A 57,671-nucleotide genomic window follows, 5' to 3' on the forward strand; every position below is an offset into this window, starting at 1 on the left:
CTCGTTGTTGAGGCGTATATAGTCGCCACCCCTTCAAACTGTCAACGACCTTTTTCCAACTTTTGCGAATTTTTTGCGACAAACGCCCAAACACCCACAAGACCCTGCGTAAGGTGCCCGAAGAATCTTCAAGGGTGTCCACAGAGACCGCGAGACGTCCGCAATCTGGACGCGAAATCAACCACTTGGGCCCTCCCTTGGCGCGAAACCGGCAAACGAATCCCGATTCCCCAGGCCCAAAAAGGCACGGCCGGATGCCGAAAAATCTGCACCCGGCCGCAAGAAAGATGATTCAGGGCCGATTCACCGGCGAATCCCCTGATTGAACCACCCGGTGATTCATTCAGGACCGAAACCACCCGGGGTCGGCGTGATCACCACCACCGCCTCGCCCGCATCGAGCACGGTCTGGTCGCAGGCCCTGAGCACGTCGATGGATCCGTCGTTGCGGCGAACCTTGGTCGCGCCCTTCTGTCCTTCGCCGCCACCGTCGAGGCCGAGCGGCGGACGCGAGCGGTGCGAGGAGAGGATCGAGCACTCCATTCTTTCCAGGAAGCGGATCGTCCGCCTGGTGCCGTCGCCGCCGGGCCAACGGCCCTTGCCGCCCGACCCCTCGCGGATGCGGAAGTCCTCGAGCAGGACGGGAAAGCGCAGCTCGAGAATCTCGGGGTCGGTCAGGCGCGAATTGGTCATGTGGGTGTGGACGCCGGAGGTTCCGGCAAACCCCTGCCCGTCATTCATGCGGCCCGCCGGCGAACCGGAGCAGATCGTCTCATAATATTGATAGGTGGCGTTGCCGAAGGTCAGGTTGTTCATCGTGCCCTGGGCATTGGCCAAAGCCCCCATGGCGCCGAAGATGGCGTTGGTGACATGCTGCGAGGTCTCGACATTGCCGGCGACGACGGCGGCCGGATAGGACGGACGCAGCATCGAACCCTCCGGGATGATAATATCGATCGGCCGGAGGCAGCCGGCATTCATCGGGATGTTGTCCTCGACCATGACGCGGAAGGCATAAAGCACGGCGGCGCGGGCGACGGGCTCGGGCGCATTGAAGTTGTTCTTCATGACAGGCGACGTGCCGGTGAAATCGACCGTCGCCTTGCGCGCGGCGCGGTCGACCGAGATCTGGACCTTGATCACCTGTCCGGTGTCGGTGGGATATTCGTATTCGGCGTGATCGGGCAGGCGGTCGAGCACGCGGCGCACGCTTTCGGCGGCGTTGTCCTGGACATGGCCCATATAGGCTTCGACGACATCGAGGCCGAAATGGCCGACCATCTTCTTCAGCTCCGCCACGCCCTTTTCGTTGGCGGCGATCTGGGCCTTGAGGTCGGCGATGTTCTGGGCCGGGTTGCGCGCCGGGTAGGGATGGTCGGTCAGAAGCCGATGCAACTCATCCTCGCGGAAGCTGCCGCGCTCGACGAGGCGGAAATTGTCGAACAGCACGCCCTCCTCGTCGACGGTCGTTGCCAGCGGCGTCATCGAGCCGGGCGCGGTGCCGCCGACATCGGCGTGATGGCCGCGCGCCGCGACCCAGAAATGGATGCGGGGGGGCCCTTCCTTCTCCCCGCATGCGGGGAGAAGGTGGCCCGAAGGGCCGGATGAGGGGCCGGCGCTGCCGGCTGCCCCGTCAGCGCTGCCCCTCACCTGGCTGCCGCCATCCTCTCCCCGTGAACGGGGAGAGGAATCCAGGTCTTCGAACACCGGCGTGACGACGGTGATGTCGGGCAGATGGGTGCCGCCATTGTAAGGAGCGTTGAGCGCAAAGACATCGCCGGGATGGATGTCGCCCTGGTTCAGCCGGATTATGGTCTCGACCGAGCGGTCCATCGAACCGAGATGCACCGGCATGTGCGGGGCATTGGCGACCAGCGCGCCAGTGCGGTCGAAGACGGCGCAGGAGAAGTCGAGCCGCTCCTTGATGTTGACGGAATAAGCGGTGTTCTGCAGCGTCACGCCCATCTGCTCGGCAATCGACATGAACAGGTTGTTGAACACCTCCAGCATGACAGGATCGGCGGCGGTGCCGATGGCCGCATTGCGCGCCTTCTTTTCCGTGCGCCGCATCAGCACGTGATTGCGGGCGGTGATCTCGGCCTGCCAGCCCGGCTCGACGACGATGGTCTGGTGGCTCTCTATGATAAGAGCGGGACCCGAGACCTTGTGGCCGGGCTTCATTGCGGCGCGGTGGAAGACGCCGGCATCGTGCCAAGCGCCCTCGGTGAAGATCTGTCTCAGCTCGGATGGGGCGGCCGGCTTTTGCTCAAGCTCGGCCTCGCGTTCGGAGAGCCCGCGGGCGCTGCCGTCGCGGCCTTCCAGCGCCACCGCTTCGACCACGATCGGCTTGTCTCTATATATAAAGCCGAATTGCGCCTTGTGGGCCGCCTCGAAGGCAGCCTTGGCCTGGGCGATCGAGCCGTGTTCGAAACCGACCGGCAGGGCCGTGTCGGTGCCGTCATAGCGGACATGCAGGATCGGCCTGATGACGATTTCTGCTTCGGCTATCGCCTGGCCGGCGAGCTCGGCCAGAACCTCGGCGCGCAGGTCCTTTATCAAAGCCGCGACGGCGGCCAGCGAATCGTCGGCCAATGGCTTGAGCAGCGCCTGCTGGCGCGCGGCGAAGACCGAAGACAGGCCGATGCCATAGGCCGAGAGCAGGCCGGAGAAGGGGTGGATCAGCACCGCCTCCATGCCGAGCGCATCGGCGACCAGGCAGGCATGCTGGCCGCCGGCGCCGCCGAAGCAGTTGAGCAGGTACTCGGTGACGTCGTAGCCGCGCTGGACGGAGATCTTCTTGATGGCGTTGGCCATGTTCTCGACGGCGATGGTGACGAAGCCCTCGGCCACCGCCTCGGGGGTGCGGCCGTCGCCGATTTCTCCAGCAAGTGCCGTGAATTTCGCGCGCACGACCTCGGCGTCGAGCGGCTGGTCCTGGCCGGGGCCGAAAATGGCCGGGAAGAACCCGGGCTGCAGCTTGCCGAGCATGACATTGGCGTCGGTGACAGTGAGCGGGCCGCCGCGGCGGTAGCAGGCGGGGCCGGGATTGGCGCCGGCGGAATCGGGTCCGGCGCGGAAGCGGCCGGCCTCGAAATGCAGCACCGAGCCGCCGCCGGCGGCAACGGTGTGGATGCGCATCATCGGCGCGCGGACGCGGACGCCGGCGACCTCGGTGTCGAAGCTGCGCTCATATTCGCCGTCATAATGGGCGACGTCGGTGGAGGTGCCGCCCATGTCGAAGCCGATGACCTTGCCGAAGCCGGCGAGTTTTGCCGTCTCGACCATGCCGACGACGCCGCCGGCGGGACCGGACAAAAGCGCGTCCTTGCCCTGGAACAGGTCGGCGGCGGTGAGGCCGCCGGAGGACATCATGAACATGAGGCGGGGTGAAGATTGCCCCTCACCCTTACCCTCTTCCCGTAATGACGGGGAGAGGGGGGCGTCGACCTCGAGGCCAGCCTCCTTCTCCCCGTCATTACGGGGAGAAGGTCCGGCAGGGGATGAGGGGCCAACTGCCCCCAACTCGCCCGCCACCTTCTGCACATAGCGCGAAAGGATCGGCGACAGATAGGCGTCGACTACGGTCGTGTCGCCGCGCCCCACCAGCTTGACCAGCGGCGAGACCTCGTGGCTGACGGAGACCTGGGCAAAGCCGCATTTGCGGCAGACGGCGGCGACCGCTCGCTCGTGCTCGGGATATTTCCAGGCATGCATGAAAACGATGGCGACGGCATCGATGCCGTCGGCCCTGGCCTGCATCAGGATCGGCTTGATCTCGGCGATATCGAGCAGCCGCTCGACGCAGCCGTCGACCCGGACCCGCTCGTCGACCTCAACGACACGCTCGTAGAGTTGCTCGGGCAGGATGATCTCCTTGGCGAAGATGTCGGGCCGGGCCTGGTAAGCGATGCGTAGCGCATCGCGAAATCCCTTGGTGATGAGAAGCAGGACGCGATCGCCCTTGCGCTCGAGCAGGGCGTTGGTGGCGACCGTGGTGCCCATGCGGATGTCGCCGATGGCCCCCGCCGGGATTTCGGCGCCCGGCGCCAGGCCGAGCAGGTCGCGGACGCCCTGGATCGCGGCATCGCGATAGGCTTCGGGGTTTTCCGACAACAGCTTGCGCGGATGGAGATTGCCCTGGGGGTCGCGGCCGATGACATCGGTGAAGGTGCCGCCACGGTCGACCCAGAAATCCCACTTGCCCGACATGACGCTCTCCCGATCTGCTGTCGCGCTATCGCTCGAACACGATACCGCTTGCGAGGAGGAAGCGTCAGGGCTGACGCCCCGTCAAGAGCAGAAAGCCGTCCCGCGCTGTGGCGGCAGGGTCAGGCATCCTGATCGTAGAGCACGACCATCAGCGCTCTGGCCGTGCCGGCGCCGTCGTTGGTGATTTCGTGGGCGATGTCGGCACGGTAGCGGGCGGTCTCGCCCGATTTGAGCGGCTGACGGCCAAGTTCGGTCTCGACCAGCAGGCCGTCGGTATAGGCTGTTAGGTGTTCGAAGGTGCCCGGCGCATGCGGCGCGCTCTGCAGCTTGCAGGCCGGCGCGATCTCGACCTCGTACCATTCGATGCGGCCGGCCAGCGCGGGCGAACTCAGGATGCGCAGGCGCCAGGCACCGTCGGGGCTCTTGATCTCCGGCGTCAGCGCCAGTGTCACCAGTTCGATGGCGTCGGCCTTGCGCTGGTGGGTGATGCCGCCGGCGATGAGCTGGGAAAAGTCGATGCCGAGCGCCTGGGTCAGCGACCACAGCACGGCAAAGGTCGGGTTGGCCTCGCCGCGCTCGATCTGCGACAGCATCGAGCGCGAGACGCCCGAAAGTGCGGCCAGCCGGTCGAGCGTCAGGTGGCGCTCCTTGCGTTCTTTCTGGAGCACCGGACCGATCTTCGGCGCATTGTTCACTTCCATGTGGCCTCCCCCAAAGGTTGCACACTGATAGCACCGCGCCTCACGTCCTGCGAGGCATTTGCGTCTGGCATGCTGGTCCAAGCGGATTCCGCTAGACTTAACATTGTATCCATTATATCGGAATTTCTATCTTAACGGATGGCGAGACCGATGAGCCAAGATTTCCTTTCCCATATCTCGAACGTTCTCCAGGGCATCGAGGCCGATGGCCTCTACAAGCGCGAGCGCCTGATCTCCGGCATGCAGGCCGGCCGCATCAAGGTGAAAGGTGCGGCGGGCGAGCGCCAGATGGTCAATCTCTGCGCCAACAACTATCTCGGCCTCGCCGACAATGCCGATATCCGCAAGGCAGCAGCGGCAGCGCTCGACGAGTTCGGCTTCGGCATGGCCTCGGTGCGCTTCATCTGCGGCACCCAGACGTTGCATCGCGAGCTGGAGCACGCCATCGCCGACTATCTCGGCAAGGACGATGCGATCCTGTTCGCCGCCTGCTTCGACGCAAATGGCGCGCTGTTCGAACCGCTGCTCGGCGCCGAGGATGCGATCATCTCCGACAGCCTCAACCACGCCTCGATCATCGACGGCGTCAGGCTCTCCAAGGCCAAGCGTTTCCGCTACGCCCAGGGCGACATGGACGACCTGGAGACCCAGCTCAAGCAGGCCGCCGCCGATGGTGCCCGCTTCAAGCTGGTCGTCACCGACGGGGTGTTCTCGATGGACGGCCACGTCGCCAAGCTGAAGCAGATCTGCGATCTCGCCGAGCGCTACGGTGCCATCGTCGCCGTCGACGACTGCCATGCGACCGGCCATATCGGCGAGCAGGGCCGCGGCACGCCGGCGCTGACGGGCACAGGCAACCGCGTCGACATTGTCACCGGCACGCTCGGCAAGACGCTGGGCGGCGCCATGGGCGGCTTCATCGCCGCGTCGCAGCCGATCATCGACCTGCTGCGCCAGCGCGCGCGGCCCTATCTCTTCTCCAACTCCCTGGCACCGGCAGTTGCCGCCGGCTCGCTGAAGGCGATCGAGATCGCACGCGGCGCAGACGACCTGCGCGCAAAACTCGGCCGCCACACGACTCGGTTCCGCGACGGGCTGACCCAGGCCGGCTTCACCCTGCTTCCGGGCGAAACGCCGATCATCCCGGTCATGCTGGGCGATGCGGTGCTGGCGCAGCGAATGGCCAAGGCGCTCGACGAGCGCGGCGTCTATGTCGCCGGCTTCTTCTTTCCCGTCGTCCCCCAGGGCAAGGCGCGCATCCGCACCCAGATGTCGGCAGCCCTCGACGACCAGGACATCACCTTCGCCATCGACGCATTTGCCGACGCTGGCAAGTCGCTCGGCATCATCTGATTTTCAGGAGCTTTCCCATGCGCGCACTGGTCAAGGCCAAGGCTGAACCCGGCATCTGGATGGAAGACCGGCCCGTGCCGGAGGTCGGCCCCGACGACGTGCTGATCAAGGTCAACAAGACCGGCATCTGCGGCACCGACATCCACATCTACAAGTGGGACGAATGGGCGGCGAAGACGGTGCCAGTGCCGATGGTCACCGGCCATGAATATGCCGGCGAGATCGTCGAGATCGGCTCGCATGTACGCGGCTTCAAGGTCGGCCAGCGCGTTTCGGGCGAAGGCCACGTCATCGGCATGCGCAGCCGCGCCAGCCGCGCCGGTCGTTTCCACCTCGATCCCGAGACGCAAGGCATCGGCGTCAACCTGCCGGGCGCCTTCGCCGAATATGTACGCATCCCCGCCTTCAACGTGGTGCCGCTGCCCGATTCGATCGACGACGAACTCGGCGCCATCCTCGACCCGCTCGGCAACGCCGTGCACACGGCACTTTCCTTCGACGTCGCCGGCGAGGACGTGCTGATCACCGGTGCAGGGCCGATCGGCATCATGGGTGCGGCGGTCGCCCGCCATTGCGGCGCGCGCCATGTCGTCATCACCGACGTCAACCCGAAGCGCCTGGAGCTCGCCACCCAGGTGGCGGATGTCACACCCGTCAACGTCGCCGAGGAAGAGCTGCGCGACGCCATGGGTCGCCTCGGCATGCGCGAGGGCTTCGACGTCGGCTTCGAGATGAGCGGCTCGCCCGCCGCCTTCGACCAGCTGATCGAGCACACGCTGATGGGCGGCCGCATCGCCCTGCTCGGCGTGCCGGCAAAGCCCTTCCCCATCGATCTCGCCAAGATCGTGTTCAAGATGATCACGCTCAAGGGCATCTACGGCCGCGAGATGTTCGAGACCTGGCACAAGATGCTGGCGATGCTGGAAAGCGGGCTCGACATCCGCAAGGTCATCACCAGCCGCATGAAGGCCGACGACTACCAGGCCGCGTTCCACAACGCCGCCAACGGCGAGGCGGGGAAGATCGTGCTGGAGTGGTAGGGTTTCGGGGACACAATTGAATGTAAAGGCCGCGCCAAAAGCGCGGCCTTTACATTTCGGGCCATCCCGGCGTGGTCGGACTGCTGTCGCGGAAAGGCCCCCCCTTCTCCGTCTCGGGCTTTGCCCGAGCCACCTCTCCCCCACTTTGTGGGGGCGAGGAATCGCCAATCGCAAAAGCAGCGCTCCCGTGGAAGCAACCTCGTAGATCCTGGGTTCCTCGCCCCACGAAGTGGGGAGAGGTGCCGAGCACAGCGAGGCGGAGACGGGTTCTCAACACCACAGAAACACAAAACCCACGGAAGCTGCCTTCCGCGGGTTTGTTGTTCGAACCGATAAGCCGTCCCTATGCAGCCTTGCTCAGCGGCAGGCCGAGTTCTTCACAGATACCGCGGACATGGGCGGCGCTGTCCTTTATGTAAGCGACCGTCTCGTCATAGTGATAGTTCTTCACCGCCCAGGCGGCGAAGCTCTCGCGGTCCATGACCTCGCCGCTGGCGATGCGGGCGACATAGTCCTGCACCATCTTCATGTAGGCGGCATATTCCTCGACGCTCAGGTCGGGGTGGCCTTCGAGCCATTTCGGATCGGCGATCTCGATGATCATCTTGGGCGGATTGCGCGGCCGGTCGGAGAAGGATTCGTAGTTCTCGATCGACAGGTTGAGGTGCGGGTTGGCCTCGGCCAGGATCGGCATGACGGCGCGGAAGTCGACCACGCCGCCGCCGCAGGGACGCATCTGGAAGTCGAGCACCTCGCCGTCATAGGCGATCAGCGCATCCTTGATGTGGGTCTGACGGACATAAGGCGCGACGCGCTTGGCCGCCCAGACGGGGTGCTCGCCACGCTGCAGGACGTTGGCCGTGTCGAAGACGATGCCGGTCGTATCCGGCCCGACCTCCTCGACCAGCCGCACCAGCTCGAACGAGGTGATCTCCTCGTGCGTTTCGAGGTTCATGTGGATGCCGAGGTCGCGGGCGATCGGCGCCAGCTTCTTCAGGAAACGCGCGGTGGCGTCGAGCTGCTCGCGCCAGGTCACGTCGGTGCGGAAGCGGTCGTAGGCGAAGCGGCCGGTGAAGGCCGGCTTGTAGTTGGCGGTCGCCACCCACAGCTCGCGGCAGTCGATGGCCGCACACGCCTCCATCATGCGGCGGAAGCCGAGCACGATGTCGCCATCGCCGATCAGGCGCAGTTCGGGCGCTTCGGGCGTGGCAAAGGGATTGACCTTGCCGAGACCGGTTTCGAGATACATGCCGAGCTCGTTGGCGCGCTGCTTGATCTCGCCGAGATAGCCGGCATCGAGCGTCGGGCTCATGTCGAGCACGGTGCGGAAGAACAGGCCCTCCATGCCCAATTCCCGGGCATGATCGAAGCTGGCCACGGGACCGCGCTTGGCGGCTTCGGGGATCTTGCGGCCATCGACACCGATGCGCATCGGCAGTCTCCTTAGTCTTGTCAGTTTGCGGTTTCGAGGCGGCGCGCCGCACGGCGGGCACGGCCGACGACGGGATCGGGCACCGGCACCGCCGCCAGCAGCGACTGGGTGTAGGGCATCTTGGGAGCGCCGAAGATTTCGTCGCGCGAACCCTGCTCGACGACCTTGCCCTTGTGCAGCACGACGATCTTTTCGCAGAGATGGCGGACGACGGCGAGGTCATGCGCCACGAAGACGATGGCGAGGTTGAGCTTCTTCTGCATGTCCTGCAGCAGGTTGATGACCTGCGCCTGCACCGACACGTCGAGAGCCGCCACCGGCTCGTCGCAGACGAGGATGCGCGGGCGGATCACCAGCGCGCGAGCAATGGCGATGCGCTGGCGCTGGCCGCCTGAGAAGGAGCGCGTGTAGCGGTCCATGTCGTTGGGGTTGAGGCCGACCATCTCCATCATCTCGGCAACGCGGGCACGGCGGGCTGCAGCCGTCGGTTCGAGCTTGTGGATCAACAGGCCCTCGCCGATCAGCTCCTCCACCGTCATGCGTGGATTGAGGCTGCCGTAAGGGTCCTGGAACACCATCTGCACTTCGCGGCGGAAGCGCCTGAGGTCGTCGCCTTTGGCGTGGATGACGTCGATGCCGTCATAGGTGATCCTGCCTTCTTCCGGCTTGATCAGCGCCAGCATGCATTTGGCGATGGTCGACTTGCCGGAACCGGATTCGCCGACAAGGCCGATGGCTTCGCCGGTGTCGACGTTGAGGGTCACGTCGTGCAGCACCTTGGCCGGCGGGTTTGGAAAGGCGTTGTACGACTTGCTGATGCTGTCGATGGACATGAGCATGGTCAGGCACCTTTTCCGTCGAGCAGGTGGCAGGCGACACGCGACATGCCGACCGGCTGCAGCGCCGGCAGATCGACGCCGCAGCGGTCGAAACGCTGGTCGCAGCGCGGGTGGAACGGGCAGCCGCTCGGCCGCGCCAGCGGCGGCGGCGGCGCGCCGGGGATAGCGTAAAGCGTGTTGAGATCCTGGTCGATGCGCGGCACCGCCTTGATCAGCCCCTGCGTGTAGGGATGGCTCGGCTTGGCGAAGACACTGGCGACCTCGCCATCCTCGACGATGCGACCCGAATACATGACCATGACGCGCTCGGCGAAGCCGGCGACGACGCCGAGATCGTGGGTGATGAACAGCACGGCAAGGCCACGGCGCGTCGAGACGTCGTCGAGCAAATCGAGCACCTGGTCCTGGACGCGCACGTCGAGCGCGGTTGTCGGCTCGTCGGCGATCAGCAGGCGCGGCTCGCCGACCAGCGCCATGGCAAGCACGACGCGCTGGCGCATGCCGCCGGAGAATTCATGCGGATAGGCATCGAGCCGTTCGGCAGCGCGGTCAACGCCGAGCTCGTCGAGCACGGCCAGCGCCCGCTTGCGCGCCTCGGCCTTGCCGATGCCACGAATGCGCAGCGTTTCGGCGACCTGGTCGCCGATGGTCATCAGCGGATCGAGGAAGCTCATCGGGTCCTGGAAGACCATGGCGATGGAGCTGCCGCGCAGCTTGCCCATGTCGCGGTCGGACAGCTTGAGCAGGTCAGTGCCGTCGAAATCGACCCGGCCGGACAGTTTGGCCAGGCGGTCGAGCCGCATCAGGGCGCGCGCCGTCAGCGATTTGCCCGAGCCGGACTCGCCGACAAGCGCGACACGCTCGCCGACGCCAATGGTGAAGTCGACGCCATCGACGATGCGGACGCTCGAGCCGCTGCGGCCGAGCGGCATGTCGACGGTGAGCTTTTCGACGGTGATGAGCGGCTGGCGAACCGGAACCACGGACGCTTCGTCAGGCAAGGGATGTACTGTCTTCATCTCAGTTGCCCCTCAAGGACGGATCGCGGCGGACCTGGATGATGTCGCCCAGAAGGCCGAAGGCGATCGAAGTTATGGCGACGGCGGCACCGGGGGCGACGACGGTCCACCAGGCGGTCGAGACATAGCCGCGTGCGCTGGCAATGGTGGCGCCCCATTCGGCGCTCGGCGGCTGGGCTCCGACGCCGATGAAGGACAGGCTGGCCAGCACCAGCACTGTGGTGCCGATGTCGCCGGCCCATTTGACGATCAGCACGTCGAGCGAATTGGGCAGCACGTGCTTGGTCATCAGCCGCCACTTCGACACGCCCAGCACCTGGGCGCCGGCGACGAAGGGCTGTTCCATGGTCTGGCGCATGATGCCGCGCAGCATGCGGGCGGTGATCGGCCAGCCGGTGATGGCCATGGCGATGACGGCCGAACGCAGGCTGGCGCCCATGGCGGCGGCGAAGCCGAGCGCCACGATCATGCCGGGCAGCGCCAGGCCGATGTCGGTGATGCGCATCAGCCCCTCGTCGAGCCAGCGCGGGCCGGCGGCGGCGACGGTGGCGATGGTGACGCCGATCAGCGAATAGAGCGTCACCACCAGGAAGGCCGACAGCAGCGTCGTCTGGGCGCCGACGATGAGGCGCCAGAACACGTCGCGACCCTGGTCGTCGGTACCGAACCAGTTGGCAGCGCTCGGCGGCATCAGCGAGTTAGCGATGTCGGAGCTGTAGATGCTGTCGGGTGCGAAAAACGGCCCGAAGACGGCGATGGCGAGCAACGCCACGACGAGGGCAAAGACGAACATCTCGAAGGCCGAGAAGCCTTCCTTGCGGCGGGCGGCAGGCTGGGCGATGGCAGGGGCGGTCATTGGCCTTGGCTCCCCAGTTGTGCGGCGCGGATGCGCGGGTCGACCAGAAGCTGGAGGATGTCGACGATCAGGTTGACGAGGCAGACGACGGTGCCGATGAACATGACCGAGCCGAGCACGGCGAAGGCGTCCTTCTGGGCGACGGCGTTGAACATGTAGGCGCCGATGCCCTGGCGGGCGAAGACGGTCTCGACCAGCACGGCCGAGCCGATCATGGCGCCGGCCTGGGTGCCCGACAGCGTCAGCACCGGGTTGAGGCTGTTTGGCAAGGCGTGGCGCACCAGCATGTGGCGGGCCGTCGCTCCCTTGGCGCGCACGGCCATGATGAAGTCGGAACGCAGGACGCCAAGCAGCGACGCACGCAAGGTGCGGAAGATCTGGGTGGCAAAGAGTGCCGCAAGCACGGCCGCCGGCAGGATGATGTGATGCAGGGCATCAAAGAAGGCACCGACATTCAGGGCCATCAGGGCATCGAGGGTGGGCGCGCCGGTGACGATCGGCGACGCCATGCCGTAGCTCTGCTGGCCCGAGATCGGCACCACGCGCCAGACGCTGCCCAGCACATATTGCAGCACCAGCGCCAGCCAGAAGGCGGGCATGCCGCCGAGCATGACGGCGGTGACGCGGCTGGTCGCGTCAAAGACGCCACCCTGGCGGTAGGCGGCAACGATGCCGGCCGGGATGGCCACCGCAAGGTTGAGCAGCATGGCGATAAAGACGAGTTCCAGCGTGCTGGGCAGGACCTTTTCGAGGTCGGCCAGGACCGGCTGGAGCGTGACGATGGACGTGCCCAGGTCGCCGCGCAGGAGGCGACCCAGGAAGCTGAAATACTGCATGATGACCGGGGCATCGAGCCCCAGCCGTTCACGCACCGCCTCGATCTGAGCGGCGGAAGCGTCCGCGCCGGCGGCCATCTGGGCCTCGTCGCCGGGCATGAGCTTGATCATCAGGAAGACCAGCGAAGCCAGTCCCCAAAGGGTCAGAAGTGCAAGGCCCAGACGGCGGGACAGAAACCAGGAATAGGCGCGGAACGCGAGCATCACAGACCTCGCTTACGGCTTGGCAAGCCGGAAGTCCGCCGGCTCGGCGGGCGTGGCAAGCATGCTGGCCTTGAGGTCGGCGAGCGTGCCGACGCGATAGGCGGCCGGCTTGTAGACACCATACATGTCGACCATCACGGAGTCATTGTCGAGGATGGTCTGGACCTGCTTGTAGAGGTCGCAGCGCTTGGCGTCGTCGGCGGTGGCGAGAGCGGTGTCGAGCAGCTTGTCGACTTCCGGATTGGCATAGCCGGTTCGGTTGGTGCCGATGGCGTCCGACTTGTAGCCCTTGACCAGCATGATGCCGGCATCCGGGAACTGGGCGAAGTCCTCGAGCAGCATCATCTGCGGGATCGAGTTCGGGTCCTTCAGGCTGGCGAGATAGTTCGGATAGGCAATCGGCTCGAGTTCGAGGTCGATGCCGATCTCGCGCAGGTTGGACTGGAACAGCGTCGCTTCCTGCTTCTGCAGCTCGAACACCGGCTGGAAGTTCATCTTGAGCTTCAGGCTGGACGCACCGGCCTCGGCGAGCATCGCCTTGGCAGCTTCGAGGTCGCGCTTGACCTCCGGCAGCTCGGGACGGCAGTCGAGACGCGCCGGCAGCGGGCCATTGGCCACCTTGCCGTTGCCGCCGCGGACGCCACGCAGGCCGCCGGCATAGTCGTAGACCATGCGCAGTGCCTTGCGCACCTTGGGATCGGCGGTCGGGCCGACCTTGGTGTTGAAGACGACTTCGGTCTGGTAGCTGGTGTTGATCGGCACCACCTTCAGCGCCGGATCGGTGGCCATGGCGGCGGCATCGCGGTCGGCGAAGCCGAAGGCGACGTCGATGTTGCCGGCACGGAGCTCGTCGCGGCGCGTCGAGCTTTCGTCGATGCGGCGGAAGACGATGGATTCGGGACGACCTGCCTCTGCGGCCCAGTATCCCGGGAAGAGGTCGATGACCACGGCCTGCGACTGGTCGCCCAGCACGTAGGGGCCCGAGCCGGCATCATGCGCCTGCAGCCAGCCCTGGCCGTCGTCGCCGCCCTTGTTGGTTTCGACCAGCGCGGAATTGAGGATGTAGATCTTGCTCAGCGACGGCAGGAACAGCGTGTTGGGCTTGCTCAGGTTGATGGTGAGATGCGTGTCGTCGGTGACAGTGGTCGAGTCGTAGCCGTCGATCAGCGAGGCGACGCCGGCGCCAAGGCGCTTCAGGCGGTCGAGCGTATAGGCGACATCCTTGGCGGTCAGTGCCGTGCCATCGTGGAACTTGACGTCGGGACGCAGCGTGAAGGTGATCGACTTGGCATCATCCGAATAGGCGTATTCGGTGGCCAGGCTGCCGACCAGCTTGGTGTCGTCATAGGTCACCAGCGTATCGTAGACGGCGCTGATGATGGTGTTGGTCTGGTTGTAGTCGGCGCGCAGCGGATCGAGCGTGTTGATCTGGCCGCCGAGGCCCACGATGATGGTGTGCTCGCGGTCGGCCGCCGAAGCCACCGAACCGCCGAAGCCGACGGCAACCGCAAGGGCAGCACCACCGACGGTCGCCAGAAACTGCCGCCGGCCATGCGACAGCGCCGAAAAGGCCGAGAAAAATGCATGCATGATTGTCGCTCCCATATGCTGAATTGACTCTGCCTTTTCGCAAAGGCGCTCCCTATCTTTTTGTATCCGATTTTTTTCTCAATGGATACATAAATGTTGCCTGACGGATGCAAATCGCTCACCCGCCGACCTGGCTGGATAATATTGTTGTAAATCAGTTAGATAATCGATCCCGATACCCAAGTTCATCGCCAAACGGCAAAAATTTTATGGCAGCGAACACGATCCAATGGCGCGACTGGTAGGCATTCTTGACGATTCCGGACGATCCAAAGAGTAGGCAATTGTCGCGCAGCGCCGGCGAAAATGTGCGCAATTTTTGGATACAAACTTTACACATGATCTGATACAATGATATCAGGATGGCACTGCAGCTCGACCATGCCCTGCAAATGGGCGTGGTCGCAGCCCAGCCAAGCGCCTCACTTCACCATGGGGCAAAGGCCGGGTCCGCAGCAAAGCCCGTTGTGCCCAGAGGAACCCGATGCATCGCCTGCCTCGCCTGCTCGTCATCAATCCAAACACGTCCGCCGACGTCAGCAAGGTCATCGACGCGCTGGTGCGCGAGGAGACGGCGGGTGCCGCCAAGGTACAGACGGTGACCGCAGGCTTCGGCTTCAGCTACATCTCGACCCGTGTTGCGGTTTCGATCGCCGCGCACGCCGTGCTCGACGCCGCCGCCAAGGCGATGGCCGAAGGCGCCGAACCCGACGCGATCCTGCTTGCCTGTTTCGGCGACCCTGGCCGCGAGGCGCTTGCCGAGATGACCGGGCTGCCGGTCATCGGCTTTGCCGAAGCGGGCCTGCTGGCCGCGGCGGCCCTGCCGGGAACATCGCTGGTGTCGACCAATGGCAGCGTCTGGTGCGAAATGCTGGGCGAACTGGTGCTGAAGCTTGGCCTTGGCGACAAGGTTGCCGGCATCCGCTCCATCGAAACGGTCGCTGACGACACGCAGGCCATTGCCGATTTCCTCACCCATGAAGCGACGGCCCTGGGCGCCGACCGTGTCGTGCTCGGGGGCGCCGGCCTGATCCCGGGCCTCCCCGGCATCGTCGCATCGTCACGCGTGCCGATCCTGGACCCGCATCGTGCTGCGATCGGCAAGGCACTGAACATGGCAGCGACGCCGCGGGCGAACCCGGCGCCCGGCCATCATCCCACCGAAACGCTCGGCCTGTCGCGCTTTCTTTCAGATGCCCTGAACAGGGGCGCCGCCATCGCCCCCTTGCGCCGCAGCGCCTGATCCATTTTCCGCGGCCGCGCCGACCGTTAGATCCATGCCCCGCCAAGCCGGGCGGGAGCGCATTTTCAAATCGTATTCAAAACACCTTACGATTGCGCGCAATGGATTTCGCTATTGTATTAGAAAACATGTGCTAGAGTGGCCGCAATGCAAACTGGCGCCACGCCGGCTTGCAGTGGAGGAGGCACGGCAGGCAGCGGCATGCCGGCTGCATCGCATGACACCGGCTAATACATAACGAACAACGAAGCAAGGCTCGCATTTTTCTTGTCTTCCGCCCGGTGGCGATGCATCTGAGACGTAGCATAGTTGCATGCTGCCCGTGCAAAACCGGCTGGTGAGGGAATGGCTAAAGCTGCGAATACTGATTTCGACGAGAAAGCCGGATCGAAGATCGATGCGATCTACCAGGCGCTGTTCAGGGCCATTCTGGCACGCGAGCTGACGCCCGGCACAAAGCTCAGCGAAGAATCGATCGGCTCGCTGTTTTCGGTCAGCCGCACCATCGTGCGCGCGGCGCTCAACCGCCTGCATACCGAATCGCTCGTCGAGTTCCGGCAGAACCGAGGTGCCTTCGTCGCCAGCACGACGCCCGACGAGGCCCGCCAGGTGTTCGAGGCCCGCAATGCGATCGAACGCGAGATATTCTCAAAGCTCGCCACCGTCGTCACCGACAAGCAGATAGCCGCCCTGGAGCAGCATCTGCACCATGAGCACGCCATCCGCCACGCCGGCGACCACACCGCAGCCATCGTGGCGTCGGGGGAGTTCCACCTGCTCGCCGCGCACATGGCCGGCAACGAGGTGCTTGCCGGCTTCCTCAAGTCGCTGATTTCACGGACCTCGCTGATCCTGGCGCAGCACAGCACCCACCAGGAAACCGACTGCAGCGTCGACGAGCACGCCGCGATCCTGCAGGCGCTGCGAGCGCGCGACCCCAAGGCAAGCGCCGACGCGATCATCGAGCACCTGCAGCAGGTGTTCGAGCAGGCCAATATCGGCCAGACCAAGCGCACCAAGCGCAATCTCAGCGAGATCCTGTCGCGCTACGCCTGAGGTCGAGGTCGGTGCGCCCTTCGAGGCCCGCTTCGCGAGCCCCTAAGGACGCAGTTGCAATCCGGCGCTATTCGGAAAAGCGCGCCTCGACCTGGATTTCGGCCAGGCGCTCGACCTCGCCATAGGTGACAGCCAGTTCGGTCTCGCCGTCCGTCTCCAGCCGCGCTTCCAGCGACGACAGAAGCGACGCGGTGGTGTAGTTGCGGACCACGAAGATGGCGCCGAAGCCAAACTTTTCTTCATAGACGCCGAGCAGTTCCAGCAGCCGTCGTTGCTGGCCGGCGGTCATGACATCGAGGCTGACCGATTGGCTCTCGTCGGCGACGATCCTGGCCGCCTGGATGCGCGGGTCAAGCGGGGTATAGCCCTTCAGCACCTCGAACTTCTCGGCAGCGCTTGCCGCGCGGAACTGTGTCCGCAAGGCAAAGAACAGGCCATAGGCGCTGTCGTTCACCGGGCCCAGTTCACCGTCGAAGGCCCGCTCGGCAAGCAGGGCACCGTTGCGGAAGCAGCCTCCGAATTTTTCGACGAAACCGGCCCTGTCCATCTTCGACGGCACCACCGCGGGTCTGGCGTAGGGATGTTCCCTGGCCCAGTGATGCGCGATATCGATGCGCTTGGCGATCCACACCTTGTCGTGGCCCTGCACGTATTCGATGAAGCGCTTGAGGGCCGCGATGCGGCCGGCGCGGCCGACGAGGCGGCAATGCAGGCCGATGGAGAACATCTTGGGACGGCCGGCGGCACCCTCGGCATAGAGATAGTCGAAGGTGTCCTTGAGATAGGCGAAGAACTGGTCGCCCGAATTGAAGCCGTTGGGCGTGCCGAAGCGCATGTCGTTGGCTTCGAGCGTATAGGGGATGATCAGCTGCTCGCGGCCCTCGTGCTCGCGCCAGTAGGGCAGGTCGTCGTCATAGGTGTCGGAGACATAGGCGAAACCGCCTTCCTCGGAGACGAGATCGACGGTGTTGACCGAGCAACGGCCGGTGTACCAGCCGGTCGGGCGTTCGCCTGTCGCCAGGGTATGCAGGCGGATCGCCTCCTGGATCTGGACGCGCTCCTCGTCGGCCGGCATGTCCTTGTGCTCGACCCATTTGTAGCCGTGGCTGGCGATCTCCCAGTCGGCCTGCTGCATGGCGCGAAGCTGTTCGGGGGCGCGCATCAGCGCGGTCGCGACGCCATAGACCGTCACCGGCACGTCGAGGTCGGTGAACAGCCGATGCAGGCGCCAGAAGCCGGCGCGGGCGCCGTACTCGTAGACCGACTCCATGTTCCAGTGGCGCTGCCCCGGCCATTGCGCAGCACCGGGGATTTCCGACAGGAAGGCTTCGCTTGCGGCATCGCCGTGGAGGATGTTGTTTTCGCCGCCCTCCTCGTAGTTGAGCACGAACTGGACAGCGACATTTGCGCCGCCGGGCCAATTGGCGTGGGGCGGATTGGCGCCGTAGCCGCGCATGTCCCTGGGATATCGCATGAGTGTCTCCTGAGCTTGGGGCTGCGCGGCTTCCCGTGCATGATTGAGTGTGGAGGCCTGGGCGCGGACAGCCCGACGCCTCAAGGGTGGGCCATAAAGAATTGTATCCAATATGGACGCACTGACGTCATCGCGGCAGCAGCCTTTGCAGGGCCTGAGGCAATCGGGCGACGGGCGCAGCCTGGTCCCAAGGCTCGTCCTGCGCGCCGAATTTCGCCGCCATGGCCAGCACCACCGCGAATTCAGCCAGCGCGACCTCGGGCTGCACGCGCAGCCACTCCGCGTCGAACACCGGCATGGCGAACTGGCCGGAATGCATCTCGATCCAGACCTTCGCGTCGGGGATCTGCGGCATGATCGCGTCCCAGTCGACGAAACCCTCGCCAAGCGGCGCGAGGAAGCGGCGGATGCCGTTTTCCTGGAACCGAAGCACGGCGTCGTCAACATAGATCTGGGTGGCATGAGGCGCGATGCGCCTTGCCGCCGCGACCGGATCCTCGAGGCGGCACAGCACGTTGACCGGATCGAAGGCGACGCCAACCACGTCAGGCCCGACCTTTTCGACCAGGGCCGCGACCTCGGCAGTGGTGATCTCCTCATGGGTCTTGAGCAGAAGCTTCGAGCCGTTCCGGCGCAGCAGCGGCGCGCAACGCGCGAGCAGGTCAGAGACGCCATCGACCTGCGCCTGCCAGGAGACCGGCGCCTCGAAGCGGTCCTCGATCATGCCGATGATGAAGAACATGTCGTGGATGCCGATGCCGGCCGCCAGTTCGACCAACCGCCCGATGCCGGTCTCCAGGTCGCCGCCGCCAGCATCGACAATCGGCTGGCTGCGGGCCGGCAGCGCTGGATTGACGATGCCGAGCATCGACGAGATCTCGAGGCCGAGGCGATCAGCCTCGGCACGTGCAGCCGCCAGCTCCGCCGGATCGAGCGTCGGGCTGATGTCGAACAGCGAGTTGAACAGCAGCCCCTGGAGGCCCAGTTGCCTTGCGGCCTCCAGCGCCTGGAGCGCGGACAGCTTGCGGCCGTCCGGCAATGAACTCTTGATGATGCCGATCATGGGGCAAACCTGCGACAGAGAACGGGCGCCGGCCACCACCCCGGCGCCGCACATTGACCGACGCGCCGGCAGGCCAGACACTTGGATACTATCCTGTATCAAAAAATTCTTGTCAATGGATACAATCACTGTCATCAGCATCGTACAGAATTGCCCGCGCCTCGCGCGTATCGAAGGAGCATCCCATGACCAAGACCTATGAAAGCGTGGCCGGCCTTTCGGTCCACCCGGCGCTGCGCGCCTTCGTCGAGCAGGAGGTGCTGCCGTCGGCGCGCCTTGAGCCAGCAGCGTTCTGGACCGGCCTCTCGGAGATCATCCGCGACCTCGCGCCCAGGCATCACGAGCTGCTCGCCATCCGCGGCGACCTCCAGGCCAAGATCGACGCCTGGCATCTGGAGCGCAAGGGCAAGCCGCATGACGCAGCCGGCTACGAGCAGTTCCTGCGCGACATCGGCTATCTGGTGCCGGCACCCGCGGCCGACGCCTACCAGGTCGCGACCAAGAACGTCGACGCCGAGATCGGCACCATCGCCGGCCCGCAGCTGGTGGTGCCGCTGTCCAATGCGCGCTACGCCCTGAACGCCGCCAATGCGCGCTGGGGTTCGCTCTACGACGCGTTCTATGGCACCGACGCCATCGCCGAGAGCGACGGCGCCGAACGCAGCAAGAGCTTCAATCCTGTTCGCGCAGGCCGCGTCATCGCCCGCGTGCGCGAATTCCTCGACCAGGCCGTGCCGCTGGCACAGGGCAGCCATGCCGACGCCACCGCCTACATCATCGAGCGTGGCAAGCTGCAGGTGAGCCTCGCCGACGGCAGCAAGACCGGGCTCAGGTCGGCTGGCCAGCTTGCCGGCTTCACCGGTCCGCGCCATGAGCCCAGGAGCGTGCTCCTGGTCAACAACGGCCTGCACATCGAGCTGGTGTTCGATCGCGAGCACCAGGTCGGCGCGCTCGATTCCGCCGGCATATCGGATGTCGTCATCGAGGCGGCGATCTCGATCATCATGGACCTCGAGGACGCGGTTTCGGCCGTCGATGCCGAGGACAAGGTCACCGTCTACCGCAACTGGCAGCGCCTGATGGACGGCAGCCTGAGCTCGGAATTCACCAGGGACGGCAAGACCATCACCCGCAAGCTGGTCGAGGACCGCGTCTTCACCGCGCCCGGCGGCGGCAAGCTGACGCTCAACGGCCGCTCGACGATGCTGGTGCGCAATGTCGGCCACCACATGTTCACCGACGCCGTGCTCGACGAGGCCGGCAATCCGGTGCCCGAGGCGATCCTCGACGCGGCGATCACCGTGGCCAGTGCTGCCCAGGACATCCGCGGCGAAAACGCGGTGCGCAACAGCCGCACCGGCTCGGTCTATGTCGTCAAGCCCAAGATGCACGGTCCAGACGAGGTCGGCCTGTCGGATGCGCTGTTCAAGCGCATCGAAGAACTCGTCGGCCTGCCGAAATACACCATGAAGATCGGCGTCATGGACGAGGAGCGCCGCACCTCGGCCAACCTTGCAGCCTGCCTGTCCAAGGTGCGCGACCGCACGGTGTTCATCAACACCGGCTTCCTCGACCGCACCGGCGACGAGATCCACACCTCGATGGAAGCCGGCCCGATGATGCGCAAGGCCGAGATGGCATCGGCGACCTGGCTCACGGCCTATGAGGCGAACAATGTCGATGTCGGCATCGCCCGCAACCTGCCGGGCCGGGCCCAGATCGGCAAGGGCATGTGGGCGGCACCCGACCAGATGGCGGCGCTGCTCGACAAGAAGGTCGCCCACCCCGGCGCCGGCGCCAGCACCGCCTGGGTGCCGACCCCGACGGCAGCAGCATTGCACGCCCTGCACTATCACCTCGTCGACGTGGCGGCCGTACAGGACCAGTTGCGCGGCAAGGAGCAGACCTCGCTGACCGACCTGCTGACCATTCCGCTGGCAACGCGCAGCTACACGACCGAGGAGATCCAGACCGAGCTCGAAAACAACCTGCAGGGCCTGCTCGGTTATGTCGTGCGCTGGGTCGGCCAGGGCGTCGGCGTCTCGACGGTGCCTGATCTCGACAATGTGCGCCTGATGGAAGACCGCGCGACGCTGCGGATCGCCTCGCAGCACGTCGCCAACTGGCTGTGCCACGGCATCGTCGGCGAGGCCGGGGTGCGCGAGACGATGCAGCGCATGGCAGCCGTGGTCGACAGGCAGAATGCGGACACGGAAGGCTACAAGCCGCTGGCGCCCCGCTTCGACAGCCCGGCCTTCAAGGCGGCCGAAGACCTGGTGTTCACCGGCCGGACCCAGCCCAGCGGCTACACCGAGCATGTGCTGCATGCCCGCCGCCGCGAAGCCAAGGCGCTGTCTGCCTGAACGATCTACCTGGCATTGCCAAAGGCCCCGCGACGAGCGGGGCCTTTTTGCGTGGTGCGACATGCCCACGGCTTGCGTGGCCTGCCCGGCTGATGGAATGTCGAGCGAGAAGCAAATCGGCCGGGAGTGCACCATGGGCACCGGAATCCACCACATCACGCTCATCACCCGCAAGGTGCAGGCCAATGTCGACTTCTATGTCGGCTTTCTCGGGCTGAGGCTGGTCAAGCAAACCGGCGGCTATGAGGACGCGACCCAGCTTCACTTGTTCTATGGCGACGGCGCGGCCAATCCGGGCACGCTGATCACCTTCCTGGTCTGGGAGGATGGCGCCCGGGGGCGCGTCGGCCATGGCCAGCCGAGCGAAATCTCGCTCGCCATCGAGCCGTCGAGCATCGGCTTCTGGTTGACCCGGGCACTGTCCCACCATGTCGAGATATCAGGCCCGGTCGACGAGATGGGCGAGCCGACGCTCAGGCTCAAGGATCCCGACGGGGTGATCGTCAAGCTCGTCGGCATCGGCGGCTTTGCCGCGACCGATGTCTGGGAGGGCAGCGGAGTGCCTGCCGATCACGCGATCCGGCGCATCCGCGGCGCCACCATCATGAGCGAAGTGCCGGAGATGACGGAGAGCTTCGTCGCCCGGCATTTCGGCTATCAGCCGACGGAAAGCACCGAGTTCATCCGGCGTCTCGTCTCCGACAGCGGCGACGTCATCGACATCAGGGATGCCAAGGGTTTCTGGACGAGCGCGCCGGGCACCGGCACCATCGACCACATCGCCTTCCGTGCCGGCGACATCGACGAGGTCGAACGGGTCCATGGCGAACTCGGATCCAGCAATTCGACCATCACCAATGTGCACGACCGCAAGTATTTCTACTCGCTCTATGTCCGCGAACCGGGCGGCACACTGTTCGAGCTGGCGACCGACGGTCCCGGCATGGCGATCGACGAGCCGGCCGAAACGATGGGCACGCAGCTCTTCGTGCCGCCGGAACGCGCCGACAAGATCGACGAACTGGTGACGATGCTGCCGCAATTCTCCTGGCCGGGCGAGGAGCGGGTGATCTATCGCGACCTGCCCTTCGTCCACCGCTTCTACACGCCGAAAGATGCCGACGGCCGCGTCATCGTCCTGCTGCACGGCTCGGGCGGCAACGAGACCAGCCTTTTGCCGTTTGCCGCCAAGGCCGCGCCGCGCGCGACATTGCTCGCCCTGCGCGGCCGCGCCACCGACGAGGGCACGCCACGCTGGTTCCGCCGGCATTCGGCCAACACGTTCGACCAGGCCGACATCAAGTCGGAGGCGGAAGCGCTCGCCGCTTTCATCGAGGACGCCATCGAGGCTTACCGCATCGATCCCGAAAAGCTCGTCTTCCTCGGCCACTCCAACGGCGCCAACATGATCGCCGCAACCATGCTGCTTCACCCGCATGTGATCCGCCGCGCGGCGCTGCTGAGGCCGGCGATGGTGCTGGAGCAGCCGCCGGCCGCCGATCTGTCGGACGTGGATGCGCTGCTCGTCGCCGGGAACGTCGACGTGTTCAGCAATTTCGGCCCCGATCTCGCCGCGCTGCTGCGCGACGCCGGTGCCAAGGTCGACGCCCGCACGATCGCCTCGGGCCATGCCTTCGAGGCGGCCGATGCCGAGATCGTCGGCAACTGGATCGCCGCGCGCGACTGAAGGCCCAGGTGGCGTGTGAGGCTCGGGGAAGCCCGGCCTCAGTACTGCTCGCGCGGCAGGTGAACGACCAGCCCGTCGAGCGCCTCCGACATCTTGAGCTGGCAGGTCAGCCTGCTGCGCTCGGTCGGGTTCATCAGGCACTCGATCATGCCCTGCTCGGATTCGTCGGGTGCCGGCAGGCGTTCGGTCCAGCTCTGGTCGACATAGCAATGGCAGGTGCCGCAGGCACAGGAACCGCCGCATTCGGCGAGGATCTGGTCGATGCCGTTGGCGACCGCCACGGACATGACGCTCTGGCCCTGCTGGGCGGTGAGTTCGGTCGCCTGTCCGTCGGCGTCGATGAAGGTTACGCGGTACATCAGGAATACTCCGGGATCAGGCAGGCGTGAGAGCCAGGCGCAGCGCCTTGGGGCCGCGCACGGACAGGCCGCGCTTATATTGCGGCTCGGCCTCGGCAAGCGCGATCGACGACAGGCGCGTGAGCAAGGTGGTGAAGATCACCTCCATGTCGAGGCGGGCGAGGTGGTTGCCGAGGCAGAAATGGGCGCCGCCGCCAAAGGCGAGGTGACGGTTTGGGTTGCGGCCGGCGTCGAAGACATCAGCATCGCCGCCGAAGGCGGCCGGATCGCGGTTGGCCGCGCCATAGAGCAGGCCGAACTTGGTGCCGCGCGGGAACGACTTGCCGCCGACCACGCAGTCGGCGGTGGCGTAGCGGTGGAAGAAGGGCAGCGGCGATTCGAAACGGAACATCTCCTGGATCGCGGTGTGGATCAGGGCGGGGTCGTGGCGCAGCCGCGCCATCTGGTCAGGAAAGCGCAACAGCGCGTGCATGCCCGAACCGAGCACGTCGATGGTCGAGCCGTGGCCGGCCATCAGGATCAGCATGCAGGTCGAGACCAGCTCATCCTCGTTGAGGTGGCCGGCGTCCTGCGCCGCGATCAGGCGAGTGATCAGATCCTCCTGCGGCGCAGCGCGGCGCTCGGCCATCAGCTTGAGCAGATAGTGGTAGAACTCGGTCGTCGCCTGCTCCGCCAACGCCTTGCGCGCGTCGGAACGGTCGATGTCGAAGAACTGCACCACGCGCTCCGACCAGACGCGCAACTGCGGGCAGTCCTCGTCGGGCACGCCGAGCACACGGCCGATGATGTGGCCCGGCACCTGGGCGGCGAGGTCCTCGACGAAGTCGATCTCGCCCTTGTCGATCAGGCTGTCGACGAGCCTGTCGACGAAACTCTGGATCATCGTGCGCTGGCGGGCGATGAAGGCCGGCGTGAACTCGCGGAACACCTGCTTACGCAGCCGGTCATGCACCGGACCATCACTGTCGAGCATGGAGAACTGGACGAAGCGCTGGTGGTGCGGCATGTCGAGCCAGTTCTGCAGGCGCTTCTGCTCGGTGATCTCTTCCTCGGACATGAAGAATTCGGGCGAGCGCACCATCGAGATGTCGCGGGCGATGCCAGCAACATCGTCGAAGCGCGTCACCAGCCACATGTCGAAATCGGCGAAGAACTGCGGCTCGCCCTTGTCGCGCAGCGCGGCATAGGCGGGATAGGGGTTCTGGGCGAAGGTGGCCGACAAGGGCTCGAAAGCCGTGCCGTGTTCGCTTGCCTTCGGGGTAGCGGTCATCCGACGCTCCAGTCATGGATTTTCGGCAGCAAGGAGGCCGCCACCATCCAGTCTAACGGCAATGGCGGCGAGATGAATGCATGCCACTCGCACGATGCTGGATAAAACTCGCATCTCGATTTGCGCGCAGGTACAGTAGGCGAAACCCTCCGACAGCCATCCCTGCGCAAAAATGACCAACCAGACGGACGAAAGCAATTCGATCTTCTTCCACACGCCGGGCCGGCATGCGGATGCCTTTCCCTACAAGATCCTTGTCGCCGGCCGCACGCATTTCGGCCATCGCGACGGCCTCGTCACCAGGCGCTTCCACCACCATACGCTGATCTGCACCCTGTCCGGCCAGGGCCTGATCGAGACCGGCGGCAGCCGGGCGGCGGCCGGGCCGCGCACCATCGCGTGGCTCGACACGTCGATGTCATATGCCCATGGCTGCCACCCCGACGCCGACCACTGGCGCTATCTCTGGATGAGCATCGAGGGCCATGGGCTCGACGCGGTGTTCTCGTTCCTCCGTGTTGCCGGCAACCCGCTGTTTGCAACACCAGGCGAAAGCGCCGCCTCAGGCTTCGAGCGTGCCATCCAGAACCTCGCCCGGCGCGGGCAGACGACCGACGCCATTTCGAGCGCCGTCGTCGCCCGGCTTGTCGAAACGCTCGTCGCCGAACGCGGCGAGCAGGACAGCTCGGAAGATCGCGGCGAACGCGTGCTGCGGGTGATGCGCGAGGTGCGCGCCGACATCGCGCGCAACTGGCCCATCGAGGAACTGGCCGCGATCTCCAACCTCAGCGCCTCGCAACTGCACCGGCAGTTCAAGCAAAAGACCGGCACGACGCCGATGGACTGGATCCGCCACGAGCGCATGAACCTGGCCAAGCGCCTGCTGATCGCACCCGACATCAAGATCGCTGCCGTGGCGCTGAGCTGCGGCTATGCCGATCCCTATCATTTCAGCCGCGACTTCCGCCGCATCGCCGGCCAGTCGCCAAGCGAGTTCAGGCGGGCGCAGGGGCAATAGCGGCTCGACGACGATCGCTGGCCCAGTGCCTGCCCCGTCGACATGCCACTTCGTTTCGGGCAGGCTGCGGACCTCGCCCCACCAGCACGAGCGCACCGACATGACGTCCAAGCCAGCGGTCTACGAATTCAACGCGGCCATCGTGCGCGAGCCGGCTCGGTCGGTTGTCAACGGCCTGCGCGCCGACGACCGCGGCAACCCGACCTTCGACGGCGTCAAGGCCGAGCATGCGGCCTATGTCGCGGCGATGCGCGCCGCAGGCGTGGAGGTGACGGCGCTGCCGGCGCTTGAGGCGTTTCCCGATTCGATCTTCGTCGAGGACCCGGCGCTGGTGTTTCCCGAAGGGGCGATCCTGCTTCGGCCCGGCGCCGAGACGCGCGTCAGGGAAACCGTCGAGATCGCACCCACGCTGAAGGCCATGTTCGGCACCGTGGTCGACCTGCCCACGCCCGGCTATGCCGATGGCGGCGACGTGCTGACGACGCCGAGAAGCGTGATGATCGGGCTGTCGGCCCGCACCGACCGGGCTGGTGCCGAAGGGCTGATCGCCAGCCTCGACCGGCTCGGGCGCAAGGGCGAGATCGTGCAGACGCCGGAAGGCGTGCTGCATTTCAAGAGCGACTGTTCGCTGCTCGACGGCGAGACCATGCTGTCAACGAAGCGGCTTGCGCGCTCGGGTGTGTTCAAGGATTTCCGCGAGGTGCTCATCCCCGAGGGCGAGGAGCCGGCGGCCAACGCGCTGCGCGTCAACGACGTGGTGATGGTCGGGGCGGATTACCCCCGGACCATCGAGATGCTCGACAAGCTCGGCTACCAGGTGGTCGCGCTCAAGACCACCGAGATCGGCAAGATCGACGCCGGCCTGTCCTGCATGTCGCTGCGCTGGCACCGCGGCCAACGCCTTTGATCGGCATGCCGTCCCTGAGCGTCGGCAAGTATTGGTCAAGCTTCGCTACAATGTAGGGATCGCGACAACGGACCGGGCGGTTTGCGACAATCGCAACCGACGAGACGTCCGACAGCAACAGATCAATTGACAAGGCTTCCGCCGGCTGTCTAGTCTCGACCCCGGAATCGGTTCCACCGAAAGGTGGATGAAAAGGGAACACGGTGAGGCCGAAGGCCAAATCCGCGACTGCCCCCGCAACTGTAACCGTTGAGCCTCTTCCATCATGCCACTGAACGCATTCGTGCGTTCGGGAAGGCGGAAGAAGGCTATGACACGGAAGTCAGGAGACCTGCCCGTTCCGGTCACCCATGCTTGTCCACGGGGTGTGGTCAGGCGCGGTCGCCCGTGGCGGTGACATTGAAAAGTGTTGCCGCATGCGGAAGGCCGCCGGGTCGATCTTGTCCCAATGTCTGCCTGCCGACCTGTCTTGCCTGCGGTTTGGAACCGGGTGCGATGCCTGTCGCGCCCACCGAACCATTTGGGGGCAGAATTGCAGAGACTCATCCTCGCCACCAGCGCCGTCGCGCTGGTCATTCCGACGCAAACCCACGCGCAGCAGTCGCCGTCGCGCGACGACGTGACCGTGCTTCGACCGCTGGTGGTGTCGACGCCGCTGCGGCGCGAGACGGCGCTCGTCCGCTCGACGTCGTCGGTCACCGTCATCGACGAGGAGGAGCTCCGGACATCGGCGGCCGCCGACCTGCCGTCGCTGCTCAAGCGCTACGCCGGCGTGTCGATCATCGGCTATGGCGGCCAGGGCTCGGCCTCGAACGTCTCCCTGCGCGGTATGTCGGCCGGGCAGACTCTGGTGCTGGTCAACGGCATCCGCACCGCCTCGGCAACCAGCGGCACCAGCTCGATCTTCAACATTCCCCTTGCCTCGATCGAACGAATCGAGATCGCCAAGGGGCCGCACTCGGCCCAGTATGGCGCCGACGCGATCGGCGGCGTCGTCAACATCATCACCAGGCAAGGTGGCCAGTGCGCCGACGGCCGCAGTGCCTGCGCCAGCATCACCACCGGCGTCACATACCCATGGGGCGGCTATGTCTCGGGCGATGTGCGCGGCCGCAGCGAAGGAGGCGTCGACTACTCCGTCGGCGGCAGCATTCTCGGCACGCGCGGCTACGACTTCACCACGCCGCTGGCCTGGGGCCACGAGCCCGACGATGACGGCTTCCTGCAGGGCTCGCTGAATTTTTCGCTGGCCAAGGAATTCGACTGGGGCAGGCTTTATGCCGACGGCCTGTTCGCACGCGGCCGTTCGCAATATGACGACACCTTCCCGTCCAGCAATGAAGTCGACACCGACACGTTTGCCGGCAAGGCGGGTGCGCGGCTGAAGCACTCCGACAGCTGGTCCTCGACTGTCGAGCTGTCCAGCAGCCTGGACAGTTCGACCAACTTCCGTGACGGGGTTCCTGGCGACAGCAGGTTCGACACCAAGCGCTACGGCATCTTCGCCTCGACCGAAAAGACCTTCGAGACCGGCGATGCCCGCCATGTCGTGACCGGCGGGGCCGAGGCCTATCGCGAACAGGTCGATACCACCGTCGATTTCGACGTCACCTCGCGCGGTCTCGAGGCGGTGTTCGGACAATATTCGGTCGAGTATGGCGCGCTGACCATCGACAGCGGGCTGCGCTACGATCACAATGAGCAGTTCGGCGGTGCCACCACCTACAATATCGGTGCCAGCTTCGAGATCGTGCCCGATCTCGTCGCCCGGGCCTCCTACGGCACCGGCTTCCGCGCCCCGACCTTCAACGACCTCTATTATCCCGGCTATTCGAACCCGAATTTGAAGCCGGAGACATCCCGGTCCTACGAACTTGGCGTCAACTGGCGGCCTACCGACAGCACGACGCTCGACGTCGCCTTCTACCAGACGTGGCTGAGCGACGCGATCGCCTCCAACCCGCCCACCTACATCCCCTTCAACGTCGCGCGCGCCAAGGTGACGGGCGTCGAGGCATCGCTGTCGCACGAGTTCGGCGACCGCTGGAGCGGCAAGGCATCGATCGACTACCGCTCGCCCAGGAACGAGGACAACGGCCGCTACATTCCCTATCGCGACCGCTTCAAGGCGACCGCAGAGCTGGGTTTTGCCGCGACCGACAGCCTGGACCTGACCGCCAGGCTGCTCTACGGGGCGGCGCGCCATGCCGACGCTGCGAACACCGTGAAGCTGCCCGACTACGTGACGGTGGATTTTGCCGCCAACTACACATTTGATGCGCAGTCGAGCCTGAAATTCTCGGTCGAGAACCTGTTCGACGAGCAGTATTCGACCGTCACCAACTATCGCGCGCCGGGCCGGACCTTCAACCTGAGCTTCACGCGCGTGTTCTAATGGGAGCCAGCATGCCGACCGATCGCTTCCGCATCCCCCGCCGTCGAGAGTGGCTGCTCGTGCTGGCGGGGGCCATATCCAGCACCGCTGCCCCGGCCATCGCCGCGCCGCCGAAACGCGTCGTCTCGATGAATGTCTGCACCGATCAGCTGGCCATGCTGGTGGCGGCGGAGGGCCAATTGCACTCCGTCTCATATCTGGCGCGAGACCCCGAGACGTCGGTGCTCGCCGGGCGCGCCAAGGGCCTCGTCGTCAACCATGGCCTCGCCGAGGAGGTCTTCCTGATGCAGCCCGACCTTGTGCTTGCGGGTGCCTACACGACGCGGTCGACCGTTGCCCTGTTGCGGCGCCTCGGCATGCGCGTCGAGGAATTCGCACCCGACAATTCCATCGCCGAGATCAGGGCGAACATCGTCCGCATGGGCGAGGTGCTGGAGCGGCGTGAGCGGGCGGCGGACCTGGTCGCGGAACTGGACAATGGGGTGGCTGAACTGGCCGTCCGGCCGGCCTCGGGAAAGACGGTCGCGACCTATTATGCCAACAGCTACACGTCGGGCGCGGGCACGCTGGTCGACGACATCGTCAGGCTCTCGGGCCTCGTCAATGTCGCCGACAGTCTGGGTCTCAGCGGCACGGCCCGTCTGCCGCTCGAGATGCTGGTGCTGGCCCAGCCCGATCTCGTCGCCGGCGGCGGCGAAAGCTACGATGCACCGGCGCTGGCACAGGAGAATTTCGTCCACCCGGCATACCGGGCGGTCGCCGCGCAAGGCAGCGCCGTGCCGGTTCCGGCGCGCTACACCATCTGCGGCGCGCCGTTCACGCTCGAGGCCGCGCGCCTGCTGCGCGACGCCGCCGACGGCAAGGGTGGCGTCCAATGAGCGACACTTCTCGCTACGGCCTGGTGCTGGGGGCGCTTGCCGCGCTCACCGCGATCCTGTTCCTGCTTTCGCTGACCGTCGGTCCGGCAGCGCTTGGTTTCAGCGACAGCATCGCCGCATTGTTTTCCGACAAGTCCGGCGCCATCGAACTGATCATGGGCGAGATCCGCCTGCCGCGCGCGCTGCTCGGCCTGATGGTCGGGGCGACGCTCGGCCTCTCCGGTGCCGCGCTGCAGGGCTATTTGCGCAATCCGCTGGCCGAGCCGGGGCTGATCGGCGTCAGCGCCTCGGCCTCGCTGGGCGCGGTCATCGCCATCTATTCCGGGCTGGCGGCGATCTTCCCGCTCGCCTTGCCGCTGTCGGCGCTGGCCGCCGCGGTGCTGGCCGTCGTCGTCGTTCAATCTCTCGCCGGCCTGCGCGGCAGCACGCTGACCATCATCCTGGCCGGCGTGGCGGTGTCGAGCTTTGCCGGCGCGATGACCTCGCTGGCGCTCAACCTGTCGCCCAATCCGTTCGCCGCGCTCGAAATCATGTTCTGGATGCTCGGATCGCTGACCGACCGGTCGATGACGCATGTCTGGCTGGCCCTGCCGTTCATGCTCGCGGGCTGGCTGATGCTGGCGATGCTGGGCCGGGCGCTGGATGCGCTGACCCTCGGCAACGAGACGGCGGCAAGCATGGGGATCGACATGCGGAGGGTACAGTTTCTGGCCGTCTTCGGCACGGCATCGGCGGTCGGCGCGGCGACGGCCGTGGCCGGCGCCATCGGCTTTGTCGGCCTCGTCGTGCCGCACATGCTTCGCCCCCTGGTCGGGGCAAGGCCGTCGCGGCTCTTGCCGGCAAGCGCTCTCGGCGGCGCCTGCATGCTGCTGGCCGCCGACATCCTGGTTCGGGTCATCGCGCCCGAGCGCGACCTCAAGCTCGGCGTGCTCACCGCCATCGTCGGTGCGCCGTTCTTCCTCTGGCTGGTCTACCGCACGAGAAGGAAGCTCGCGTGATGCTGCTCGACGTTCAAAACCTCAAGGCATCGCTGGGCAAGCGGCAGGTGCTCAACGGCATTTCCTTCTCCGTGATGCCGGGCGAGTTCATCGGCCTGATCGGGCCCAACGGCGCCGGCAAGTCGACCTTGCTGCGAGCACTGCTGGGGCTCATTCCCTCGCAAGGAGCCGTGGCCCTGGGGACGCTCGACGCCCCCCATGTCGGCGCCAGGGAGCGCGCACTCCATATGGCCTATGTCGCGCAGGAGCGCGAGATCGCCTGGGCGGTTCCGGTCGAGATGCTGGTGTCGCTCGGCCGCTCGCCACACCGGCCGGGGTTTGCGGCGCTCACCGCCACCGACCGCGCCGCCGTCGAACGGGCGATGCAGCGGATGGAGGTGGACGGGTTCCGCGAGCGGGCGGCGACCGAACTGTCGGGCGGAGAGAAGGCGCGCGTCCTGATCGCCCGGGCGCTGGCCCAGGAAACGCCGCTGCTGCTTGCAGACGAGCCGACGGCCGGCCTCGACCCGTCGCACCAGATCACGCTGATGCGCCTGTTCGCCGAGCTTGCGGCGAGCGAACGCAGCGTCGTCGCCTCGCTGCACGATCTCGGACTTGCAGCGCGCTGGTGCACCCGCCTGCTGCTCATCGACGGCGGCCGGATCGTCGCCGACGGACCACCTGCCGACGTGCTCACCGCCGAGACGCTACGCACCGTCTACGGTGTCGAGGCCTTTTTCGGCGAGAGCGCGGGCGGGCTGGTGGTGCAGCCGCTCGATCTCGTCGCCGAAACCGGAGTTTTGCCATGACCCACCTGGAGCAGCTGTTGCGCCATCACTTGCTGGACTGGCGAAGCGGATGGAGCATGGGCACGTTCGGCGCCATCGCCGAGTTCCATCAGGATGACGGCGAGATCGCGGTGATCGACGACCGCCAACTCCTGACCCGGGCAACGCGGCGCGGCGGCATCCGCCTGGAACGCAGCATGATGGCAGGGTTGGTGCCCGTCGCCTACGAGACGCTGAGCCCGAGGCGGCATCGCTGGAGCCAGGCGCTGGCGCTGTGCCTGCCCGATGCCAAGGCCCGGCGCAGCGGCCGATCGGTGCTGACCGAGATCGGACCGGACGACCACGCGATCCGCGGCATCGACCGGACCGGCATCCTGTTCGACATGGGCCTGTCCCTGCCGCAATGCGATTTCTGCATCCGCACCAGCGAGCCGAAGCTCCTGGTCGAGCTGCGCGCCAATCTTGGCCGGTCGGTGTTCGACCCTGCCAGCGGCGCCATGCCGGCGATCCTGCGAACGCACCCGCATCGCGTCGCGCTGACCAATATCGGGCGCGTCGAGGTCTACCAGAAGATCGGCGGACCGGACACCGGCGGCGTGTCGCCGGAGGGACCGCATACGCATGTGCTGCCGAAGCTGCTGAAGGGCGGGCGTACCCATTCGGCCAACACGCCGATTCCCGACGGCCTGCTGCCGCTCGGCGCGCTTCACCCCGGCAACCCCGTCATCGATCCGCTCGGACGCGACCGGCCGTTCGAGCCGATCCTGCATGGCGCATTCCAGGAGATGATGACCCGCTTCGGCACGGCCGAGGCCCTGGCCGGACGGATACATGTCGACGGCGCGCTCGCTGCCGGACTGTCGCCGATCGAAACCGAAGCGCCCTCCGGCCGCTTTGCCCGGTCGGCGATGCGGGTCGCGTTGCGCCAGAAGGCCCATCTCGCTGCGCATTCTGGTGACACCGCGCTCGTCCGGCTGGTTGCGGACTGGCAAGCGGCCTTCGAGCAATCCGCAACGGAAACCGAAGATGACGACGCTCCCGGCCACTGACGCCGCCATGCACGAGACGTCTGCGAACAAAACGGGCGTGGCCTTCCGATGATTTCTTGATAAAAGAAGTCAAGAATGTTAGTGGGCTCCCGACCCGGCCGGGCAAGAGGCGCTCAAGCCATCGGTCAAATGGTTCGAAGTCGGAGATTCGAGATGCTAGGCAGTGGGCTCATCGCAAGTGAAGGCAAGGCCGGCCGGTCCGGGCCGATCCGCCGATCCGCGCAGATCCTCGCAGTCATGTGTCTCGTCGCATCAACAACAGCAGCGTTCTCCCAAGACGCCGCTCCGGGCAATGCGCCCGTCCAGCCGGCACCCGCCGCCCAGGCGCCGGCTGTCCCCACGTCCCAGGCTCCTGCCGCGCAGGCCCCGGCCGCCGCCGGAGAAGCCTCAGGTGCACCGGCGGTGCCGCAACCAGCGCCTGCTGCAGCCGCGCCGAACGCAGCGCCCACGGCATCGCCCGCTCCGGCAGATGGCGGGGCCGCAACTGGCGACCGTTTGCCCGGTGCCGTGCCCATGGGCATCGAAGCGCCGCTCGACAACATGACCGGCGCAGCGCCCGCCGCCGAGGTCCCGGCCAGCACGCTGCCGCACGACCTGTCGCCATGGGGCATGTTCATGGCCGCCGACTGGGTGGTGAAGGCGGTGATGATCGGCCTCGCTTTCGCCTCGCTGATCACCTGGACCGTCTGGCTTGCCAAGTCGCTGGAGATTGCCGGCAGCAAGGCCCGCCTTGCCAAGGCGCTGCGCGGCATTCTCGGCGCGCGCCGGCTCGAGGACGCCTCGCAGGCGCTCGGCGACCATGCCGGCATCGGCGGCGTGCTGGTACGGGCAGCGGTCGAAGAGATGGAGATGTCGGGCCACGACCTCGGCCACGGCGATCCCGCAGGCATCAAGGAGCGTGTCGAATCCCGCCTGATCCGCATCCAGGCGCAGGCCGGCCGCCGGCTCAGCCGCGGCACCGGCGTGCTCGCCACCATCGGCTCGACGGCACCCTTCGTCGGCCTGTTCGGTACCGTCTGGGGCATCATGAACTCGTTCATCGGCATCTCGGAATCGCAGACCACCAACCTTGCGGTCGTCGCGCCGGGCATCGCCGAGGCGCTTTTGGCCACCGCCGTCGGCCTGATCGCCGCCATTCCGGCCGTTGTCGTCTACAACGTCTTTGCCCGCTCGATCACCGGCTACCGCCAGGGCCTGGCCGACGCCGCGGCCGGCGTGCAGCGACTGGTCAGCCGCGATCTCGACCGCCAGCCGCAGCGCAGCCAGCACGAGCGTCCGCATGCGGTCACCGTGGCCACGCCGGCCAATGGCCGCCACGCGCCTGCGGTCGCGGTCTAGGAGCAGGTCCGATGGCAGGCGGAATCAGACAATCGGCCGACGACGACGACCTCCAGGAAAACCATGAGATCAACGTGACGCCGTTCATCGACGTCATGCTGGTGCTGCTGATCATCTTCATGGTCGCCGCGCCGCTGGCGACCGTCGACGTCAATGTCGACCTGCCCGCCTCGACCGCGACCGCCCAGCCGCGCCCGGACGAGCCGCTCTACGTCACGCTGAAGGAAGACCTCAGCATCTCGATCGGCCAGAACACGGTGGCCCGCACCGCATTCCAGCAAGAGCTGGATGTGGCCGCCAAGAGCGACAAGGAAAGCCGCATCTTCCTGCGCGCCGACCGCGGCGTCGACTATGGCGAGTTGATGGAGGTGATGAACCTGATGCGCGGCGCGGGCTATCTCAAGATCGCGCTGGTCGGGCTGGAACAGGTCCAGGCCACGCCGGCCGCAGCCACCGACGGCCAGCCGCAATGACGGCGGCGGCGCATCTCGGCTTCGGCCTCGGCGGCATGAGCCGCCGCGAACTGGCGCTGTGGTCGGGCGCGGCCATGGTCATCGTCAGCGTCCATCTCGCCGGCGCCTGGTACCTCCAGCGGCAGCCGCCGATGATGCTGGACGAGATGCAGGCGCAATCCGCCGTGATGATCGACCTCGCGCCGATGGCGATGGCGCCGGAAGCAGTGCCGCAGGATACGACCGACCTCGTCGACAGCCAGGCTGCCGAAACCGTCGAGGAGCCGACCGAGACCATCACGCCGGATCCCGTCGAGCCGGTGACCCAGCCCGTGGAGGACGTCGCCGAAGATACGCCCGAGCCGCTGGAAGAGGTGACCGAGGCGGAGCCCGTCGAAGAGGTTGTGCCCGACATCGTGGAGGCGCCGCTGCCGGAAGTGGCAATGGCCATCCCCGAACCGCGCCCGGAGATCAAGAAGCCGAAGCCGGTCGAAAAGCCGGTGCGCGAAAAGAAGCCGGTGCAAAAGAAGCCGGAGCCGGTGAAGCAGGCCAAGGTCGAGAAAAAGCCGGCGGCGACCAACAGCCAGGCCTCGCAGAAATCGGCCCAGAATTCCGACAGCACCCGCGCGCCCGCGCCGGGACAGGGTGGCGGCAAGGCGATGTCGCCGGCGCGCTGGCAGTCGCGCGTCTACTCCCACCTCAACCGGCACAAGCCCAGGAACGTGCGCAGCCGCGGTTCGGTCGCCGTCCGGTTCTCCTTCAACACCAATGGCGACGTGCTGTCGGTCAGGCTGGTGAGTTCCTCCGGCGACCAGGCCCTCGACGAGGCCGCGGTCAACCTGGTGCGCCGCTCGTCGCCGATCCCGGCGCCGCCGCCTTCGGTGCCGACGAGCATCATCGTGCCGATCGACTTCAAGCGCTGACGCTGGGCCTGCCATTGCCGTGAAAACGGGACGGGCGGCGGTCTTCCAGGCTTGCACCGACCGTTCGCGGCAGCGTCCGCGAGCGGCGGCGTGGCGTGCTCACCTTTCGGTTGCGGCCCGCGCTGTGCCCAATTCGCCACACCCTCCCAACATAGTGCTGCGACAATTCGTGCCGGAGCGAGACGTCGCGCCGCAGTTAGCGCAGCAGAATCAAACACTAAACATGATAAAAATAGGAAGGTTTTCGTGCGACCCGCCCCGTTTCGCTAAGACATTGGGGTTGCACGACATTTTTTGAACGCCTAGTGAGCCTGCGTTGCCGTCGTTTCCAAACGGAACCGGCCTGCCAGCGCGAACTGGCGTGAAGAAGAGTGAGCAAGATGGAACTCACCAGGCTACTACAGAGCTTTGCCTCGCTGCGCCCGCGCATCGAGGCCTTGACGCGCGGCCGTGTCGGCTGCAGCGCAACGGCGGAAGACATCCTCCAGGATACCTGGGTCAGGCTGTCCAACGTCAGGCATGACGATGCCATCGACAATCACGCCGCCTTCGCCATGCGGGCCGCCAAGAACGCCGCCATCGGCCATTTCCGCAAGCAGCAGCGACGCAACGAGATCGACGCCGAGGTCAACGACCTGCTGTGGCAATCGGTCGACGAGATTTCGCCCGAGCGGATCGTGATGGGCCGCGACATGCTGCGCGCCGTCGACGCGGCATTGCAGGACATGCCCGAACGGAGCCGGCGCATCTTCCTGATGAACCGGATCAATGGTGTTTCCCATCGCGAGATCGCGCGCCAGATCGGCATCAGCGAAGAGGCGGTCTACTACCACATCCGACGTGTCGTCGAGCGCTTGGCCGAACTGCGCGACAGCCAGGCTTAGGCCTGCGACAACATTTATTTTGCCATGACGCTTAGGCGTGGTGCCGTCTCGCTCGTCTATGATAGCAAGATGGTTGGGGTGCCCGTAACAAGCGGGCACGTGCTGCGTGACGGGCATGGGCAAAGGGCAAGAACGATCCGAGATCGACCGAGGCGTCGCACTCGATGCGCGTGACTGGATCGTTCGGCTGACCGCCGGCAATCTCAGCCGGCAGGAGCTCGAGCGATTCCGCGCCTGGCAGGCGCAGTCGCCGGAACATGCCCGCGCATTCGCCCGCGAGAAGCAATTCTGGCAGCTGCTGCAAGGCGTGAACGACGGCAACCCGCCTGCCGCGCCCGTTGCGGTGCCAACGCTGCGTCGACCGGTCAGCCGGCGCTCGCTCCTCGTCGGCGGGGCGCTTGCCGCCTCGGCGGCGGCTGTCGCTGCGCCGCGTGTCATCACATGGATGCGTTCGGACTTCACCACCGGCTCGGGCGAGCAGGCGACGGCCACCTTGCCCGACGGCTCGACGATGTTGCTCAACACCAACAGTTCCGTTGCCATCGATTTCCGGGCCGGCCGGCGACTCGTGAGCCTGCTCGCCGGCGAGGCGGAGTTCGCCGTCAAGCCGGCCGCAGGCGCGCCGTTCAGCGTCTCGGCGCTTGGCGGAAGCAGCGACGCAAATGGCGGTGCCTATGCCGTGCGCTCGATCGCCGGCGAGGTCACTGTCACCGCATCGACAGGAACCGTCTCGGTGACCGGCGGAGAGGCGGGCGCTGCCGCCAACATGGTGTCGCTCGCCCCCGGACAGCAGACCCGCTACCTGAGCGGCGGCGCACCAAGGTCGGCTTCGGACGTCGACCTCGACACCGAACTCGCCTGGCGCGCCGGTCGCGTGGTGTTCGACGCCCGACCGTTCAGCAGTGCAGTCGCCGAGCTTGGCCGCTACGTTTCCGAACGGCTGGTGTTCACCACCCATGCGCATGATGCGAGCCCGATCACGGCGGTGTTCCTGACACGCGACGCCCACGCGGCGATCGAGGCCCTGGCGCATACACAGGGGCTTTCGGTGCGCCGGGTTCCGGGCGTCGTCATCGTCATTTCCTGACCCTGACGAACTCGCGCCAACTTATTTCAGAAAAAATGCAGACAGCTCTTTAGGCGACGGGCCCCGTCGCGCGTCACACCATCGAAGGCGCTCGGTGGATGGGTGCGCCACGCTTTTTGGGGACCAGCATGACGGGCAAGAGCAACAGGGATTTTGGCGGCACGGCGTCGGGGCGCCTGCTGCGGCGGCTTCTGATGGGAACGGCGCTCGGCGCGGGCATGCTCGTGGCCACCGTGCCATACGCTCCTGCCCAGGCGCAGTCGGCGCAGATGCACAGCATCAACCTGCCGGCGCAGCCGCTGGCGCAGTCACTGAAGCAGCTCGCCGCGCAGACCGGCCTGCAGATCGCCTTCGGCACGGCCGACATCGGCTCGGCCCGCGCGCCTGCGGTCTCCGGCAACATTTCCGCCGAGCAGGCGCTCGGCAGCGTGCTTTCCGGCAGCGGCCTCAGCTACCGCTTCACCGGCCCCAACACGGTGTCGATCCAGTCGGCGGTAGCGAGCGCTTCGACCGGCGGCCTCAATATCGCGGCCAATGGCGCGGTCGTCCTGAACACGATCGACATCAACGCCCAGGGCGGCGAAGGCGGGGTCAACAACGTCCAGATCACGGCGGAGGACCTGGCGCGGAAAAAGCCGGCCGACCTGCAGGAAGTGTTTGCCGACGAGCCCAAGGTTGCCGTCGGCAGCTCGCTGCCGATGTCGCAGAAGGTCTATGTCCAGGGCATCGAGGAAACCAACCTTGCGGTGACCGTCGATGGCGCGCGGCAGAACAACAAGGTGTTCCACCACAACGCGACCAACCTGATCGATCCGTCGCTGCTCAAGGCCGTCAGCGTCGACGCCGGCGTTGCGCCGGCCGATGCCGGACCAGGCGCGCTGGGCGGCGCGATCGCCTACGAGACCAAGGACGCGCGCGACCTGCTGGAGCCGGGCAAGAGCATCGGCGGGCTTGTCACCGGAACCTACGACTTCAACAGCAAGACCCCCACGGTCGGCCTGTCGGCCTATGGCATCGAAGGCGGCTTCGAATATTTCGGCTACCTGAACTTTGCCAAGGGCGACAACTTCACCGCCGGCAATGGCAGCGTCATCGACGGCACCAGCGCCAACCTGCTGAGCGGTCTGGGCAAGGTTGCCTATCAGGCGGAAAGCGGCCACCGCTTCGAGCTGAGCCACGAGCAGTTGCGCGACGACGCTCCACGTCCGTTCCGGGCCAACATGGGCAAACTCGTTCCCCCGAAATCCTGGGAACCAGATGTTCGCGACTACACGCTCGACCGAAGCAGCACCGTCTTCACCTATACCGATGAGTCGCCTGAAGGATGGTGGGATCCGAAAGTGGTGATCGCCTACACCAGCGCCCGGGTGGAGACGCTGATCTATCCGAGACCGGTGGCCCCAAGCACCGAGTCCGACACCTATACCGGCGTCGGAAAGACCGAGAGCTTCAACGGCAAGGCGGAAAATCGTTTCGCGCTCGACATGGGCAGCATTACGGCCGGCTTCGATTTCTACAAGGACACCGCCGATCTCGAAGACAAGTTCGAACCCGGGACCGAGCATGCCAGCAATGTCGGCCTCTACGCCCAGGCGCGGCTGGAGCCATGGGAACGGACGCGGCTTTCCTTCGGCGCACGTGGCGACAACCAGTGGTTCGAGGGAGTCACAGGCGAGGAGTGGACCAATGCCGGACTGAGCGGCAACGTCTCCGGCGAATATGATCTCGTCCCCGATTTCCTGACCGCCAAGGCGGGCTATTCGCATGTCTGGGCCGGTGTGCCGCTGGCGGAAAACTTCAACTTCAATCCGAACTGGAACTATGGCGACGGGCCGAAGCCGGTGACCTCGGACAACCTCACCGCCGGACTGGTCGCCACCTATCAGGGCTTCACGCTAGAAGCCGGCATCTTCCGCACCGACATCTACGACGCCCGCTCCGCCCTCTACAAGACCACCGCCTTCGAGGCCCATGATGTCCGTTCCCAGGGCTTCACCCTCAGCGGCGGCTACGACTGGGGTTCGGGCCACGCCAGTATCAAGTACGTCAACATCGACGTCACCATCGATGGCAAGCCGGCTGACTCCTACCTCGGCAACTACCTGGTGACGCCGGTCGGCCAGATCTTCACGCTGGCGGCGCTTCACCGTTTCGACGACTGGGGCGTGACCGTCGGCGGCGACGTCGAGATCGCCCTCGACTACGACAAGGTGCCAGCCGGATCACAGAAGATCGAGGGGCATGAGGTGGTCAACGTCTTCATCGAGTACCAGCCGCCGTCGAACCCAAACCTGACCTTCCGCGGCGAGGTGAAGAACCTGTTCGACGAGGACTACGCCAGCAGGGCAACCTATGGCCAGGAGTTCGGCGACGTCAGGCCGCTGTTGGAGCCGGGCCGGTCGTTCCGCTTGAGCGCAACCGCAAAGTTCTGAACCCGGTGGCCACGGGCCTTGCCCGTGGTGCCCATTTGGCATCAACGACGGACAGGGAACGAAACCATGGTTCAATCGTCGGGCAGGTTCGAAACCGAACATGGCGCCAAGTACCTGACCCAGCTCTGCAAGCACTTCGCGCACAAGATCGAGGTGTCCCATGCCGATCGGCGCGGCGAATGCCATTTCCCGTTCGGCCATGCCGTGCTGGAAGCCGACGACGCTGCGCTGACCATCGAGCTGGACGCACCCGATGCCGACCAGTTGGCTCGAACCAAGTCTGTGATCGACGACCATCTCGCCCGCTTCGCCTTCCGCGAGCCCGGGCGTGCCATCCAGTGGAGTGCCTGAGGCCAGCCTTCGTTCTCCGATAAAATCCGTCAGATACCTAGCTGCTGCAAGGCATTCGGTCGGTCCAACCACATGGTGACGACAGATGAAGCTCACGCCGCGGCAGGTTGCCGAACATGCGACGTTCCAGAATTTCGCGAACTGCTATGTCCGTGAAATCTCGCCCGGCAGGGTGACCCAGCACAGGGGCGGAGCCGAGGATCCCGTCGATTGCATCGAGTGGGTGCTGGCGGCCCAGCAACTTGTGCTCCGCGCCGAGCTTGTGTCGCATTCCCGCTGCGGGCCGCACCGCTTCGGCCAGACCTGGGTCCGCCGGGCGACCGACGCCGGCTGGCGTCACAGCGAGCCGTTCGCGGCACTGCAGCTGTTGCTGCACGAAGCCTACAGGCAGTTGCACGACGAGCGCAGCGATGCCATGCGCGGCTGCGAACTCGAACTGCTCGGCCGGGCACTGCAGAGCTACCAGCAGACGCTGCGCTACATCGAAGCGCATGGTGCCGCTACGGAGGACGACAGCTTCATCGCTGCCGAACAGTCGCTGGTGTTCGGGCACTCGCTGCACCCGACGCCGAAGAGCCGGCAAGGCATGACGTCGTGGCAAGAGCCGAGCTACGCCCCCGAGCTGCACGGCAGGTTCCAGCTCGTCTATTTCGCCGCCGATGCCTCTGTCGTCAGCCACAAGTCGGCAGCCGCCGAGACCGCGCCGGAGATCGTCGCTGCGCTGGCAGGCGCCGGCGAAATCGAAACGCGGCCCGGCGAGATGCTGTTGCCGATGCACCCGCTGCAGGCCGAAGCGCTGCTGCTCGATGACGGCGTGCGCGATCTGGTGGCCGCCGGCAAGCTCAGGCTCGCCGGTGCCGCCGGCCCTGCCTTCACGGCGACGTCTTCGGTGCGCACGGTCTACAACGAAGACCTGCCGTGGATGCTCAAGTTCTCGCTGCCGGTGCGCATCACCAATTCGCTCAGGGTCAACAGCCGCAAGGAGCTGGAAGCGGGTGTCGCCGTGGCCAAGCTGCTCGGGCGGACGGGCATCGGCAGCGGCGACAGCCGTTTCAAGGTGATCGCCGACCCGGCCTACATCACCCTCGACCTTCCCGGCCGCTGCGAAAGCGGCTTCGAGGTGATCCTGCGCGAGAACCCGTTCGTCGCCTGCGGGGGGCGCGGCAAGATCACCATCGCCGCACTCACCGCCGAGCCGCTGCCGGGCCAACAGTCGCGGCTGGAGCGGATCATCAGGGCGCTGTGCCTGCGCGACGGAACGCATCCGGAACTGGTCTGCAAGCACTGGTTCCAGCGCTATCTCGACTGCGCGCTCGACCCGCTGGTGTCGCTCTACGACGACTTCGGGCTGGCACTGGAGGCGCACCAGCAGAACAGCCTGCTCGACGTCAGCCAGGGCTATCCGAGCGCCAGCTACTACCGCGACAACCAGGGCTTCTACCTCTCCAAGCGATACCGCGCCCGCTTCAGCCTGCATGTGCCGGAAGCTGCCGAGATCGCCTCGCTCTATTATGACGACCGCGACATCCAGGACCGCTTCGCCTACTACCTTGTCGTCAACCAGATCTTCTCGGTCATCGCCCGCATGGGGCATGACGGCCTGATCGACGAAGAGGTGCTGCTGCGCCTGCTGCGCGACCGCCTGGAGGTGTTGTCGCGCACGACCAGTGCCGTCGGCCGCGAATTCGTCCGCGGCGTGCTCGACCGCCCGACGGTGGCTTTCAAGGCCAATCTGATGACGCGGCTGTTCGACGTCGACGAGTTGCAGACCAGCAACGAGCGTTCACTCTACGCCCGCCAGCCCAACCCGCTCTTCGCCGCCATCGCCGGCCTCTATCACGGAGACGGCAGTGCCCTTGCCTCTTGACCTGCCGGGGCGCCCGGACGAGCGCGTCGTCAGGCAACTTGTCGAGGCCGTGCTGTTCGAAAAGCTTATCGCGGCAACGATTGCCGAGGACGGCGACCAGCTTGCCTTCTCATGGTCGCATGAGGGCAAGCGCTTTCGCTGCGCCGGCGTCGAAGGCGCGTTCAGCCGCATCCGCATCGCGCCGGGTTCGGTCGAGAGCGAAGGATGCGACGGCACCTGGCGCCCGGCTGCGCTGGACGAGCTGGTCGGGAGCCTGCCGGCATCCGCGGACGACAGGCGCCGGCTGCTCGGCGAGTTGCAGAGCACGCTTGCCCATTGCAGCTGGAACGACCGCAACCTGCCACAGCGCGCCCGCCGCGATCTCGGCTTCGCCGCACTCGAAGGCGCGCTGCACGAAGGCCATGCCTACCATCCCTGCTTCAAGGCGCGGACAGGGTTCAGCGAAAGCGACCATCGCGACTTCGGACCCGAAGGCGGCAACAGCTTCCAGCTCGCCTGGCTGCTGGTGCGGCGCGAAGAGGTGAACCAGCGCCTGCCCGTCGACGAAGCGACCTTCTGGACCGGCGAGCTTGGCGCGGAGACCTTCGCCCGGATAGAGAAGCGTCGCTCCGAGCTGGACCTGGGCCGGGACGAGTTCGCGCTGCTGCCGCTGCATCCCTGGCAGTGGACGGCGCTGAAGGACACGCTGCTGGCGCCATGGCTGGCGGACGGGACGGCCCATTTCGCCGGCATTTCGGGCGACCGCTACACGGCGAGCCAGTCGATCCGGACATTGCTCAATGCCGACCGGCCCGAGGCGGCGAACGTCAAGCTGTCGATGAACATGAGCAACTCGTCGTCGCTGCGGACGATCGAGCCGCATTCGGTGTGCACGGCGCCGGTGATCTCATGCTGGCTGGGCGACATCGTCGCCGGCGACCCGCTGTTCCGGACCGCCTACCCGCTGACGGTGCTCGACGAATATGCCGGCATCATCGCCGGCCGCGACGGCCCGCTCGCCGGGCAGCTCGCCGCGATCTGGCGCCGCAGCGTCAGCTCGGTGCTCGGCGAAGGCGAACAGGCGGTGCCGTTCAACGCGCTGATGACGATCGAGCATGACGGCAAGCCGTTCATCGACGAGTGGGTCCGCCGCCACGGCTTCCGTGCCTGGCTCGGTCAGCTGTTGCAGGTCGCCATCCTGCCGGTGTGGCACCTGCTGGTCGGGCACGGCATCGCCACCGAGGCGCATGGCCAGAACATGGTGCTCGTCCACCGCGACGGCTGGCCGGTCCGACTGGTGCTGCGCGACTTTCACGACAGCGTCGAATACGTGCCCCACTTCCTGCGCGACCCCGGCAAGGTGCCCGACTTCCTGGCGCTCGACCCGGCTTATCGCGAGGCCCTTCCCGACCAGTACTACTGGATGGAGGACGTCGAGACGCTCGGCGAACTGGTGACGGACGCGCTGTTCGTCTTCAACATGGCCGAGATCTCGCACCTGCTGCAGACCCATTACGGACTGCGCGAGGCCGATTTCTGGAAAACGGTCCGGCACATGCTGTCCGACTATGCCGCCGGCCACGGCGTGGCCGCGCGCCAGGCGCAGCTCGGCCTCGCCCGCCCAGAGATCGCCGCCGAGGCGCTGCTTGCCCGCAAGCTCAACATCGGCCGTTCGAGCCACGTCGTTTCCAACACCCTCTCCACCGCCCACGCCTGAAGGGAAAATCGATGCTCCAGATCGACGACAGGTACTACGACCGACAGAAATTCGAGCAGATGGTGGCGGAAAGCGCCGACAGGGCCAGCCTCGACGCGAATGCGCGCTACGCCGTGTGCTTCACTGATACCGCCGGCTGGCTGGCGCTGTTCTTCGCCATCCGCGACATCGGCGCCAGCGTCTTCCCGATCCATCCTGCGACGCCGCACCCCGCGGCGCGCCGGCTGGCTGCCGCCGCAGGCTGCCACGCGCTGTATTTCAACAGCCTCGAAGCGGAGAGCCTGTCGGCCGAGATCGAGCCGGCCTCGCAGGGCCAGCTCTTGCAGATGAGCTCCGGCACCACGGGTGCGCCGAAATGCATCGCGCGAAGCTGGGCCGATATCGACGCCGAGGTGGCGAGCTATGCCGCGACGTTCCGCCAGCCCGAGGAGATGACGCCGGTCATCGCCTGCCCGACGACGCATTCCTACGGCCTGATCTGCGGCATACTGGTGGCGCTCAAGCGCGGCCGCACGCCCGTCGTCGTCGATGCCGGCAATCCGAAATACCTGCTGCGGATCTTGCGCGACATCGAGCGGCCTCTGCTCTACTCGTCGCCGGCGGTGCTGCACACGCTGGCGCGGCTGATGCCCGAGGGCGAGACGCTGCACGCGGCCATGACCTCGGGCACGGTTCTGCCCGAACCGTGGTTCGCGCGCATCCGGGCCCGCACGACGCATCTGTTCCAGCAATATGGCTGCTCGGAAACCGGCTGCATCGCGGTCAATCCCGACGTCACCGACGCGGCCGACATGGGTTTCGTGCTGCCGCACCACGTTGTTACCTGCAGCAACAGCGCGGTCGCGCCGTCCGAGATGATCGTCAGCGGACCGGCCGGCGAGATCGCGACCCGAGACCTCGGCTATTTCCGGCCCGACGGCATGCTGGTGTTCGTCTCCCGCCTCGACGACACCATCAATGTCTCCGGCCTCAACGTCTATCCGCGCGAGGTCGAGGACGTGGTGATGTCAATGCCTTCGGTCACCGACGCCGTCGCCTTCCGCAAGACGGACACGCTGGCGGGCGAACGGGTCGGCCTGCTGTTCAGCGCCAGCGAACGGCTGGACGGCCCGGCCGTGCGGCAGTGGTGCGCCCGCAACCTCGCCAGCCACCAGCTGCCGATGGAAATCGTCCAGGTCGACGCGATCCCGCGCCAGGCCAACGGCAAGATCAGCCGCCGCGAGGTGGCGGCGCAGCATGCAGCGGGACAGTTCACGGCCTTGGTGAGGGAGGTCGCGTGATGAATACCGAACAAGCGATCGAGGCGATCCACACGGTCCTGCGCGACCACATGAACCATGCCCATCTCGACCGGTTCGGCCCCGAGGCGCGGCTCAACGAGGACCTCTATCTCGACTCGGTGCTGATCCTCGAGATCTTCCTCACCCTGGAACTGGAGTTTGGCCTGCCGGCGCCGGAGGAGGCGATCAACCGCCAGGACATCGAGACGGTGCGGGATCTTGCGCAACTGTTCACCGGCGAAGCCAGCGTCGCTGCGGCGCGTCCCGAGCCGGCCGGCGAAGGCGTGCATGGCGAGGACTACATCGACATCAAGGTGCACTGCTTCGTCAGCAGCGTCTGCGACGCGCTGAAGCGCTCAGGCATCGACCAGCGGCCGTTCTATTTCAGCGTCTGGGACGCCGGCTTCGCCATCACCGACAAATGGCAGCTCGCCTATCACGACAAGTCGATCACCCACGGCTTCTTCCGCGCCTGGTACGAACGGCTCTACGGCGTGGCCATGCATGAATGGTATGACCCGGCGCGGTCGAAGGACCAGAACCTGGTCACCATGCTCGACCTGCTCGAACGCAAGCGCGACAGCGAATACCTGATGGTGATGCTCGACCTGTTCCACCTGCCGGAGCGGGAGAACAAGTTCAACCAGAACCCCTTCCCGCACTATCTGATGATCGAAAAGACCGACGATCCGAAGATATGGCAGGTCAACGATCCCGACTTCCGCTGGGAAGGCCGGATCGCGCGCGACAAGGTCATCCATGCCATCCGCCAGCCGACCGTCGGCGGCGGCTACATCTTCGACCGGCTGGAGGCGCGAAAACCCGCAGCCAGCGACCTGCGCGACTTCTTCCTCGCCTGCTACCGGCCCGATCACAATCCCCTGGTCGACGGCGTGCACAGCATCGTCTCGGCCCATCTCGAAGGACGCGACGGCGTCAAGCTCGCCGATCTCGGCGCAGCGTTGCGCGAGGTGCCGGTGATCTCGATCCGCAAATACGCCTACGAGCACGGCTTCGCCTTCTTCTGGCGCGAAATGAAGCTCGCCAATGCCGATTTCGACCATTGGTGCGACGAGATCGAGCGCGTGATCCAGGAGTTCAAGGCGCTGCACTACGCCGTCATGAAGCTCGCCCAGACCGGCGACCGCAGCCTGGCCGACGACGTCTTCCGCCGCTTGGACACGCTGGACGGGCTGGAGAAGCGGATAAAGGGCAGGCTCGGCGAGGCCTTCGAAGCCTGGTGCGCGACGAACGGCATCCCGCACACAATTCCCAGCGAATTGCTGGGAGCAGCCGAATGAAGATCTCGCTCTGCACCATCACCTTTCGCCACCACCTCGCCTCGCTCGAGGACATCGCCAGATGGGCCCGCGCCAATGACTTCCAGGGCATCGAGTTGTGGGGCGTGCATGCCCGCAACCTCGCCTATCAGCCGCATCGCGATGCCGACTGGCTCGCCGGGCTCGGGCTCTACGTGCCGATGGTCAGCGACTACCTGCCGCTCGAGGGCGATGCCGAGGCGCTGCGCACCAAGGCCGTCGACCTGTGCCGGCTCGCCCGGAACTGGCGGGCGGGCAAGATCCGCACCTTCGCCGGCAGCCGCGGCAGCCGGGACACGCCGGCCGAGGTCAGGCGCATCATCACAGCAAGGCTGCGCGAAATGTCCGCGATCGCCGCCGATTTCGGCCTGGAACTGCTGGCCGAGACGCATCCGGGGACGCTTGCCGATTGCGGCTCGTCGACGCTGAGGCTGATCGCCGAGGTCGACCATCCGGCGTTCAAGCTCAACTTCGACACGTTGCATGTCTGGGAGGGCGGGGACGATCCCGTCGCCGCCCATGCCGCGATGCGGCCGCATATCCGCCACTACCACCTCAAGAACGTGCGCTCGCGCGCCGATCTGCGCGTGTTCGAGCCGGCCAATGTCTACGCCGCCGCCGGCAACCGCGAAGGCATGACGCCGCTGTTCGACGGCAAGGTCGACTACCGGCGCTTCCTCGCCGAGCTGCGCGACGACGCTATGGCCGAAGCCTCGCTCGAATGGTTCGGCAATGATTGCTTCAACGTCCTGCGCAGCGACCGGCAGGCAATAAAGCGACTTAAGAGTCGCGATGAAGTCTTGTTGCGCACGGGCAGCTTCTGATATGTGCCAAAGAAGAGTATTTGGCGAAGGATTTATCGATCCAACGCCGATGGCACGAGACGGAGACACGAGATGAAGTATGTTCGGCTGCTGGCCAACCTTGCAGCGGCGCTGGCGATCGCCACCGCACCTGCCATGGCCGTGGAAATCACCACCGCGACCGGTCCGAAGACCATCGACAAGGTGCCGGCCAGGATCGCCGTCTACGACATCGCCGCAATCGACACGCTGACCCGCATCGGCGTGCAGCCGGCAGGTGTCCCCGACAAGCTGTTCGTTCCTGAACTGGCCGATGTCGCCAAGAACGCCACCGTCGTCGGCACGCTGTTCGAACCGGACCTTGAAGCGCTGAACGCACTCGCGCCCGATCTGGTGATCGTCGGCGGCCGCTCGTCGACGCAGGTCGAGGCAACGTCGCGCGTCGCCCCCACCATCGACATGACGATGGCTGGCGACGATCTCGTGGCCCAGGCCAAGGCGCGCCTGGCCGCCTATGGCGACCTCTTCGCCAAGCCCGACGAAGCCGCCGCCGCGGCGAAGGAACTGGACGCCGCCGTCGAAGCAGCCAGGCAGGCCGTGAAAGGCAAGGGCAAGGCGCTGATCCTGATGACCAACGGCCCGAAGATCACCGCCTATGGCCCGGGATCACGCTTCGGCTGGGTGCACAAGACGCTCGACCTCGAACCCGCCGTCGCCGATGTCGAGAGCGCGACCCATGGCGAGGCGATCTCGTTCGAGTTCATCAGCAAGGCCAACCCGGACTGGCTGCTCGTGCTCGACCGCGCCGCAGCCATCGGCTCGGGCGACCAGGGCGCCAAGGCCACGCTCGACAACGAACTGGTGGCGCAGACGACCGCGTGGAAGAAGGGCCAGGTGGTGTTCCTGCCGTCACAGGATTTCTACATCGCCGCCGGCGGCGTGCAGTCGACGCACCGCGTGCTCTCGACCATCGAACAAGCCTTCGCCAAGGCGAAGTGATGCCTGCGGCAGTGCCAAACGCCCGGCTTGTGGTCGCCACCGGCCTCGTCGGGCTGTTTGCGCTGAGCCTGTGCATCGGCGTCGACGACATGTCGCTGGACAGGATCGGAACCAATGCGGGGGCGTTGCAGCTCCTGCTCGTCAGCCGCCTGCCGAGAACGGTGGCGGTGGTGCTCACCGGCGCAGGCCTGGCTATTGCCGGGCTCGTGCTGCAGATACTGGTGCGCAACCGCTTCGTCGAGCCGATCACCACCGGCACGGGCCAGAGCGCCGCATTGGGCGTGCTCGCCGTGACGCTGCTGTTTCCGACCGCGTCGATCGGGGCGAAGACCCTCGCCGCCAGCGCGACCGCGCTTGCCGGCACGTCGATCTTCCTCGCCATCGCGCACAAGCTGCCGCCGACGCAACCTTTCCTCATCCCGCTGTTCGGCCTCGTCTATGGCGGCGTCATCGGCGCGGCGGTGACCTTCATCGCCTGGCAGACCGACCTGCTGCAATATGTCGACGTCTGGACCAATGGCGAATTTTCCGGCGTGCTGCGCGGCCGCTACGAGCTTCTGTGGATCCTCGCTGCCATGGTGGCGCTGGCGTGGTGGGTGGCCGACCGGCTGACCATCGCCTCGATGGGCCGCGAGGTCAGCGTCGGGCTCGGCCTCGACTACCAACGCATCGTGCAGCTCGGCCTCGTCATGGTGGCGGTGATCTCGTCGCTGGCGGTGGTCGTGGTCGGCATGATCCCGTTCGTCGGCCTGGTGGTGCCGAACCTCGTCTCCAGGTTGATGGGCGACAATCTGAAAAGCGCCCTGCCCTGGGTGGCCGTCACCGGCGCAACCCTGCTGCTGGCCTGCGACATCATCGGCCGCGTCATCCGCTACCCCTATGAAATTCCCGTCGGCACCGTGCTCGGCGTCGTCGGCTCGGGGCTGTTCCTGTGGATCCTGTTCGGGCGGACGCAACGTGCCTGACAAGCGGCTTCTGATCCTCGCCGCCGTGGCGCTGGCCGTGGCGGCCGCCTTCATGACCGTCGGCCTGCGCGGCAATATCGGCTTTGCGCTCGAACTGCGCGCGGTGCGCCTGCTGACGCTGGTACAGGTCGGCGTGGCGATCGCGATCTCGACGGTGGTGTTCCAGACCGTGACGGCCAACCGGGTGCTGACGCCGCAGATCATGGGCCTCGACGCGCTCTACCTGTTCGGCCAGATGGCGCTTGTGCTGACGCTCGGCAGCGTCGGTTTCGTCGCGCTCGACCCACGGCTGAAATTCGCCGGCGAGTCGGTGCTGATGATGGCGATGGCGCTGATGCTGTTCCTGCCGATGCTGCGCCGGCGCTTCGACATCGGGCTGCTGCTTCTGACCGGCGTGGTGCTCGGCGTGCTGTTCCGCAGCCTCGCCAGCCTTGTGGCGCGGGTGATCGACCCGAACGAATTCGCCGTGGTCCAGGGGTCGAGCTTCGCCGATTTCAACACCGTGCGGCCGGACCTGGTGGTCATCGGCCTGATCGTGACGCTCGTCGCCGGTGCCATCATCTGGCGGCTGCGCCACACGCTCGACATCGTCGCGCTGGGCGCCGACAGCGCCACCGGCCTCGGCGTCGACTGGACCCGGGCGCTGGCCGGCCTGTTGCTGCTGGTCGCCGCACTGGTGGCGGTGTCGACGGCACTGGTCGGGCCGGTGACGTTCTTCGGGCTGCTGGTGGTGGCGCTGGCCGAGCGCATCGTCGACAGCCGGCGGCACCAGCTGCTGCTGCCTGCCGCGATGCTGACGGCGATCATCGTGCTGCTTGGCGGCCAGATTGTTCTGCAGCACGTGCTGGGGGGTGCGGCCACCCTCGGCGTCGTCATCGAATTCGTGGGCGGCCTCGTGTTCCTGGCCATGCTGATCACAACGAGCAAGCGATGATCGAGATCAAGAATGTTTCGCTGCGCCTCGGCGACACGCAAATCCTGGAAGATGTGTCGCTGACGATGCCCAAGGGCGGGCTGACGGCGCTGGTCGGGCCGAACGGCGCCGGCAAGTCAAGCCTGTTGTCGCTGATCGCCCGGCTGCAGCCGCTGCAAAGCGGGTCCATTTCGGTCGATGGCCTGGCGGTGGACACGACGCCGAGCCGCCGGCTGGCGAAGACACTCGCCATCCTGCGCCAGGACCCTGCCGTGGCGAGCCGGCTCAAGGTGCGCGAACTGGTCGGCTTCGGCCGCTTTCCGCACCAGCGCGGCCGCATCGACGACAATGATCTGAGGCTGATCGAGGCGGCACTGCAGCAGTTCGGCCTGACCGATCTCGCCGATCGTTTCCTCGACCATCTGTCGGGCGGCCAGCGCCAGCGCGCCATGGTCGCCATGGCCTTCTGCCAGGGTACCGACTACATGCTGCTCGACGAGCCGCTGAACAATCTCGACATGATGTTTGCCCGCCAGCTGATGCGCGACCTGCGCGCCGCCGCCGACAAGGACAGGCGCACCGTCATCGTTGTGCTGCACGACATCAACCACGCCGCCGTCTATGCCGACCGGATCGTGGCGATGAAGGACGGCCGCATCGTCGCCGACGGGCCACCGGCGGAAGTGCTGCAGCCCGACGTCCTGGCCAAGGTCTTCGGCTACGAGATGGACGTCATCGAGGTCGGCGGTGCGCCGCTGGTGCTGCACCACCGCTGATTCCATCGATACTGCGCAGTGGAAGGGGCCGGCGAGCGCCCCCAACGCGCTGCCGTCTCAGAAGGGATAGGCCGGCGGCGCGTTGCGGATGGTCAGCCACTGCCACTGGGTGAAATCGTCGATGTTGCTCGGGCCGCCAATGCTGGTGCCGTTGCCCGACGCGCCGACGCCACCGAACGGGTTGATCACCTCGTCGTTGACCGTCTGGTCGTTGATGTGCAGCAGGCCGGCGCGCAGCCGGTCGCCGATCGCCATGGCGCGGCCGATGTCGGGCGAGATCACCGCGGCCGACAGCCCGTATTCGGTGCGGTTGGCGAGTTCCACCGCCTCGTCGTCGCCGCTGAAGGAGGTGACGCAGGCGACGGGCCCGAAGATTTCCTCCTCGAAGGCGGCCATGCCCGGCTTGACGCCAGCGAGCACCGACGGTGCGTAGAACAGGTTCTCATAGGTGCCGCCTGCGAGGAGCTGCGCGCCCTGCTCGACAGATGTCTTCACCACCCTGTCGATGTGATCGAGCTGGGCCTTGTTGATGATCGGACCGAGCGCGACATTGTCGGTCGCCGGGTTGCCGACGGGCAGGCTCTTTGCCTTCTTCGCCAGTGCGTCGATGAACGCCTCGAAGATCGGTGCCTCGACGAGAATGCGGCCCGACGACATGCAGATCTGGCCCTGGTGCAGCCAGGCGCCCCAGGCGGCGTTCTTCACCGCCAGGTCGAGGTCGGCATCCCTGAGGATGACAAGCGTGTTCTTGCCGCCAAGCTCGAGCGACACCTTCTTGAGATGGCGGCTGGCGTTCTCGCCGACGATGCGGCCAGCCTTGGTCGAGCCGGTGAACTGGATCATGGCGATGTTCGGGTCGGCGACGAGCGCGGCGCCCGCATCGCCGGCACCGGGCAGGACGTGGATGAGCCCCTCGGGCAGGCCGGCCTTTTCGAACAGCGCGGCGAACACCAGTCCGCCGCATACCGCCGTGCGCGGATCGGGCTTCAGCACCACCGCATTGCCGACGGCGAGGGCCGGCGCCACCGCGCGCATGGCGAGATAGAGCGGGAAGTTGAACGGCGAGATGACGCCGACGACGCCGAGCGGACGGCGGCGTGCGAGGTTCATCCGGCCGGCTTCCGACGGCAGCACGAGACCCTGTGGCTGCGAGGCGAGCGCTGCCGCCTCGTTCAGCGCCTTGATGCTGAGCTGCGTCTCGAATTCGGCCTTGCCACGGGCCGAACCGCTCTCCCGGACCAGCCATCCGACCACGTCGGCGAAGTGCGCTTCGAGCAGGCCCGCCGCCTTGCGGATCACCGCCGACCGCGTGTCATAGCTCGCGGCAGCCCAGTCGCGCTGTGCCTTGGCCGCTGTTGCCGATGCCTGAGCGACATCGGCCGGGGATGCCATGCCGATGCGGCCGAGCACGGAGCCGGTCGCGGGCTCGATGACGTCGGCTGCCTGCGAGGCGTGCTGCCAGCCGCCGGAATAGACGATCCCGTCGAGGTGCTCGCGCCCGATCAGCCTGGGCTCACCGGAAGAGACTGTGCCGTCCATCTTGTCGCTCCTTGTCATATGCACGCGGCCTTGGGCCGCCCTGTTCGGCGGCGGGGAGCCGCTGGGAAAGAAAATCGCGCAGCAGGCCGGACACGTCGCCCGGACGCTCAATGCACGGCAAATGGCCGGCACCGGCAATGGTGCGGAAGGCCGCTGCGGGTATTCGCCGCGCCGTGTCGGCGACAAGTTCAGGCGGCGTCGACAGGTCCTCGTCGCCGGCGATGACCAGCGTCGGGGCAACAATCCTTGCGATCGCGCCGGTCAGGTCGGCGTCGCGCAGCGCCCTGCAGGTGTCGGCGTATCCTTTGGCCGGAGTGCGCTCAAGCATCCGCTGCCAGCCGGCGAAGGCGTCGGGTTCGGCGTCGCGGTAGGCGAACGAAAACCAGCGCTCCATGATCTGGTCGCCGATGGCCGCCACTCCTTGGTGCAGCACCGCCTCGATGCGGGCGTTCCATGCCTCCGGCGTGCCGATCCTGGCCGCCGTATCCATAAGCACCAGCCTGGTCACCCGTTCCGGCGCGCGGACCGCCATGTCCATGGCGATCAGCCCGCCTACGGAAAGCCCGCAGACGGCCGCGCTGCCCCAGCCGACATGGTCGAGCAGGCCGGCAAGGTCGTCTGCGTGGTCGGCAATGCCGCGAGGCGCGGGCGCGACCTCGCTCAGCCCGTGACCGCGCTTGTCGTAGAAGAGCAGGTCGAAATCGCGGCCGAGTTCGTCGGCGACATCGTCCCAGATCGCCAGGTCGGAGCCGAGCGAATTGGCGAAGACGATCCTCGGCCCGGCGCTGCGGCCAAGGCGACGATAGTGGAGGACGACACCGTTGGTTCTAGCGAAGGACATGATGGGTGCCTCAGTGCAGGCCGAGATGGCGTTCGAGCAGCTCGGGCTGGGCCAGCAGGTCGGCGGGCGTGCCGTCGAACTCGATGCCGCCCTTCGACATCACCACCATGCGGTCGGCGACCTTCGACAGGTTCTTGATGTCCTTGTCGACGACGATGGTGGCGATGCCTTCGCCGCGGATGACGGCGAGCGTCTTCCAGATCTCGTCTGCCACCAGGGGCGCCAGTCCCTCGGTCGCCTCGTCGATGAGGATGATCTCCGGATTGGTCATCAGCGCCCGCCCGATGGTCAGCATCTGCTGCTCGCCGCCCGAGAGCTGGTGGCCGCCATTGCCACGACGCTGGGCGAGGCGCGGAAACACCGACAGCACACGGTCCAGCGTCCAGCTACGCTTGCCGTTGCGACCGGCGCGCGACGCCATGACGAGATTTTCGATCACCGAGAGCGAGCCGAAGACGCCGCGCCCCTCGGGCACGAAGGCGACACCGGCCAGCGAGATGGCTTCCGGCTTGCTGCCGCGGATCGAGCTGCCATTCAGGTCGATCGTGCCCTGGACACGCGGCACCAGCCCCATCAGCGAGCGCAGCAATGTGGTCTTGCCCATGCCATTGCGGCCGATGAGCGCCACCTGCTCGCCCGGGCGCACGGCGAGGCTGACGCCATGCAGGATCTGGCTCGGCCCGTAGAAGCTCTCCAGCCGGTCGACTGTCAGAAGCATGCTCATGCGACGTCCTCCGCTTCTCCGAGATAGGCGGCCCGCACCACCGGGTCGCGCCGGACGGCATCGACCGTGCCCGAGGCAATGACCTTGCCGTCGGCCATGACGGTGAGCCGGTCGGCGATGGCAAAGACCGCGTCCATGTCGTGCTCGACCAGCAGGATGCCCCGGCCCGCCTTCAGCGACGCGATCAGCCCCGTCATGCGGCGCGCCTCGGCGTGCCCCATGCCGGCGAGCGGCTCGTCAAGCAAGACCAGCCGCGGCGCGGTCGCCAGCACCATGGCGACTTCGAGCTGGCGCTGTTCGCCATGGCTCATCGATCTGGCCGGGGTGTCGGCGCGGCCTTCGAGGCCGACCTCGGCCAGCGCAGCAAGCGCCGCCTCGCGCACGTCGGACCGGCGCTTGCCGTCGCAGCGCATGGCAAGGGCGCCGGGCCGTGTCGCCTGGGCAGCCAGCCTGGCGTTGTCGAACACCGTGCGTTCGGGAAAGATCGTCGTCTTCTGGTAGGAACGGCCGATGCCGCCCCGGCAGCGCCGGTCGGGGCCGCTGACGGTGACGTCGCGGCCATCGAGCAGGATGGTACCGTCGGTCGGCCGCAGGTCGCCCGACAGCAGGTTGATGAGCGTCGACTTGCCAGCGCCGTTGGGGCCGATGACGGCATGGACCTCGCCTTCGCGGACGCTGAGGGAAACGCCCGAGCAGGCGGCAAGCCCGCCGAAACGTTTGCCCAGGCCACGGGCTTCGAGAACGTCACCCGACATTGTTCGCCTCCTTCAGCTTGAGCGCCGGCGTGCCCGCACGCCTGCCGAGGCCCGTCAGCCTTGCGACGTCCTGCAGGCCGCCGGGTGCAAGCAGAACCAGCGCGATGACGATCAGGCCGTAGACGAGCTTCCAATCGTCGATGAAATATTTCAGCACCTCCTCGAGCCCGGTCACGACCAGGGCGCCTGCAAGCGGTCCGGCGACGCGGCGCGTGCCGCCGAGCACGACCATCACCAGGGCGGTGGCGGAGAGATGCCAGCCGAGCATCTGCGGCGCGACAAAGCCGAACTGGGCGGCCGAGAGATAGCCGGCAAGCCCTGCCAGGGCAGCGGACAGCACGAAGGCAATCAGGCGCACCCGGAACACCGGGATGCCGAGCGCCAGCGCCCGCCGCTCGTTGTCGCGCGCGGCCGTCAGGGCATCGCCGAACGGCGTCGACAGCAGATGCCGGATCAGCCACCAGGTCCCTGCCGCCGCGGCCAGCGAGACAAGGTAGAATGTCACCGGATTGCCGAGGTCGAGCAGGATCGTCTCGCCGAACGCCAGCACCGGCTTGACGTAGAGGAACAGCCCGTCCGAGCCACCGCCGATGGGGGTGTCATGGAACAGGAAGAACAGCATTTCGCCGAAGGCGAGCGTCACCATGATGAAGTAGACGCCGCGCGTCCTCAGCGACAGCACGCCGACGACCAACGCGACGAGCACGGTGGCACCAACGGCAAGCGGCAGCGTCAGCAACAGCGACGGCTCATCGTATTCGGGTGCGGCCAGCACCAGCGCATAGCCGGCCAGGCCGAAGAAGGCGGCATGGCAGAGACTGACGAGCCCGCCGAAGCCGACGGCGAGGTTCAGCGCCATGGCCAGCGTGCCGAGGATCAGCACCTTGGCCGCGAACTGGACGTAGTAGTCGGGCACCAGCGCCGGAAGTATTGCCGCCGCAACGACGGCCGCCAGCAGCGCAATGTGGGTGCGTGTAGACAGGGGTTGCATCTCAGACCTCCCGCTTGCCGAGGATGCCGGTGGGGCGAACCACCAGGACAACGGCCATCAGCACGTAGACGAGGATGCCGGCGAGTTCCGGCATGAACACCTTGCCGAAGGTGTCGATCAGGCCGATCAGCAGCGCGCCGATGGCAGCGCCCGGCACCGAGCCGATGCCGCCCAGCACCACCACCACGAAGGACAGGATGAGCATGCCGTCGCCCATGCCGGGGAACACCGTCGAGATCGGCGCGATGACGGCGCCGGCGAGTGCGGCGAGCGCAATGCCGACGGCAAAGACGTAGCGGTTGACGCTGTCGAACGGGATGCCGAGCGCGCGGGTCATTTCCCGGTTCTCGGCGCCGGCGCGCACCACCATGCCGATTCGGGTCCGGCGGATGACCATGAAGATGGCTACCGCCACCGCCAGGCACAGCAGGCTGACGACGAGCCGATAGACCGGGTAGTTCAGCACGTCGGTCAGCGGCAGCGAGCCCGACAGCCATTCCGGCAGCGGCACGGACTGTACGTCGCGACCAAACAGCATCTGGCGCAATTCGTCGACGACGAGGATCAGGCCGAAGCTGAGCAGCACCTGCGAGAGGTGGTCGCGGCCATAGAGCCTGCGGATGAACACGCTCTCCAGTGCCAGCCCGACGACGAAGCTGATGGCGAAGGCGCCGAGGATGCCGACGGCGAAATTGCCGGTGGCGACCGTCAGCCACCAGGCGAGATAGGCGCCGAGCATGTAGAAGACGCCGTGGGCGAGGTTGATCACTCCGAGGATGCCGAAGACCAGGGTCAGGCCGCTGGCGACGAGGAACAGCACGAGCCCGTACTGGACGGCATTGAGGAGCTGGATGGCGAAGGTGCCGATATCCATGACTGTCTCCGTGTCCGAGAGGGGAGCGGGCGCTTATGCGCCCGCCGTTCAGGCCATGCGGCAGCCGCGCGCCGGATCCTGCACCGCCTCGCCGGCAACCGAGACCAGGGCATTGCGCCCGTCGCGGACCTCGCGGAGGTAGATGTTCTGGATCGGATTGTGCGCAGCCGAGAAGCTGAGCGGCCCGCGCGGGCTGTCGATCTTCGCACCCGCCATGGCCGCGAACAGCGCCTCGCGCGCCGAAGCATTGCCGTCGGTGGCGCCGAGGCCGGCCTCCAGCAAGGCTGCGGCATCAAAACCCTGGACGGCGTAGATGTCGCCGGTCTCGCCGGTCTTGGCCTCGAAAGCCGACAGGAAGGACTTGTTGGCGGGCGTGTCGAGATCGTCGGCATAGTGCAGCGTGGTGCGGATGCCGGTGGCGGCGTCGCCCTGCGCCTTCAGCGTGCCGTCGGTCAGGAAGCCGGTGCCGTAGAGCGGGATCTTGCCCTTGAGGCCCGCGGCAGCATAGTCGGTGACGAACTTCACCGCCCCGCCGCCGGCGAAGAAGGCGAACACCGCGTCGGGCTTCAGCGTGGCGATGCGGGTGATCAGCGCCTGGAACTCGACTTCCGGGAACGGCACCGTCAATGCATCGACGACCGTGCCGCCGGCGGCCTCGAAGCCCTCGGCGAAGGCGCCCACCATCTGTTGCCCGGCGGTGTAGCGCCAGGTGATGGTGACGACGTTGCGATGTCCCTCGTCGAACACGACCTTGCCCATCGGATGCGCCGGCTGCCAGTTGGAGAAGGACGTACGGAAGATGTTGGGCGCGCAGAGCGGGCCCGTCGCCTCGTCGGCGCCGGCATTCGGGATGATGAGCGGCACGCCGCTGTCGCGCGCCACCTTGACCATCGCCATGGCGACCCCGGAATGCACCGTGCCGATGACCACGTCGGCCTTGTCGCGGCTGACCAGCCTGTTCATGTTGTCGGTCGCGGTCTCGGGCTTGGACTCGTCGTCGAGGCGGATGAACTCAACCTTGCGGCCGCCGAGCACGCCCGACTTCTGCTCGACATAGAGGTTGAAGCCGTTTTCGATGAACTGCCCGAGCTTGGCGTAGGTGCCGCTGAAGGGCAGCATCAGCCCGACCTTGAGCGGCGCGCCCTGGGCGATGGCCGGCCTGGGAAAGCCAAGGGCGAGGCCGGTGGCGCCGGCTGCGGTTGCGCCCAGAAAGCTCCGGCGCGTCATGGCGAGTGTCCGTGTCGTCGGCTTGATGA

General features: G+C 66.3%; 48 protein-coding genes and 1 riboswitch (1 of these 49 running past the window's edge). Of the genes, 29 read left to right on the top strand and 19 right to left on the bottom strand.

Annotation, left to right across the window (positions count from 1 at the left end):
• Nucleotides 1-339: 339 nt before the first annotated feature.
• Together GGR00_RS15140 and GGR00_RS15145 are read right to left on the bottom strand one after the other, a co-directional pair.
• The gene (locus GGR00_RS15140) at nucleotides 340-4,209 is read right to left on the bottom strand and encodes a hydantoinase B/oxoprolinase family protein (RefSeq protein ID WP_184699879.1); all 3,870 of its coding nucleotides are present in this window, start codon (nucleotides 4,207-4,209) and stop codon (nucleotides 340-342) included.
• 119 nt (nucleotides 4,210-4,328) lie between these two features.
• Complete coding sequence (locus tag GGR00_RS15145) at nucleotides 4,329-4,910, bottom strand: helix-turn-helix domain-containing protein (protein ID WP_184699880.1); 582 nt, start codon at nucleotides 4,908-4,910, stop codon at nucleotides 4,329-4,331.
• Between the two features lie 150 nt (nucleotides 4,911-5,060).
• Between GGR00_RS15145 and GGR00_RS15150 the strand changes: the two genes are divergently transcribed.
• Both GGR00_RS15150 and tdh read left to right on the top strand, forming a co-directional pair.
• The gene (locus GGR00_RS15150) at nucleotides 5,061-6,263 is read left to right on the top strand and encodes a glycine C-acetyltransferase (RefSeq protein WP_184699881.1); all 1,203 of its coding nucleotides are present in this window, start codon (nucleotides 5,061-5,063) and stop codon (nucleotides 6,261-6,263) included.
• A 17-nt stretch (nucleotides 6,264-6,280) separates the two neighbouring features.
• On the top strand, nucleotides 6,281-7,303 hold the full coding sequence (gene tdh, locus GGR00_RS15155) for an L-threonine 3-dehydrogenase (protein WP_184699882.1): 1,023 nt from the start codon (nucleotides 6,281-6,283) through the stop codon (nucleotides 7,301-7,303).
• 343 nt (nucleotides 7,304-7,646) lie between these two features.
• On the opposite strand, the gene GGR00_RS15160 is transcribed toward tdh, so the two are convergent.
• The 6 genes from GGR00_RS15160 to GGR00_RS15185 are packed head-to-tail and all read right to left on the bottom strand — an operon-like array spanning nucleotide 7,647 to nucleotide 14,079.
• Entirely contained in the window at nucleotides 7,647-8,735 is a 1,089-nt protein-coding gene (locus GGR00_RS15160) for a sugar phosphate isomerase/epimerase family protein (protein ID WP_184699883.1), read from the bottom strand.
• Between the two features lie 20 nt (nucleotides 8,736-8,755).
• On the bottom strand, nucleotides 8,756-9,574 hold the full coding sequence (locus GGR00_RS15165) for an ATP-binding cassette domain-containing protein (protein WP_184699884.1): 819 nt from the start codon (nucleotides 9,572-9,574) through the stop codon (nucleotides 8,756-8,758).
• A gap of 2 nt (nucleotides 9,575-9,576) precedes the next feature.
• Nucleotides 9,577-10,593, bottom strand: coding sequence for an ABC transporter ATP-binding protein (locus tag GGR00_RS15170; protein WP_055982300.1), 1,017 nt, complete (start codon nucleotides 10,591-10,593; stop codon nucleotides 9,577-9,579).
• Between the two features lies 1 nt (nucleotide 10,594).
• On the bottom strand, nucleotides 10,595-11,449 hold the full coding sequence (locus tag GGR00_RS15175) for an ABC transporter permease (RefSeq protein WP_055982297.1): 855 nt from the start codon (nucleotides 11,447-11,449) through the stop codon (nucleotides 10,595-10,597).
• Entirely contained in the window at nucleotides 11,446-12,489 is a 1,044-nt protein-coding gene (locus tag GGR00_RS15180; protein WP_055982294.1) for an ABC transporter permease, read from the bottom strand. The genes GGR00_RS15175 and GGR00_RS15180 overlap by 4 nt, the downstream gene beginning before the upstream one ends.
• A 12-nt stretch (nucleotides 12,490-12,501) precedes the next feature.
• On the bottom strand, nucleotides 12,502-14,079 hold the full coding sequence (locus GGR00_RS15185) for an ABC transporter substrate-binding protein (protein WP_055982291.1): 1,578 nt from the start codon (nucleotides 14,077-14,079) through the stop codon (nucleotides 12,502-12,504).
• Between the two features lie 484 nt (nucleotides 14,080-14,563).
• On the opposite strand from GGR00_RS15185, the gene GGR00_RS15190 reads away from it, so the two are divergent.
• Together GGR00_RS15190 and GGR00_RS15195 are read left to right on the top strand one after the other, a co-directional pair.
• Nucleotides 14,564-15,322 carry an aspartate/glutamate racemase family protein gene (locus GGR00_RS15190; RefSeq protein ID WP_055982289.1) on the top strand — a complete coding sequence of 253 codons (759 nt, stop codon included), beginning with the start codon at nucleotides 14,564-14,566 and terminating at the stop codon, nucleotides 15,320-15,322.
• A 345-nt stretch (nucleotides 15,323-15,667) separates the two neighbouring features.
• Nucleotides 15,668-16,378 (top strand): GntR family transcriptional regulator, encoded by a 711-nt coding sequence (locus GGR00_RS15195; RefSeq protein WP_055982286.1) that lies wholly within the window; start codon nucleotides 15,668-15,670, stop codon nucleotides 16,376-16,378.
• Nucleotides 16,379-16,445: 67 nt separating this feature from the next.
• Here the strand turns inward: GGR00_RS15195 and puuE are convergent, their stop codons facing one another.
• Together puuE and GGR00_RS15205 are read right to left on the bottom strand one after the other, a co-directional pair.
• Complete coding sequence (puuE, locus tag GGR00_RS15200; protein WP_184699885.1) at nucleotides 16,446-17,852, bottom strand: allantoinase PuuE; 1,407 nt, start codon at nucleotides 17,850-17,852, stop codon at nucleotides 16,446-16,448.
• A 127-nt stretch (nucleotides 17,853-17,979) separates the two neighbouring features.
• A complete protein-coding gene (locus tag GGR00_RS15205) occupies nucleotides 17,980-18,915 on the bottom strand; it encodes a sugar phosphate isomerase/epimerase family protein (RefSeq protein ID WP_184699886.1) in 936 nt (311 codons plus the stop codon).
• A gap of 185 nt (nucleotides 18,916-19,100) precedes the next feature.
• On the opposite strand from GGR00_RS15205, the gene GGR00_RS15210 reads away from it, so the two are divergent.
• A complete protein-coding gene (locus GGR00_RS15210) occupies nucleotides 19,101-21,278 on the top strand; it encodes a malate synthase G (protein ID WP_184699887.1) in 2,178 nt (725 codons plus the stop codon).
• A gap of 133 nt (nucleotides 21,279-21,411) precedes the next feature.
• A complete protein-coding gene (locus tag GGR00_RS15215) occupies nucleotides 21,412-22,965 on the top strand; it encodes a VOC family protein (RefSeq protein WP_055982272.1) in 1,554 nt (517 codons plus the stop codon).
• Nucleotides 22,966-23,003: 38 nt separating this feature from the next.
• On the opposite strand, the gene GGR00_RS15220 is transcribed toward GGR00_RS15215, so the two are convergent.
• The gene (locus tag GGR00_RS15220; RefSeq protein ID WP_055982269.1) at nucleotides 23,004-23,324 is read right to left on the bottom strand and encodes a 2Fe-2S iron-sulfur cluster-binding protein; all 321 of its coding nucleotides are present in this window, start codon (nucleotides 23,322-23,324) and stop codon (nucleotides 23,004-23,006) included.
• 16 nt (nucleotides 23,325-23,340) lie between these two features.
• Nucleotides 23,341-24,594, bottom strand: coding sequence for a cytochrome P450 (locus GGR00_RS15225; protein ID WP_184699888.1), 1,254 nt, complete (start codon nucleotides 24,592-24,594; stop codon nucleotides 23,341-23,343).
• A gap of 172 nt (nucleotides 24,595-24,766) precedes the next feature.
• Here GGR00_RS15225 and GGR00_RS15230 point away from each other — a divergent pair, with 172 nt between their 5' ends.
• The 23 genes from GGR00_RS15230 to GGR00_RS15340 all read left to right on the top strand — a co-directional run bounded on the left by GGR00_RS15230 (nucleotide 24,767) and on the right by GGR00_RS15340 (nucleotide 50,691).
• Nucleotides 24,767-25,612: a helix-turn-helix transcriptional regulator gene (locus GGR00_RS15230; RefSeq protein WP_184699889.1), complete on the top strand. Its 846-nt coding sequence runs from the start codon at nucleotides 24,767-24,769 to the stop codon at nucleotides 25,610-25,612.
• 100 nt (nucleotides 25,613-25,712) lie between these two features.
• The gene (locus GGR00_RS15235; RefSeq protein ID WP_184699890.1) at nucleotides 25,713-26,519 is read left to right on the top strand and encodes an arginine deiminase family protein; all 807 of its coding nucleotides are present in this window, start codon (nucleotides 25,713-25,715) and stop codon (nucleotides 26,517-26,519) included.
• A 151-nt stretch (nucleotides 26,520-26,670) separates the two neighbouring features.
• Nucleotides 26,671-26,872, top strand: a riboswitch (cobalamin riboswitch).
• A gap of 179 nt (nucleotides 26,873-27,051) precedes the next feature.
• Nucleotides 27,052-28,914, top strand: coding sequence for a TonB-dependent receptor domain-containing protein (locus GGR00_RS15240; RefSeq protein ID WP_377863989.1), 1,863 nt, complete (start codon nucleotides 27,052-27,054; stop codon nucleotides 28,912-28,914).
• Nucleotides 28,915-28,925: 11 nt separating this feature from the next.
• Complete coding sequence (locus GGR00_RS15245; RefSeq protein ID WP_184699892.1) at nucleotides 28,926-29,792, top strand: ABC transporter substrate-binding protein; 867 nt, start codon at nucleotides 28,926-28,928, stop codon at nucleotides 29,790-29,792.
• Nucleotides 29,789-30,790: a FecCD family ABC transporter permease gene (locus tag GGR00_RS15250; RefSeq protein ID WP_184699893.1), complete on the top strand. Its 1,002-nt coding sequence runs from the start codon at nucleotides 29,789-29,791 to the stop codon at nucleotides 30,788-30,790. Before GGR00_RS15245 ends, GGR00_RS15250 begins: the two co-directional genes overlap by 4 nt.
• On the top strand, nucleotides 30,787-31,578 hold the full coding sequence (locus tag GGR00_RS15255) for an ATP-binding cassette domain-containing protein (protein WP_184699894.1): 792 nt from the start codon (nucleotides 30,787-30,789) through the stop codon (nucleotides 31,576-31,578). The genes GGR00_RS15250 and GGR00_RS15255 overlap by 4 nt, the downstream gene beginning before the upstream one ends.
• Nucleotides 31,575-32,606, top strand: coding sequence for a DUF6925 family protein (locus GGR00_RS15260; RefSeq protein ID WP_184699895.1), 1,032 nt, complete (start codon nucleotides 31,575-31,577; stop codon nucleotides 32,604-32,606). The genes GGR00_RS15255 and GGR00_RS15260 overlap by 4 nt, the downstream gene beginning before the upstream one ends.
• Before the next feature lie 237 nt (nucleotides 32,607-32,843).
• Nucleotides 32,844-33,944 (top strand): tonB-system energizer ExbB, encoded by a 1,101-nt coding sequence (gene exbB / locus GGR00_RS15265; protein WP_184699984.1) that lies wholly within the window; start codon nucleotides 32,844-32,846, stop codon nucleotides 33,942-33,944.
• A gap of 11 nt (nucleotides 33,945-33,955) precedes the next feature.
• Nucleotides 33,956-34,417, top strand: coding sequence for a TonB system transport protein ExbD (gene exbD, locus GGR00_RS15270; protein WP_055982250.1), 462 nt, complete (start codon nucleotides 33,956-33,958; stop codon nucleotides 34,415-34,417).
• Entirely contained in the window at nucleotides 34,414-35,319 is a 906-nt protein-coding gene (locus GGR00_RS15275; RefSeq protein WP_055982247.1) for a TonB family protein, read from the top strand. Before exbD ends, GGR00_RS15275 begins: the two co-directional genes overlap by 4 nt.
• 380 nt (nucleotides 35,320-35,699) lie before the next feature.
• A complete protein-coding gene (locus tag GGR00_RS15280; RefSeq protein ID WP_055982244.1) occupies nucleotides 35,700-36,203 on the top strand; it encodes an RNA polymerase sigma factor in 504 nt (167 codons plus the stop codon).
• A gap of 115 nt (nucleotides 36,204-36,318) precedes the next feature.
• Nucleotides 36,319-37,290 (top strand): FecR family protein, encoded by a 972-nt coding sequence (locus tag GGR00_RS15285; protein ID WP_055982241.1) that lies wholly within the window; start codon nucleotides 36,319-36,321, stop codon nucleotides 37,288-37,290.
• A 128-nt stretch (nucleotides 37,291-37,418) separates the two neighbouring features.
• Complete coding sequence (locus GGR00_RS15290) at nucleotides 37,419-39,722, top strand: TonB-dependent receptor (RefSeq protein ID WP_184699896.1); 2,304 nt, start codon at nucleotides 37,419-37,421, stop codon at nucleotides 39,720-39,722.
• A 66-nt stretch (nucleotides 39,723-39,788) separates the two neighbouring features.
• Complete coding sequence (locus tag GGR00_RS15295; protein ID WP_184699897.1) at nucleotides 39,789-40,073, top strand: DUF2218 domain-containing protein; 285 nt, start codon at nucleotides 39,789-39,791, stop codon at nucleotides 40,071-40,073.
• 85 nt (nucleotides 40,074-40,158) lie between these two features.
• The gene (locus GGR00_RS15300) at nucleotides 40,159-41,940 is read left to right on the top strand and encodes an IucA/IucC family protein (RefSeq protein ID WP_184699898.1); all 1,782 of its coding nucleotides are present in this window, start codon (nucleotides 40,159-40,161) and stop codon (nucleotides 41,938-41,940) included.
• Nucleotides 41,924-43,636, top strand: a complete 1,713-nt coding sequence (locus tag GGR00_RS15305) for an IucA/IucC family protein (protein WP_184699899.1) — start codon at nucleotides 41,924-41,926, stop codon at nucleotides 43,634-43,636. Before GGR00_RS15300 ends, GGR00_RS15305 begins: the two co-directional genes overlap by 17 nt.
• A gap of 11 nt (nucleotides 43,637-43,647) precedes the next feature.
• On the top strand, nucleotides 43,648-44,916 hold the full coding sequence (locus GGR00_RS15310) for an AMP-binding protein (RefSeq protein ID WP_184699900.1): 1,269 nt from the start codon (nucleotides 43,648-43,650) through the stop codon (nucleotides 44,914-44,916).
• Nucleotides 44,916-46,217, top strand: coding sequence for a DUF6005 family protein (locus GGR00_RS15315; RefSeq protein WP_184699901.1), 1,302 nt, complete (start codon nucleotides 44,916-44,918; stop codon nucleotides 46,215-46,217). The genes GGR00_RS15310 and GGR00_RS15315 overlap by 1 nt, the downstream gene beginning before the upstream one ends.
• On the top strand, nucleotides 46,214-47,059 hold the full coding sequence (locus tag GGR00_RS15320; protein WP_184699902.1) for a sugar phosphate isomerase/epimerase family protein: 846 nt from the start codon (nucleotides 46,214-46,216) through the stop codon (nucleotides 47,057-47,059). Before GGR00_RS15315 ends, GGR00_RS15320 begins: the two co-directional genes overlap by 4 nt.
• Before the next feature lie 72 nt (nucleotides 47,060-47,131).
• Complete coding sequence (locus GGR00_RS15325) at nucleotides 47,132-48,037, top strand: siderophore ABC transporter substrate-binding protein (protein ID WP_055982216.1); 906 nt, start codon at nucleotides 47,132-47,134, stop codon at nucleotides 48,035-48,037.
• Entirely contained in the window at nucleotides 48,037-49,002 is a 966-nt protein-coding gene (locus GGR00_RS15330; protein ID WP_184699903.1) for an ABC transporter permease, read from the top strand. Before GGR00_RS15325 ends, GGR00_RS15330 begins: the two co-directional genes overlap by 1 nt.
• Complete coding sequence (locus GGR00_RS15335) at nucleotides 48,995-49,936, top strand: iron chelate uptake ABC transporter family permease subunit (RefSeq protein WP_184699904.1); 942 nt, start codon at nucleotides 48,995-48,997, stop codon at nucleotides 49,934-49,936. Before GGR00_RS15330 ends, GGR00_RS15335 begins: the two co-directional genes overlap by 8 nt.
• Nucleotides 49,933-50,691 (top strand): iron ABC transporter ATP-binding protein, encoded by a 759-nt coding sequence (locus GGR00_RS15340; RefSeq protein WP_184699905.1) that lies wholly within the window; start codon nucleotides 49,933-49,935, stop codon nucleotides 50,689-50,691. Before GGR00_RS15335 ends, GGR00_RS15340 begins: the two co-directional genes overlap by 4 nt.
• Before the next feature lie 57 nt (nucleotides 50,692-50,748).
• On the opposite strand, the gene GGR00_RS15345 is transcribed toward GGR00_RS15340, so the two are convergent.
• The 7 genes in view from GGR00_RS15345 to GGR00_RS15375 are tightly spaced (at most 48 nt apart) and all read right to left on the bottom strand, a layout consistent with a single transcriptional unit that may run on beyond the window.
• Nucleotides 50,749-52,230, bottom strand: coding sequence for a benzaldehyde dehydrogenase (locus GGR00_RS15345; protein ID WP_184699906.1), 1,482 nt, complete (start codon nucleotides 52,228-52,230; stop codon nucleotides 50,749-50,751).
• On the bottom strand, nucleotides 52,205-53,071 hold the full coding sequence (gene pcaD, locus GGR00_RS15350) for a 3-oxoadipate enol-lactonase (protein WP_184699907.1): 867 nt from the start codon (nucleotides 53,069-53,071) through the stop codon (nucleotides 52,205-52,207). Before pcaD ends, GGR00_RS15345 begins: the two co-directional genes overlap by 26 nt.
• 10 nt (nucleotides 53,072-53,081) lie before the next feature.
• Nucleotides 53,082-53,795 (bottom strand): ABC transporter ATP-binding protein, encoded by a 714-nt coding sequence (locus GGR00_RS15355; RefSeq protein WP_184699908.1) that lies wholly within the window; start codon nucleotides 53,793-53,795, stop codon nucleotides 53,082-53,084.
• Nucleotides 53,792-54,550, bottom strand: coding sequence for an ABC transporter ATP-binding protein (locus GGR00_RS15360; protein WP_184699909.1), 759 nt, complete (start codon nucleotides 54,548-54,550; stop codon nucleotides 53,792-53,794). Before GGR00_RS15360 ends, GGR00_RS15355 begins: the two co-directional genes overlap by 4 nt.
• Nucleotides 54,540-55,541, bottom strand: a complete 1,002-nt coding sequence (locus GGR00_RS15365) for a branched-chain amino acid ABC transporter permease (protein WP_184699910.1) — start codon at nucleotides 55,539-55,541, stop codon at nucleotides 54,540-54,542. Before GGR00_RS15365 ends, GGR00_RS15360 begins: the two co-directional genes overlap by 11 nt.
• A 1-nt stretch (nucleotide 55,542) precedes the next feature.
• The gene (locus tag GGR00_RS15370; protein ID WP_184699911.1) at nucleotides 55,543-56,415 is read right to left on the bottom strand and encodes a branched-chain amino acid ABC transporter permease; all 873 of its coding nucleotides are present in this window, start codon (nucleotides 56,413-56,415) and stop codon (nucleotides 55,543-55,545) included.
• A gap of 48 nt (nucleotides 56,416-56,463) precedes the next feature.
• A protein-coding gene (locus tag GGR00_RS15375; RefSeq protein WP_184699912.1) for an ABC transporter substrate-binding protein crosses the window boundary here: on the bottom strand, nucleotides 56,464-57,671 show its 3' portion. It continues 7 nt past the right edge of the window; 1,208 of the gene's 1,215 nt are visible here — the last part of the coding sequence; its start codon lies off the right edge, out of view; the stop codon is at nucleotides 56,464-56,466.

The organism is Aminobacter aganoensis (assembly GCF_014206975.1).
GTDB lineage: Bacteria > Pseudomonadota > Alphaproteobacteria > Rhizobiales > Rhizobiaceae > Aminobacter > Aminobacter aganoensis.

Bases quoted from the DNA above. Each gene is read 5' to 3' on its own strand.
- GGR00_RS15140 (WP_184699879.1), bottom strand. From the start codon at position 4,209: ATGTCGGGCAAGTGGGATTTCTGGGTCGACCGTGGCGGCACCTTCACC.
- GGR00_RS15145 (WP_184699880.1), bottom strand. From the start codon at position 4,910: ATGGAAGTGAACAATGCGCCGAAGATCGGTCCGGTGCTCCAGAAAGAA.
- GGR00_RS15150 (WP_184699881.1), top strand. From the start codon at position 5,061: ATGAGCCAAGATTTCCTTTCCCATATCTCGAACGTTCTCCAGGGCATC.
- tdh (WP_184699882.1), top strand. From the start codon at position 6,281: ATGCGCGCACTGGTCAAGGCCAAGGCTGAACCCGGCATCTGGATGGAA.
- GGR00_RS15160 (WP_184699883.1), bottom strand. From the start codon at position 8,735: ATGCGCATCGGTGTCGATGGCCGCAAGATCCCCGAAGCCGCCAAGCGC.
- GGR00_RS15165 (WP_184699884.1), bottom strand. From the start codon at position 9,574: ATGCTCATGTCCATCGACAGCATCAGCAAGTCGTACAACGCCTTTCCA.
- GGR00_RS15170 (WP_055982300.1), bottom strand. From the start codon at position 10,593: ATGAAGACAGTACATCCCTTGCCTGACGAAGCGTCCGTGGTTCCGGTT.
- GGR00_RS15175 (WP_055982297.1), bottom strand. From the start codon at position 11,449: ATGACCGCCCCTGCCATCGCCCAGCCTGCCGCCCGCCGCAAGGAAGGC.
- GGR00_RS15180 (WP_055982294.1), bottom strand. From the start codon at position 12,489: ATGCTCGCGTTCCGCGCCTATTCCTGGTTTCTGTCCCGCCGTCTGGGC.
- GGR00_RS15185 (WP_055982291.1), bottom strand. From the start codon at position 14,079: ATGCATGCATTTTTCTCGGCCTTTTCGGCGCTGTCGCATGGCCGGCGG.
- GGR00_RS15190 (WP_055982289.1), top strand. From the start codon at position 14,564: ATGCATCGCCTGCCTCGCCTGCTCGTCATCAATCCAAACACGTCCGCC.
- GGR00_RS15195 (WP_055982286.1), top strand. From the start codon at position 15,668: ATGGCTAAAGCTGCGAATACTGATTTCGACGAGAAAGCCGGATCGAAG.
- puuE (WP_184699885.1), bottom strand. From the start codon at position 17,852: ATGCGATATCCCAGGGACATGCGCGGCTACGGCGCCAATCCGCCCCAC.
- GGR00_RS15205 (WP_184699886.1), bottom strand. From the start codon at position 18,915: ATGATCGGCATCATCAAGAGTTCATTGCCGGACGGCCGCAAGCTGTCC.
- GGR00_RS15210 (WP_184699887.1), top strand. From the start codon at position 19,101: ATGACCAAGACCTATGAAAGCGTGGCCGGCCTTTCGGTCCACCCGGCG.
- GGR00_RS15215 (WP_055982272.1), top strand. From the start codon at position 21,412: ATGGGCACCGGAATCCACCACATCACGCTCATCACCCGCAAGGTGCAG.
- GGR00_RS15220 (WP_055982269.1), bottom strand. From the start codon at position 23,324: ATGTACCGCGTAACCTTCATCGACGCCGACGGACAGGCGACCGAACTC.
- GGR00_RS15225 (WP_184699888.1), bottom strand. From the start codon at position 24,594: ATGACCGCTACCCCGAAGGCAAGCGAACACGGCACGGCTTTCGAGCCC.
- GGR00_RS15230 (WP_184699889.1), top strand. From the start codon at position 24,767: ATGACCAACCAGACGGACGAAAGCAATTCGATCTTCTTCCACACGCCG.
- GGR00_RS15235 (WP_184699890.1), top strand. From the start codon at position 25,713: ATGACGTCCAAGCCAGCGGTCTACGAATTCAACGCGGCCATCGTGCGC.
- GGR00_RS15245 (WP_184699892.1), top strand. From the start codon at position 28,926: ATGCCGACCGATCGCTTCCGCATCCCCCGCCGTCGAGAGTGGCTGCTC.
- GGR00_RS15250 (WP_184699893.1), top strand. From the start codon at position 29,789: ATGAGCGACACTTCTCGCTACGGCCTGGTGCTGGGGGCGCTTGCCGCG.
- GGR00_RS15260 (WP_184699895.1), top strand. From the start codon at position 31,575: ATGACCCACCTGGAGCAGCTGTTGCGCCATCACTTGCTGGACTGGCGA.
- exbB (WP_184699984.1), top strand. From the start codon at position 32,844: ATGTGTCTCGTCGCATCAACAACAGCAGCGTTCTCCCAAGACGCCGCT.
- exbD (WP_055982250.1), top strand. From the start codon at position 33,956: ATGGCAGGCGGAATCAGACAATCGGCCGACGACGACGACCTCCAGGAA.
- GGR00_RS15275 (WP_055982247.1), top strand. From the start codon at position 34,414: ATGACGGCGGCGGCGCATCTCGGCTTCGGCCTCGGCGGCATGAGCCGC.
- GGR00_RS15280 (WP_055982244.1), top strand. From the start codon at position 35,700: ATGGAACTCACCAGGCTACTACAGAGCTTTGCCTCGCTGCGCCCGCGC.
- GGR00_RS15285 (WP_055982241.1), top strand. From the start codon at position 36,319: ATGGGCAAAGGGCAAGAACGATCCGAGATCGACCGAGGCGTCGCACTC.
- GGR00_RS15290 (WP_184699896.1), top strand. From the start codon at position 37,419: ATGACGGGCAAGAGCAACAGGGATTTTGGCGGCACGGCGTCGGGGCGC.
- GGR00_RS15295 (WP_184699897.1), top strand. From the start codon at position 39,789: ATGGTTCAATCGTCGGGCAGGTTCGAAACCGAACATGGCGCCAAGTAC.
- GGR00_RS15300 (WP_184699898.1), top strand. From the start codon at position 40,159: ATGAAGCTCACGCCGCGGCAGGTTGCCGAACATGCGACGTTCCAGAAT.
- GGR00_RS15310 (WP_184699900.1), top strand. From the start codon at position 43,648: ATGCTCCAGATCGACGACAGGTACTACGACCGACAGAAATTCGAGCAG.
- GGR00_RS15315 (WP_184699901.1), top strand. From the start codon at position 44,916: ATGAATACCGAACAAGCGATCGAGGCGATCCACACGGTCCTGCGCGAC.
- GGR00_RS15320 (WP_184699902.1), top strand. From the start codon at position 46,214: ATGAAGATCTCGCTCTGCACCATCACCTTTCGCCACCACCTCGCCTCG.
- GGR00_RS15325 (WP_055982216.1), top strand. From the start codon at position 47,132: ATGAAGTATGTTCGGCTGCTGGCCAACCTTGCAGCGGCGCTGGCGATC.
- GGR00_RS15330 (WP_184699903.1), top strand. From the start codon at position 48,037: ATGCCTGCGGCAGTGCCAAACGCCCGGCTTGTGGTCGCCACCGGCCTC.
- GGR00_RS15340 (WP_184699905.1), top strand. From the start codon at position 49,933: ATGATCGAGATCAAGAATGTTTCGCTGCGCCTCGGCGACACGCAAATC.
- GGR00_RS15345 (WP_184699906.1), bottom strand. From the start codon at position 52,230: ATGGACGGCACAGTCTCTTCCGGTGAGCCCAGGCTGATCGGGCGCGAG.
- pcaD (WP_184699907.1), bottom strand. From the start codon at position 53,071: ATGTCCTTCGCTAGAACCAACGGTGTCGTCCTCCACTATCGTCGCCTT.
- GGR00_RS15355 (WP_184699908.1), bottom strand. From the start codon at position 53,795: ATGAGCATGCTTCTGACAGTCGACCGGCTGGAGAGCTTCTACGGGCCG.
- GGR00_RS15360 (WP_184699909.1), bottom strand. From the start codon at position 54,550: ATGTCGGGTGACGTTCTCGAAGCCCGTGGCCTGGGCAAACGTTTCGGC.
- GGR00_RS15365 (WP_184699910.1), bottom strand. From the start codon at position 55,541: ATGCAACCCCTGTCTACACGCACCCACATTGCGCTGCTGGCGGCCGTC.
- GGR00_RS15370 (WP_184699911.1), bottom strand. From the start codon at position 56,415: ATGGATATCGGCACCTTCGCCATCCAGCTCCTCAATGCCGTCCAGTAC.